Genomic DNA, 56,020 nt, shown 5'->3' with positions numbered 1-56,020 from the left:
CATCGCCTCGGGGAACAGCGCGGTTGCCAGCGCCGGCCCGCAGCCGAGCACCAGCGCGGCTCCCACCCCCTGCAACACGCGGGAGGCCAGCAGCGCCCCGTAGTCGGGCACGACGGTGAGCAGCAGGTAGGACACCGCGCTCCAGGCCAGGCCGAAGCGGAAGACGCGGGCATGGCCGAAGATGTCGCCCAGCCGGCCGACGGCGAGCATCAGGCTGCCATAGGTCAGCACGTAGCAGATCACGACCCATTGGATCTCGGGCACCGCCAGGCCGAAGGCGGCGACCATGGCCGGGAAGGCGACGTTCACCGCGCTGTCCAGCGGCACGATAAGCGTGCCCAGCGCGACCGGCGCCAGGCGCAGCAGGCCCGGCCCGGCCATCCGCTTCCCCTCTGCTTCTCCGGCGGCAGCATCGCCGAACACGCGCGGCATTGCACCCCACCGGCTTAACCGTCGCGCAACGCTGCGGCGGCTAGCCTACCCGCGGATCCGGGCCGGACAGGATGTTGGCACCAGAATTCTCGGCATTGCGGTGCCTCTTCCTCCTCGCCACGCATCACGGACTGCATGTGGCGCCGGAGGAACTGCCGAACGCTCGCGGGCCGGACCTGCTGCCCGCGATGCTGGCTGCCATGCGTCGGCTAGGGCTGAAGGCGCGGGCGTTGAAGGGTCGCGGGTGGGATACGGCGGCCGGACTCGGCAGTGCCTATCCGGCGCTGGCGCTGCGGCGGGATGGAACCTGGATCGTGCTGGTGCATGTCATCCCGGGCGCGGATGGCGAACCTGCGGCTGCGGTCCTGAATCCGGAAGCGGAATCCGAGGGCGTGCAGCTCATCCCCCGCGACCGCTTCATGGCGGAGTGGTCGGGCACGCTGGTGCTGTGCCGCCGGCGCGCGACGACGGCGGAGGGTGGCGAGCGCCCCTTCGGCCTGCCCTGGTTCCTGCCGGAGATCGCGCGCCATCGGCGCTTCTTCGCCGGCATCGCGGTGGCGGCGCTGCTGTCGAACCTGATCGGCTTCGCCATCCCGCTGCTGTTCCAGGTGCTGATCGACAAGGTGATGCCGCACCACGCCTGGCAGACGCTGACGGTCGTCGTCGCCATCTTCGTCGTGCTGACGGTGTTCGATGGTTTCTTCGCCTATGCGCGCCAGCGGCTGATGCTGCTGGCGAGCAACAAGGTCGATGCGCGGCTCGGGTCGCGCACCTTCTCCCATCTGCTGTCCCTGCCGCTGTCCTTCTTCGAGACGCACCCGGCCGGCGTGCTGGTCCGCCACATGCAGCAGACCGAGAAGCTGCGGCATTTCCTCACCGGCCGGTTGTTCCAGACCATGCTGGATGCGGCACTGCTGCCGGTGCTTCTGCTGCTGCTCGCTGTCTACTCGGGCGTGCTGACGCTGGTGGTGCTGGGCTTCTCGGCGGCGATCGCGGTGGTGATCGGCGCCATGGTGCCGGCCTTCCGGCACCGGCTGAACACGCTCTATGCCGCGGAGGGCGCGCGGCAGGCGCATCTGGTCGAAACGCTGCACAACATGCGCGCGGTGAAGTCCCTGGTGCTGGAACCCGCCCGCCGCCGCACCTGGGACGCGCAGGTGGCGGGCGCGGTGCGGGCGCATGCGGACGTCGGACGCATCTCGACCGCCGGCAGCGTCACGACGGGCGTGCTGGAACGGCTGATGCAGATCAGCGTGCTCGGGCTGGGGGCGACGCAGGTCTTCGATGGCAACCTGACGATCGGCGCGCTGGTCGCCTTCACCATGCTGTCCGGCCGCGTGACCGGGCCGCTGGTGCAGATCGTCACGCTGATCAACGAATATCAGGAAGCGGCCCTGTCGGTGCGGATGCTCGGCACCGTGATGAAGGCAGCGCCGGAGGTTCGCGCGGGCCAGCGCCTGTCCCGCCCGCCCATCACCGGCGCCCTGCGCTTCGAGGGCGTGGGTTTCCGCTATCCCGGCGCCGTCGTGCCAGCGCTCGACCGCGTCTCCTTCAGCGCCGAACAAGGCCAGGTGATCGGTGTCGTCGGCCGGTCGGGCTCGGGCAAGACGACGGTGACGCGGCTGATCCAGGCCATCCACGCGCCGCAGGAGGGGCTGATCCGCTTCGGCGAGGCCGATATCCGCACCATCGAACTGGACCACCTGGCTGGTGGCGGCCTTGTTCGTCGGGCTGGTCGGGCTGGCAGCCGTCACGCAGGTGGATGTGGTGATCACCGGCCAGGGGCGGCTCGCCGCCGATGCGCCGCCCATCGTGGTGCAGCCGATCGACCGTGCGATGATCCGCGAGATCCGCGTGCGGGCCGGCGACATCGTGCGGCAGGGGCAAGTGCTGGCGGTGCTGGACCCCACCTTCGCCGAGGCGGACCGGGCGGCCCTTGCTGCGCAGCGGCGCGTGCTGCTGGCGCAGCGCGCCCGGGTCGAGGCGGAGATCGGCGGCCGCGCCGCCCCGCCCGCCCATGACGGAGACACCGCCTTGCAGGCCGTGTTGCAGACGCAGCGGCAGGCTTTCCTCGCCGCGCGGCTCACGGCGCTGGATGAGGAGATGCGCGCGCAGGAAGCTGCCATCCGTACGCTGGAGGAAGGCGACGCGGCCCTGACCGAGCAGGTCGCGATCGCCCGCGACGTGGAGACGCTGCGCGCCCGCCTGCTGGAAGGCCAGGTCGGGTCGCGGCTCCACTTCCTCGACGCCCGCACCCGACGCATCGCCGCGGAACAGCAGAGGGATCAGGACCGCGGCCGGCTGGAAGGCTTCCGCCACGCTTTGGCGCAGAAGCGCGCCGAACGGCAGGGCTTCCTGGAGGACTGGCGACGGCAGCTCATGGAAGACCTCGCCCGACTGCGCGGCGAGCTGGACCGCGTGGAGGAATCGCTCGCCAAGGCGACGCGCCTCGCGGCGCTGACCGTGCTGACGGCGCCGGCCGACGGCACGGTGCTGGAAGTAGCGCGCCGTTCCGCCGGGTCCGTGCTGCGGGAAGCCGAGCCGCTGGTCACGCTGGTGCCCGCCGGCGCGCCGCTGATCGCGGAGGTCGTGCTGCGTTCGGCCGATATCGGACAGGCCCGCGCCGGCGATCCGGTGGTGGTCAAGGTCGATGCCTTCCCCTTCCAGCGCCACGGCGCACTGGCCGGCACGCTACGCGCGGTAGCGCAGGATTCGCAGCCGCAACGGGCCGAAGGGGAGCCACCCGGGCCGCATCATCGTGCGCAGGTCGTCATCGACGGCGGGGCGCTGCGCAATCTGCCGGCCGATGCGCGGCCCCTGCCGGGCATGACCGCGACGGCGGAGATCCATGTCGGCAGCCGCAGCGTACTCGCCTACCTGCTGCTGCCGCTGATCCGTGGCGTGCGGGAAAGCCTGCGCGAGCCGTGACTGCCTGAGCGTTTACGCTCGGGAAAGATCGTCGCTCGCATCCTGGTGAGGACAGCGCGGCGACAGGACGTCCAGACCGCGCGACCAAGTCGCCATCCGCCCCGCGGGTGGCCGCCGTTGTCCATCACGGGCGCCGGCCTGCCGGGAGTGTCCGCGATGACCGTCATCTCCGCCCTCAACACCACCCAGATCCAGGGCCTGACCACGACGACCATTGCGGCGCTGACGACGGCCGCGATCGCGAGCATGGCGGCCACCCAGATCGCGGCGCTGACCACGACGCAGGTCGCCGCGCTGCGGCCCACGCACATCGCCGCGCTGCGCACGACGCAGATCGCGGCGCTGGAGACGACCGACCTCGCGGCGCTGAACACGACGCAGGTGCGGGCCCTGACAGCATCGCAGATCGGCGCGCTGACCACGACACAGGTGGGCGCGCTGACCACCACGCAGGTCGGTGCGCTGGCGGCGACGCAGATGACCGGACTGCAAACCTCGGACATCGCGGCGCTGACGACCACCCAGATCGGCGCGCTCGGCAGTTCGCAGATCGCATCCCTGACCACGGCACAGGTCCGGGCGATGGAATCGACCGACCTCGGCGTGCTGACGACGACGCAGCTCCGCGGATTGTCCTCGGCGCAGGTCGGGGCACTCACGACCACGCAGCTCGGCGCGCTGACCACCACCCAGATCGGGTCGATGACGACGACGCAGGTGGCCCGGCTGGTGTCGGCGCAGCTGTCGGCGCTTACCACGACGCAGCTCGGGGCCCTGACCTCGGCGCATATCGGCGCTCTCGCGCCCGCGCAGTGGCGCGGCTTCGATACGACCGACATCGCCGCGCTGACCACGACGCAGATCGCCGGCCTGCGCAGCGCCCAGTTCGGCGCACTGACCTCCGCGCAGGTCCAGGCGCTGGAGACCACCGACCTCGCCACGCTGGCAACCTCGCAGCTCCAGGGCCTGACGACCACGCAGATGGGGGTGCTGACCACCACCCAGATCGGTGCGCTGACCACGACCCAGATGGCCGGCCTGCCGACGCGGCTGGTCGCGGCGATGAGCAGCGCCTCCGTTGCGGCGCTGACGACGACGCAGATCGGCGCGCTTTCGAGCGGCCAGCTCGGTGCAATGACCACAACGCAGGTCCGGGCGCTGGAGACCACCGATCTCGCCACGCTGACCACAACGCAGCTTCGCGGCCTCGGCAGCGCCGCGCTGGCGGCGCTGACGACCACGCAGGTCGGCGTTCTGACCACCACGCAAGTTGGCGGCCTGACCACGACCCAGACTGCCGGGCTCAGTTCGTCCCAGGTCTCGGCGATGACGACCACGCAGCTCGGCGCGCTGACCTCGACGCAGGTGTCCGGCCTGACCACGGCGCAGCTTCGTGGCTTCGACACCACGGACATCGCCGCCCTGACGACGACGCAGGTGGCGGGGCTGACCTCCACGCAGCTTGGCTCGCTGACCACGGTGCAGCTTGCGGCGATGGAAACGACCGACCTCGCCGTCCTGAACACCACGCAGATCCGCGGCCTGGCGGCAAACAGCCTGCGCGCGCTCACCACAACCCAGGTCGGCGCGCTGACCACGACGCAGATCGCGGCGATGACGGCGCCGCAGATCGCGGGCTTCGAAAGCACCGACATCGCCGCCCTGACCACCACCCAGATCGGCGCGCTCGCCTCGAGCCAGGCGCGCGCCCTGACGACCACCCAGGTCCGGGCGCTGGAGACGACCGATCTCGCCGTGCTGACGACGACGCAGCTTCGCGGCCTGGCGCCGACGCAGTTCGGGGCCTTGACCACGACCCAGCTCGGCGCGCTGACGACGACGCAGATCAGTTCGATGCTGCCGCTGCAGTTGAGCGGCCTGTCCTCGGCTCATATCGCGGCGCTGACGACGACACAGCTGGGCGGTCTGGCATCGAGCCAGATCCGCGTTCTGACGACGGCCCAGATGGCGGGCCTCAGCACGACCAACATTGCCGCGCTGACGACGACGCAGGTTGCGGGCATGGCGCTCGCGCACATCATCGGCCTTTCGACAACGCAGCTCGCGGCACTGGAGACGACCGACCTCGCCACGCTGACGACCACCCAGATCCAAGGGCTGACCGCGTCCCTGGTCGCAGCGCTGAGCACCACGCAGGTTGCGGCGCTGACGACCACCCAGCTTGCCGCACTCCCGACGGCACGCATCGCGGCGCTGGAGAGCACCGACGTCGCCGCGCTGACCACCACCCAGATCGCCGCCCTCGCCTCGACGCAGGTCGGTGCCTTCACCACCACGCAGCTGCGCGGGTTCGAGACAACGGACCTCGCAGTCCTGACGACGACGCAGATCCGCGGCCTCTCATCGGCGCAGCTCGGGGGGCTCAGCACGACACAGCTTGGCGCCCTGACCACGACGCAGCTCGGCGCGCTGACCACAACGCAGATCGCCGGATTGGCCTCCAACCAGGTGGCGGCGATGACCACCACCCAGCTCGGCGCGCTGAGCTCCACGCAGATCGGCGGGCTGAGCGCCGCGCAGCTGCGGGGACTCGACACGACCGATATCGCCGCGCTGACGACGACGCAGGCGGCGGGGCTGACCTCGGCGCAGCTGGCGGCGCTCACCACCACGCAGCTTGGCGGGCTGGAGACGACCGACCTCGCGACACTGACCACCACGCAGCTCCGTGGCCTCGGCGCTACGCAGCTTGGCGCACTGAACACGACGCAGGTCGGCGCAATGGCCACGACGCAGGTCGGGTCGCTGACCGCCACGCAGCTCGGCGGGCTGACCGCCACCCAGGTGGCGGCACTGACCACGACACAGCTGGGTGCCATTGGCACCACGGCGCTGGGCGGCCTGACCGCGAGCCGCATCGCGGCGCTGACGACCACCCAGGTGGGCGCGCTGACCACGACACAGGTTGCCGGGCTGCGGGCGACGCAGATCACCGGGATGGAAACTTCGGACCTCGCGGCGCTGACGACCACCCAGGTCGGTGCGCTGTCCACGACGCAGCTGGCGGCGCTGACCACCACGCAACTCCGTGGCCTCGAGACGACCGATCTCGCCGTGCTGACGTCGACGCAGCTTCGCGGGCTCGGGGCGTCTCAGCTCGGGTCGCTGACGACGACGCAGGTCGGTGCGCTGACGACGACACAGGTGGGCGCCCTGACAACGACGCAGCTTCGCGGTTTCGCGACCACCCAGGTCGCCGCGTTGACCACCACGCAGCTCGGCGCCCTGGGCTCGTCGCAGGTGGCGGCGCTGACAACGGCGCAGCTTCGCGGTTTCGACACCACCGACATCGCGGCATTGACCACCACGCAGATTGCCGGGCTCGGCAGTGCGCAGATCGCCGGGCTGGCGGCAGCGCAGGTCACGGCCCTGGAGACCACGGATCTGGCTACCCTGACCACGACGCAGCTTCGTGGTTTCACTAAGACGCAGGTCGCGGCGCTCAGCACCACGCAGGTCGCGGCGATGACGACCACGCAGATCGCCGGGCTGGCCTCTGCCGCCGTGGGGGCGCTGACCACGACCCAGGTCGGCGCGCTGACCACCGCCCAGGTCGCGGCCTTCGGCTCGACGCAGATGCGCGGGCTCACCTCCGCTCAGGTAGCGGCGCTGACCACGACGCATATCGGCGCCCTGTCCACGACGCAGATCGCCTCCCTGACGCTGGCCCAGGTTCTGGGGCTTGAAACGACCGACCTCGCGGCGTTGACCACCACGCAGATCGGCGGGCTCTCCCGCACCGCGCTCGGCGGGCTCGGGACCGCGCAGATCAGGGGGCTGGAGACGACCGATCTCGCCGTGCTGACCACGACGCAGATCGGTGGCCTGTCCGGCAACCAGCTCGGCGCGCTGACTACGACGCAGACCGGGGCGCTGACCACGACGCAGCTCGCGGCGCTGGTCAGCACGCAGGTCGCCGGCTTGACCACGACGCAGATCGGCACCTTCTCCACGACCCAGCTTGGCGGGCTGGGCACCGCACAGATGCGGGCCTTGAGTTCCAGCCAGGTGGCGGCGCTGACGACGACGCAGGTCGGCGCGCTGACCTCGACGCAGATCGGCGGGCTGGGCGTCACGCAGGTCCGCGGGCTCGAGACCTCCGATATCGCGGTTCTAAACACCACGCAGGTCGGTGCGCTGACCTCGACGCAGATCGCCGCGCTGACCGCCGGGCAGGTCGCCGCCCTGACGACAACCGGGATCGGCGTATTGACCACCACGCAGCAGGCGGGGATCGGGTCGAGCCAGCTCGGCGCGCTGACCACCTCCCAGATCGCGGCTCTGTCCACGACATCGATCGTTGCACTGACGACGACGCAGGTCGCCGGCCTCACCACCACGCAGGTCGGTGCGTTCACCACCACCCAGATCGGCGCGCTGGAGACGAGCGACATCGCTGCACTGTCGGACGCGCAGGTCGCCGGCTTCACCACCACCCAGATCGGCGCGATGGGCACCGCACAGGCCAACGCGCTGTTCGCCTGACCACGCGGGGCAGGCCCCGCAGACATTGAGGAGACGGCGGCATGACCAGAATGGGCATCGCCGAGCTGGTAGGGAACGCGCAGGCGTTGGCCGCCACAGGGCAGGCAGCGCTGGCGGCGGAGCTGTACCGCGACTGGGCGGCGCTGAACCCGGACGATCCGCTGTTGCATGCAGTGGAGTTCAACCGAGGCGTGCTGCTGGCCGATGCCGGCGAGTTGCATGGTGCTGTCGAAGCCTTCACCACCGCCATCCGCCACAAGCCGGATTTCCTGCCGCCCTACATCAACCTCGGCGCGGCATGTGAAAGGCTGGGGGCGAAGGCGCAGGCCTATGGTCATTGGGCCCATGTCTCCGCAAGCCTGGCGGGCGTGACGGGGGAGGCCATCGCCTATCGCGCGGCGGCGCTGAAGCAGATGGCTCAAGTGCTGGAAGGCGGACGGCATCTCGCGGCCGCCGAGGACGCCCTGCGACAGGTCGCGGAGCTGACGCCCTGGCAGCGCGATGTCGTGCAGCATTGGATCAGCCTGCGGCAGCGACAATGCCAGTGGCCGCTGCTGGCACCGCTCGCCGGGCATGACGGCGCGGCCCTGCTGCTGCGGCTGGCGCCCCTGTCCATGGCCTGCCTGTCGGACGACCCGTGGATGCAGCTCGCGGTCGCCGCGGCACATATGCGCGAGGATGTCGGGCCGCCAGCGACATTCCGCACCACGGCCGACTTCGTCGGGCGGCGGGACCAGGCGCCGGGACGGCGGCTGCGGGTCGGGTACCTGTCGTCCGACCTGCGCGAGCACGCCATCGGTTCGCTGATGGCCGAGATGTTCGGGCTGCACGACCGGGAAGCCGTCGAGGTCTTCATCTTCTACTGCGGCATCGCGCAGGAGGACGCGACGAAGGCCCGCATCCGCGCAAGCGTCGAGCATTGGCGCGATATCGCCGCGATGGATGATGCCGCTGCCGAGGCGGCGATCCTGGCCGATGGCATCGACATCCTGGTGGACGTGAACGGACATACGCGCGGGGCACGAACGCGGCTGCTGGCGCGCCGCCCGGCACCGGTGATCGTCAACTGGCTCGGCTATCCCGGCAGCATGGGCAGCGCCTGCCACCACTACATCATCGCCGACCCGCACATCGTTCCCGAGGGCAGCGAGGGCTTTTACTCGGAACGGGTGCTGCGCCTGCCTTGCTACCAGCCGAATGACCGGCAGCGGCCGACCCGCGCGGAGACCAGCCGCGCCGCGCATGGATTGCCGGAGGACGCGGCCGTATTCTGCTCCTTCAACGGCACGCAGAAGATCACGCCCTTCGTCTTCGCACGATGGATGGCCATCCTGCACGGCGTGCCGGGCAGTGTGCTGTGGCTCCTGAAATCCTGCGAGGAGGTCGAGGATCGGCTGCGCGCCCGCGCGGCCGAGCACGGGATCCTGCCCGAGCGGCTGATCTTCGCACCGATCGCCGCGGCGCACGACCATCTCGCACGGTATCCCTTGGCCGACCTATTCCTGGATACGCTGCCCTACGGCGCGCATACCACGGCCTCCGACGCGTTGTGGATGGCGGTGCCGGTGCTGACGGTGCCGGGACGCGGCTTCGCGGCGCGCGTATGCGCCAGCCTGGTGCAGGCAGCGGGGCTGCCGGAGTGCGTCTGCTCCTCGGCAGAGCAATACGTGGCGCGCGCCATCGCCTTCGGCCGCGACCGCACGGCGCTGACGCCGCTGCGCGACCGGCTGCTTGCCGGCCGCGGCACCGCCCTGCTGTTCGACACGCCACGCCTGGTGCGGGAGCTCGAGGCGCTGTTCCGCGTCATGTGGAACGACATGGCCGCCGGCCGACTGCCGCGGCCCGATCTCACGAACCTCGACACCTATCTGGAGCTCGGTTCGGACATGGATCACAGCGCCGTCGAGACATCCTTCCTACCGCACTACGACGCACGATGGCGGGCAGCGGTGGCGCGGCGGGACGCCTACGCCGCCCTGCCATCCGATACGCGTCTCATCGGGGCTCGCTGAGCATGGCGCCGCTCGACGCCGGCACACCGACGAGCTTCATCGGCCTGCCGCTGGAGATGCTGATGCCGGGGCTGGAGGCGATGCCGGCCGCGAGCGCCATCGCCGCCTATCGCGCCTGGCTGGCGGCAAATCCAACCTCGCCACAGCGCTTCGCGGCATGGTTCAACGTCGGGGCAATGCTGGGCGGTGCCGGCGATCGCGCGGGCGCGATGGCCGCCTATCGGCAGGCACTCGCGTTGAAGCCCGATCTGCATCAGGCATCGGTCAATCTCGGGTTGGCGCTGGAAACGGACGGCCGGATCGATGATGCGCTGGCGTTGTGGGGCGCGGCGCTGCAACCCGATGCGGCGCGGATCGCACTGCTGAACCAACGCGGCCGGCTTCTGGAAGCAGGCAAGCGCTATGCGGAAGCGGAACACGCCCTCCGCGCGAGTCTGCTGACCGACCCGCAGCAACCCGACGTCGTACAGCACTGGGTGCATCTGCGTCAGAAGGGCTGTATATGGCCGGAACTCGGCGATGGACTGCCCGGCCTGAGCGAAAGGGAGATGTCCCTCCAGACTGGTCCGCTCGGCGCGCTGGCGCTCACGGACAGTCCCGCGATGCAGCGACGCATCGGGGAGGCGTGGATGGCCCGCAAGGTTCCTGCCGCGCCGCAGCGGCTGTCACCGACGCACGGCTACACCCATGATCGCATCAGGGTCGGCTACCTGTCCTCGGATTTCTGCCGTCACGCGATGGGCTTCCTGATCGTGGAGCTGCTGGAGCGGCACGACCGGACGCAGTTCGAGGTGTTCGGCTACTGCTCCACTCAAGAGGACGGCAGCGAGCTGCGCCGGCGCATCCTAGGCGCGCTCGACCATCACATCCCTATCGGACATCTGTCGGAGGAGGAGGCCGCGCGCCGCATCCGGGCCGACGAGATCGACATCCTCATCGATCTGAACGGGCTGACCGCCGGGGCGCGGCTCGGGGCGCTACGCTGGAAGCCCGCGCCGGTCCAGGCGACCTATCTCGGCTATGTCGGGCCCGTGCCCCTGCCGGAACTCGACTGGATGATCTGCGACGACGTCGTGGTACCCCCCGATCAGGCGGAATACTACCTGCCGCGGCCGCTCCCGATCAAAGGCTGCTACCAGGCGAACGACGCCCGGCCGCCGATCCTGCCCGTCGTGACGCGCGAGTCCGAGGGCCTGCCGCAGCAGGCCGTGGTCTTCTGCTGCTTCAATAACTTCTACAAGATCACGCCCCGGATCTTCACCGCATGGCTCTCGATCCTGCGCACCGTGCCGGACAGCGCGCTATGGCTCACCGAGGACAACGCGACCGGCATCGCCAATCTTCGCGATCTCGCGGGCAAATCGGGGGTGACGCCCGACCGCCTGATCTTTGCTTCCCGCTGCGAGCCGGAACGCTATCTGGCGCGGCTCGGTCTTGCGGATCTGTTCCTCGATACCTTCCCCTACAATGCGGGCACCGTGGCGTCCGACGCGCTTCGCATGGGGCTGCCGATCATCACCTGCACTGGCCGTTCCTTTGCGTCGCGGATGGCCTCGAGCCTGATGACAGCCGTTGGCGCGACCGGTGGCATCACGAGCAATCTGCACGACTATGTCGGAAAGGCGATCGCGCTCGCGAAGGACCCTGTTGCGCGCGCTGCGGCGCGGTGCGAGCTCGCCGGCGATGCCTGGACGCGGAGCCTCGGCGACACAGCAGCCTTCGCGGCGCGGATGGAAGCGGTCTACCGGTCGATCTGCCTGCGCCCCTAGAACCACCGCATCGCGTATCGTCACCCGGTCAGGTGCTTCACCTGGCCGGCACCGGGTCTAACCCGCCGGCGCGACGAAGGCCGTGCCCCACAGGGCGAAGGCCTCGTCGCGCACCACCCGAACCGTCGCGAAGCCGGCGCGGCGCAGCGCAGCCTCAAGCGTGCGGGCGGTGAAGCCGGTGCGATGTGCCATGAAGTGGTTCCCCGCCGCGATCGCTGCCCCATGGCCGAACAGCATGTCCAGCGGCGCGATCGCACCGGCCGGAGAGACATAGGCCGGCTCCTCGAGCCGGTCCTGCGCCACCAGCGCCGCCGCCCGTTGCAGGTCGGGCATCGTCACCAGCGCGAAGCCGCCTGGGCGCAACACGCGGCGGAACTCCGCCAGCGCCAGCGGCACCTCGTGCGCGAACAGATGCTCGAGGTTGTGCGCCGACCACACGGCATCGACGCTCGCCTCGTTCACCATCCCCATGTCGGTGATGGATGCGACGATGTCGGGCGCGACGCCGGGATCGATGTCGAGTCTCACCTCCTGCCAGGCGCCCGGCGTGAAGAAGGCGGGCGGCAGCTTGTCCGGATCGGCCAGTCCGCAGCCGACATGCAGGACGGTGCGCAGCGCCGTCGACGGCTCGGCGGTCAGGGTCATCGCATCTCTCCGTCAGGCGGCTTGCGCCGGCGCGGCCTGGAGGCCCGCAAGATAGGCATCGGCACGCGACCCGCCGGTGCGGCGATCGTGCTCCTCCAGCAGCCGGAAGACGATATCGTAAGCGGCGTAGGCGTCGTGCAGGATCGCCGCCATCGCCAGTAGCTGCCGCTCCGACAAGGCGCCGATCCGCGTCAGGTCGCGGATGAACACCGCGTCAGCCCAGACGAGCTGTCCAAGCCCGGCATAGGGATCGCCGTTCACCATCATCGGCTGCACCACGCGGCTCACCGTCGGGAAGAAGCGATGCAGGACGAAGCCGCGGGCGCGCAGGAAAATCTCCATCTCGCTGAACAGTGGCTGTCCGCGATACAGCGGCAGGAACTCGACCTCCGCCTGGATCACCACGGCGTCGCGCAGCCGAGCTTCGGCGTGGCGCAGCACCATCAGCTCGGCGCCCTGGATGTCCAGCTTCAGCAGGTCCGCGCCTGCTGTCTCCGCCACATCATCCAGCCGGACCGTGTCCACCGCCTCGGTCGCCAGCACGCACCCCCAATCGGGGAAACCATGGAACAGGGACAACACCGCCGGGTCCGGTTCCAGCAGGGAGGTCATCCCTGGCGCCTGGCAGATGTGCAGCACATGCCGCGCGCCATCGCCGACCGCATGGGGAAAGTACCGTTCGAGCGGGCCCCTGCGCCGCTCCAGCTCGGCCAGCGCCGCCCGGTTCGGCTCGAACCCCACGACCTCGGCATCGCCGCCGCGCAGCATGGCGGCATAGGGGGGCTCGGAATCGATCGGGTTTGCACCGATGTCCACGACCTTCACGCGCGGCGCCGCGCCGCCGGTCAGCGTCTGGAAGGAATGCATGCGCGGCTGCCTCCTGCAGCGGGGAACCGGCGCAGAGTGGCGGGCCAGCCCTTGCCGAATCCTTCACGCCTTCACAGTCTCGCCGCCCAGGGAGACAACGCCGATGACCGCAGCCGACCGATTTCGCGCCCGCCTCGCCACGGGCGGCATCATCTCCGCCCCCGGCGCGCCGGACGCGCTGGCCGCGCGGTTGATCGAGCGCGCCGGCTTCGAGGCGATCTACATGACCGGCTTCGGCGCCACGGCCTCACGGCTCGGGCGCCCCGACATTGGCCTGCTGACGCAAACCGAGATGACCACGCACGCCCGCGACATGGTCCGCGCCGTGACCATCCCGATCATCGCCGATGCCGACACCGGATACGGCGGACCCGCCAACATCGCCCGCACCATGGAGGAATACGCCCAGGCCGGCGTTGCCGCCGTGCATCTGGAGGACCAGGTGGCGCCCAAACGGTGCGGCCAGCTCGCCGGCATCCGCCTGATCGCTGCGGATGAGGCCGCCCGCCGGCTGCGCTGCGCCATCGCCTCCCGCCCGGCGAATGGCCCGCTGGTGATCGGCCGCACCGACGCCATGCCGGCGATCGGCGCCGACGAGGCCGTCCGCCGCGCGCTGATGTACCAGGATGCCGGCGTCGATCTCGTCTTCGTCGACGGCATCAAGCGCATCGAGGAGGTGGAGATCGTCGCCCGCCGCGTCCCCGGCCCCAAGGTCGTCAGCATCGTCGATGGCAACGAGACGACGGCGCTGACGGCGCAGGCGCTGGAACAGATGGGCTTCGCCGTCGTGCTCTATGCCGTCACCGCGCTGTTCAGCGCGGCGCGCGCGATGGCCGATGCGCTCGCCGTGCTGAAGCGGGACGGCACGCCGGCCGCCGCCGACGCGATGATGAGCTACGCCGAGTTCAGCACCCTGGTGGATCTGCCGCGATTCCAGGCGCTCGACGAGGCGTATGGCTGATGGGCGGCCGCTCCTCCATCGCGGCGGCGAAGAACGCATCGGGCGTGTCGGTCTCCACCAGCCTGCCGCGTTCGATGAGCCAGAAGCGGTTGCCGACATTCCGCACGAAACGACGATCGTGGGAGACGAGCAGGCAGGCCGCCTCGCCACGGGTCAGCTCGGCCTCCAGCGCCTCCTGCCCCTCGATGTCCAGGTGGTTCGTCGGCTCGTCGAGCAGGTAGAAGTTCGGCTGCTCCAGCCGCAGCAGCAGCATGGCCAGCCGCGCACGCTGGCCGCTGGACAGCGCCGAGACGGGCTGCGACTGCCGCTCGAGCGGGAAGCCCGCGCCCGCCAGCAGCGCCCGAAGGCGATCCGGCCCCATGCCGAAGCGCTTCTCGACCGTCTGGTTCAGCGTCTCGTCCGGCCGCAGATGGCTCAGCGCCTGGTCGCAGATTCCCGGCACCACCGAGGGATTGCAGCGAAATCCCTCACGGGCTTCGCCGCGCACGACCCGCGCCACGAGGTCGAGCAGACGGGACTTGCCGGCCCCGTTGCGGCCCAGCAGCACGACGCGGTCGCCCGGATGGACCCATAGCTTGCCCGTGGCGAACAGCGGCACGCCGCCGGGGGCCGCCACGCGCACCTCGTTCATCGCCAGCAGCACCTTGGCGTCGGTACCCCCATCCGCCAGGCGGATGCGCCCCGCGGACATCTCCCGATGGGCCGGGCGCGCCGCGGTCTCGATGCGCTCCGCACGATCCTTCAACTGGCGGGTCTTCACCGTCAGCAGGTCGGAACCTGAGTTGACGCCAATATTGTGAAGCTTCGCCGCCTGGCGCCGCAGCCGGTCGGCCTCGCGCAGCGCGGTCTGATGACGGCGCCCGGTCGCGGCGTCCATCTCATCCAGGCTGGCGCGCGCCGTCGTGTAGGGCAGCGCGAAGTCCACCGAGGCATCGCGCCGCAGGAACAGCGTCCGGTTGGTGACGGCATCCAGGAAAGCGCGGTCGTGGCTGGCAACGAGGACGGCGGTGTCCTTCGGCAGCGCGGCCATCCAGCGCTGCAGTTGGCCGATCCGCTGCAGGTCGAGATGGTTGGTCGGCTCGTCCATCAGCAGGATCTCGGGCTCGGTCAGCCAGGCACGGGCCAGCAGCACCATCCGCTGCCACCCGCCGCTGAGCTCGCCGAGGGGGCGGTCCCACGCCGCCGCGCGGACCGCCATGGCCTCAAGCGCCACATCGGCGCGCCAGCCTTCCCAGGCGCGGGTCTCGGCCGGCAGTTCCGCTAGCACGACATCCCGCACCGGGAGCGACAGCAGAGCGGCCTCAGGGTCCTGCAGCATGAGGCTGGCGCGGGCTTGGCGCGCGAACCGGCACTGGCCCTCCGTGGGGTCCAGCAGGCCCGCAAGGCAACGAAGGAACGTCGACTTGCCCCGCCCGTTGGCCGCGACCACGCCGATGCGGTCGCCCTTGTGGACGGTGACGTTGAGATTGGACAGAAGGGGTCCGCCCAGCGTGATGCCGAGCGATTGGACGGAGATCAGGGACACTGGCGTCGTCTTCCTCGGTCCCGGCCGACCGCAGGGGGTCAGGCGCGGAACGGGTGTTCCGGGGATGAGCCGATCGGGAAGAAGGACGCCTGGTCCGTGCCCTGATCAGCCCTGCAAACGCATCTGCAGGGCCTGGACAGGGCCACGCTGGCGGTTGTGCCGGAAGAACGTCACGTGACCCTCGGTCATGGTGCCAATGGCGGACAGGCAGCGTCTAATCGATCGTTGCGACATCGGCAAGTCTCGCCGCGCGGCCGCGTGAGGCGCCCTTCCGCCGCCGGGCCGATCCGCCTAGGCTTCCGGGAAAATCGGCTGGGAGAGAACGCCATGACCGCTCGCCGCACCTTGATCGCCGCCACCGCCGGCCTGCTCGCCGCGCCGCGCCTCGCGCGCGCCGCCTGGGAACCCTCGCGCCCGATCCAGCTCATTGTCGGCTTCGCGCCGGGCGGCGGCGCGGATCTGGCGGCGCGGGCCATCGCGGAATCCGCATCGCGCTTCTTCCCGACCCCGCTCGTCGTCCTCAACCGCCCCGGCGCGGGCGGGGCGATCGCCGCGCAGCAGGTGGCCGGCATGGCGCCGGACGGGCTGAACATGGTGGTCAATGGCGGCAGCGAGAGCATCTCCCTGCCTGCCTTCCGGGAGGTTCCCTACGACCCCAAGCGCTCCTTTCGCGCCATCATCCGCCTGACGCGCCAGCCGCTGCTGATCGTCGCGAAGACCGGCGGGCGGTACGGCGACATCGCCTCGGTGGTCGAGGCGGCCAAGCGTGCGCCGGGGACCATCCCGCACGCCTCCTCCGGCATCGGGTCGATCTATCACGCTGTCTTCGTGCTGCTGTCGCAGAAGGCGGGGATCGAACTGCTGAACGTGCCCTTCACCGGCGGCGCGCCCTCGCTCCAGGCGCTGATGGCCGGCACGGTCGAGCTCGCCGTGCTGGCACCGGAGGAAATGGCGGGCCTCGCCCAGGCCGGGCAGGTGAAGGCGCTCGCCGTCGCCTCCGCAGAACGCATCCCGAGCCATCCGGACGCGCCCACGCTACGGGAACTGGGCTACGACGTGGTGATCGAGAACATGAAGGGGCTGAGCACGCCGGCCGGTCTGCCGGATGAGATCGCCGCCTCCCTGCACGACCGCTTCCGGCAGGGGATGCAGGGCGGGGCGTGGAAGACCTTCCTCGACCGCACCGGCGCGATGGACGGCTACCTGGACGGGCCGGGTTTCCAGGCGGCGATGGATTCCGTACTGGACGCGCTGCGCGCCAGCGTGCGGCCGATACCGGCCTGACCGGCACCTCGTTGGGACGGTCGGCATAGCCCGACCCCCAGTTCGGTGGTGCGAGGCGCCGCCGGGCTGGCTATTGTGCGACGCACAATCCCACGGGAGCCGCCCGCCGTGTCCGATACCAAGCCGCCCCGGGCGCGCGCCGTGCGCCGGCCACACGCTGCGCGCGAACCCCTCCTGATTGACCTCGCGCTCCAGGGCGGGGGCAGCCATGGCGCCTTCACCTGGGGTGTGCTCGACCGGCTGCTTGAGGAGGAGTGGCTGACGATCGAGGCGATCTCCGGCACCTCCGCCGGGGCGATGAATGCCGCTGTCATGGCCTATGGCCATATGCAGGGTGGCGCGGCGGGGGCGCGCGCCGCGCTCGAGGCATTCTGGAAGCGCGTGTCCCGGGCCGCCGCCTTCAGCCCGCTGAAGCGCGGCCCGCTCGACGTGCTGCTGGGCCGCTGGTCGCTCGACAACTCACCGGCCTATGTGGCGATGGACCTCGCGACGCGGGTGTTCTCCCCCTACGACCTCGATCTCGGCATGCCCAACCCGCTTGCCTCCGTGCTTGCGGAGACGATCGACTTCGACGCGCTCCACGCCGCGCCCATCAAGCTGTTCATCACCGCGACCAACGTGCACACCGGCCGCCCGCGGGTGTTCCGCAATGCCGATGTCTCGCCGGCCGCGCTGATGGCCTCCGCCTGCCTGCCCTTCATGTTCCAGGCGGTGGAGATCGACGGGCAGGCCTATTGGGATGGCGGCTATTCCGGCAATCCCACCATGACGCCGCTGATCAACGAATGCTGTTCCGACGACACGATCATCGTCGGCATCAACCCGGTCGAGCGCCCCGGCATTCCGAAATCCGCCCGCGACATCCTCAACCGGCTGAACGAGGTCGCCTTCAACGCCGTGCTGTTGAAGGAACTGCAGATGATGGCGCTGCTGCGCGACGTCGCGGACCCCGGCAACGAGAAGATGAAGCACTGGGCGCAGATGCGGGTTCACCTGGTGCAGTCGGACCTGCTGCTGACGCTCGGCGCGTCCTCCAAGCTGAATGCGGAATGGGAATTCCTCTGCCTGCTGCGCGACGAAGGCCGCGCGGCGGCCGAGGCCTTCCTTTCGGAACACGGCCCCGCCCTCGGCAAGCGCTCGACGCTGCCGATCGAATACCTGATGAAGACGGACTGATCCCATGGGTCTCCTCGGCATCCTCGCGGGCCTCGCGCTTCTCGTCTGGCTTGCCTATCGCGGCTGGTCGGTACTGCTGCTCGCGCCCGCGGCGGCGCTGATCGCGGCGGCCTTCGCCGGGGAGCCGCTGCTCGCCCACTGGACGGAGACCTTCATGAACAGCGCGGCGCGCTTCGTCGCGCAATTCTTCCCGCTGTTCCTGCTCGGTGCGCTGTTCGGCAAGCTGATGGAGGATACCGGCGCCGTTGCCACCATCGCCCGCTGGATGACCGTGAAACTCGGGCCGCGTCGGGCGATCCTGTCGGTGGCGCTGGCCGGCGCGGCGGTGACGTATGGCGGCGTGTCACTCTTCGTCGCGATCTTCGTGCTCGCCCCCATGGCCACCGCGCTGTTCCGCGAGGCCGGCATCCCGCGCCGGCTGATGCCCGGCGCGATCGCCGTCGGCGCCTTCACCTTCACCATGTCGGCGATGCCGGGCACGCCGGCGATCCCGAACGCCATACCGATGCCGTTCTTCGGCACCACGCCTTTCGCCGCGCCGGGTCTCGGACTGATCGCCTCAGCCATCATGCTCGGCTTCGGCCTGTGGTGGATGCAGCGGCAGGAGGCGCGCGCACGCGCCGCCGGCGAAGGCTTCGGTGATGGCGCGCCGCCGCCCGTCGATGCCGCGGCGGACGACCCGCTGGTGCGCGAACGCGCGTCGGTGGCCCGCGAATTCGACCCGGCGGAGATGCATCGCAGCCAGGCGACCGAAAAGGAATTGCCGGTCATCCTTGCCGCGCTGCCGCTCATCGTCGTGGTCGCCGTCAACCTGCTGATGTCGATGGTCGTGCTCCCGCGCATCGACGCGGCCTTCCTCGCCGAGGCCCGCTGGGGCGGCACCAGCCTGTCGGCGGTCGCCGGCGTGTGGTCGGTCGCGGTGGCGCTGCTCGCCGCGATCGCGGTGCTGCTGGCGCTCGCCGGCTGGCGCCTGCCATCCCTGCGCGCGACGATGGATGCCGGCGCCAACGCCTCTGTCCTGCCGATCTTCAGCGTGGCGAGCCTGGTCGGCTTCGGCGCCGTGGTGGCCGCCATGCCCGCCTTCGAGGCGGTGCGGGACTGGGTGCTCGGCATCGGCGGCGGGCCGCTGGTGTCGCTCGCCTCGGCGGTGACGATCCTCGCGGCGTTGACGGGGTCGGCCTCGGGCGGCCTGACCATCGCGCTCGACGCGCTGGGGCCGACCTACATGGCGCTGGCAGCGCAGATCGGCCTCGACCCCGCGCTGATGCACCGCGTCGCGGTGATCAGCGCCGGCACGCTCGACGCGCTGCCGCATAACGGCGCGGTGGTGACGCTGTTCGCGGTGTGCGGATCGAACCACAAGGACAGCTACCTCGACATCGTCATGACGACGATCGTGGGTGCGCTGGTGGCGCTGGTGGTGGTGATCGTGCTGGGGAGCCTGCTCGGCTCGTTCTGATCAGCCGAGCAATCGGCCGATGACGCGGGCGGTGTAGTCCACCACCGGGATCACGCGGCCGTAGTTGATCCGCGTCGGCCCGATCACCCCGATCGCACCGACGATCTTCTCCTGCCCGTTGCGGAAGGGTGCCACCACCATCGACAGCCCCGCGCTGTCGAACAGCCCGCTCTCGGCGCCGATGAAGATCTGCACGCCTTCCCCACGCTGGGCGAGGTCCAGCAGCCGCAGCATCGTCTCCTGCTGCTCCAGCCGTTCGAACAGCCGCTTGATCTCGGAGACGCGGGCCGCCTGGTCGATGGTCTCCAGCAGCCGCGCCTGGCCGCGGATGATCAACGACCCGCCCTGCCCGCCGGTCCAGGTGCCGAGGCCCGCCTCGATCACCTGTTGAGTCAACGCGTCGAGCGCGGTGCGGTTCGCCGCGACCTCGCCGGCGATCAACCCGCGCGCTTCCTCGAGCGTCCGGCCCGTCAGCCGCGCATTCAGGTAGTTGGATGCCTGCACCAGCGCCGACGGCGGCAGGCCGGCCGGCACCTCGATGACGCGGTTCTCGACCTGCCCGTCGTCATGCACCAGCACGACAAGTGCGCGGCCCGGCCCGAGCGCGACGAATTCTATGTGCCGCACCGCGCCGCCCTCGGCGGTCGGGGCCACCACCAGCCCGGCGGCGCCGGCGAGGCCAGAGAGCATCTGCCCGGCCTCGCCCAGCGTCTCCTGCAACGACCGGCCGGAGGCGGCACAGCGGGCGGCGATCGCCCCTCGCTCCTCCTCCCCCAGCGCGCCGAATTCCAGCAGCCCATCCACGAACAGCCGCAGCCCGCGTTCGGTCGGCAGCCGTCCGGCCGAGGTATGCGGCGCATAGAGCAGCCCGGCATCCTCGAGGTCGGCCATGGCATTGCGGATGGTGGCCGGGGAAAGGCCGAGCGGGAGGCGCCGCGACAGCGTACGCGAACCAACGGGTTCACCCGTCTCGACAAAAGTCTCGACCAGCTCGCGCAGGATCATCGCGCTGCGGTTGTCGAGGCCCGGAACGGAGAACCCCGCTGGGCCGGCTGGCGGCTTCGTCTGCGGTCCCATCGCGTCTTTCACGCTTCGCAAGGCCGGAATAGTTGAGGTCCTTGCACAGTCGACTAAAGCTAGGGAGGCACCATCGCGGCGTCAATCGTGACGCTCGGCGGCGGTCAGTTGCGGCCGCCGGCCAAGGGAGAATGAGATGTCCGATACACCCCGCCAGCCGGTCGCCGGCATCCTGGTCTTTCCGGGCGTCACCCAGCTCGACATGACGGGCCCGTTCGAGGTGCTGGCCCGCATGCCCGGTTGGCGGGTCGAGGTCGTGGCCAAGGCCCGCGGCCCGGTGCGCTCCGATCGCGGCTTGGTGCTGCATGCCGACACCGATTTCGCCGCCGCGCCGCAATACGACCTGCTGGCCGTGCCCGGCGGGCCGGGCACCGACGACGCGATCCTCGACGCCGACACGGTGGACTTCGTCCGGCGCCAGGGCGCGGGGGCAGGGCATGTCTTCGGCATCTGCACCGGCTCCCTTCTGCTTGGTGCCGCCGGGCTGCTGCGCGGGCGCCGGGCCGGCAGTCACTGGATGGCCCGCGATCTCCTCCCCCGCTTCGGCGCGACGGTCAGCGACGCGCGCATGACGCAGGACGGCACGATCTACACCGCCGGCGGCGTTACCTCCGGCATCGACATGGCGCTGCGCGTGGCTGCCGACCTCGTCGGGGAGGAGGCGGCACAACGGATTCAGCTCGCGATCGAATACGACCCCGAACCGCCTTTCCGTGCCGGCACCCCCTTCGTCGCGCCGCCCGCCCTGGTCGCCGGCGTACGGGAGGCCGCGGCGGCCAACCGCGCGCGCCGTGCCGCCGCGGTCGAAGAAGCAGCGCGCCGGCTGGATGCCGCAGGCGGCTGACCGCCCGCACCGTTCCCGCCCCGGGCGGTCTTGCTCTAGAAGAGCCGCACCCACCACTTTGCCGATTGGATATCCCCATGCGCCCTTCAGGCCGCACCCCCGGCGCGCTGCGCACCGTCAGCCTCGAACCCGGCTTCGCCCGCCACGCCGAAGGGTCCTGCCTGATCCGCATGGGCCAGACCGAAGTGCTCTGCACCGCCTCCGTCGACGGCAAGGTCCCGCCCTTCCTGCGCGGCCAGGGCCAGGGCTGGGTCACGGCCGAATACGGCATGCTGCCCCGCGCCACCCACACCCGTGGCGACCGTGAGGCCGCCCGCGGCAAGCAATCCGGCCGCACCCAGGAAATCCAGCGCCTGATCGGCCGCTCGCTCCGCGCCGTCACCGACATGAAGGCGATGGGCGAAATGTCCGTCCTGATCGACTGCGACGTGCTGACCGCCGATGGCGGCACCCGCTGCGCCTCGATCACCGGCGCCTGGGTCGCCCTGCACCTGGCCTTCGAGCACTGTCGCAAGATGAACATCCTCACGAAGAACCCGCTGAAGGACCAGGTCGCCGCCGTGTCCTGCGGGGTGTGGGAAGGCACGCCCGTGCTCGACCTCGACTACGCCGAGGACAGCAAGGCCGACGCCGACGCGAACTTCGTCCTGACCGGCGCCGGCGGGATCGTCGAAGTACAAGGCACCGCCGAAGGCGCGCCGTTCAGCGACGCCGAGCTGATGGCGCTGCTCGGGCTGGCGCGGGCCGGAACAGCGGAGCTGTTCGCGATGCAGCGGCAGGCGGTTGGGTTGTGAGGGTGGTTGAAAAGAAAGGTCGGGGGAGAGAACTCCCCCGATCCCCCTCCTTTTTTTGTCTGTTGGGGACTGACAGCGGCGGGCAGCGCCAAGAGTCAGAAAACGGGTGGGGGTTCGGAGGAGGTTCTCCTCCCCCGACCTTCAAGCCATGACGCGCCGGAGCCTCACGCGGGGCGAACACATCGTCATCGCCACCCACAACAAGGGCAAGCTGCGCGAAGTAACTGCCCTGCTGGCACCGCATGGCATCGAGACGGTCTCGGCCGGCGAGCTCAACCTGCCGGAACCGGACGAGACCGAGGACAGCTTCGCCGGCAACGCCACGATCAAGGCGATGGCCGCAGCCCGCGCGTCGGGCCTGCCGGCGCTCGCGGATGATTCAGGCTTCTCGGTCGCGGCGCTCGATGGTGCGCCGGGCGTGCGCACGGCCGATTGGGCGACGCAGCCCGATGGGTCGCGCGACTATGCAGACGCCATGCGGAAGGTGATGGACGCGGCGCAGGAATTCGAGGACCGGACGGCCTGGTTCACCTGCGCGCTGGTCCTCGCCTGGCCGGATGGGCATGTCGAGGCCTTCGAGGGGCGCGCGACAGGGCAGTGGGTCTGGCCTCCGCGGGGCGGGAACGGGTTCGGCTACGATCCGATGTTCCAGCCGCAGCATGGCGGCGAGACCTTCGGCGAGATGGACCCCGCCCGAAAGCATGCCATCAGCCACCGCGCCGCGGCGTTCGCACTGCTCGCTTCGGCTTGCCTGCCGGCGGCATAGCGGCGGCTTCCTTTTCGGCCGGCGTGTGCATCCGCTCGCGCGCCGGCTGGCGCTTCGGCTTCACCGGCGGGGCGGGCGGCGGCAAGGGAGCGGCGGGCGGGCGGTGGGCCTCCAGCCCGCGGCGGACAAGGCTCGCCCAGGCTTCCTCGGGCGTGTCGACGATCTCGAACAGGCCGAGGTCGTCCGCATCGATCATGCCCTCGTCGATCAGCAGCTGGAAATCGACCGCCTTTTCCCAGAAGGATCGCCCGACCAGCACGACCGGGCGCGGCGTGGCCTTGCGGGTCTGCACCAGGGTCAGCAATTCGAACAACTCGTCGAATGTGCCGAAGCCGCCGGGGAAGACCGCGAGAGCGTTGGCCCGCATGGCGAGGTGCATCTTGCGCATCGCGAAGTAGTGGAAGCGGAACGTCAGCGCGGGCGTGGACCAGGTGTTGGGCGCCTGTTCGTGCGGCAGTGTGATGTTGAACCCGATCGACGGCGCACCGACCTCCGCCGCGCCGCGGTTCGCGGCCTCCATGATGCCCGGCCCGCCGCCCGTCGCGATCACATTGTCCCGCGGCGCGCCGGAGGCGGCGAGTGCCCCGCCGCGCAGGGAGACGATGCGGGCGAAGGCCCGCGCATCCTCATACCAGCGCGACTGCTCGGCGGCGCGCTTGGCCGCGCGCTTCTCCGCGGCCGTCGTCGCCGCGGCGGCTAGCGCCTCGGCCCGCTCGGGGCTCGGGATACGGGCGGAACCGAACACCACCACGGTCGATCGCACGCCCCAGTCGCGCAGTTCCAGCTCGGCCTTGGCGTATTCCATGCCGAAGCGGAAGGCGCGCATCTCATCGCGCAGCAGGAATTCCTGGTCCTCCACGGCGAGCAGGTAGCTGCGTGACGTCTTCTGCGCGCCCTTAACCGGCATCCATCGTTTCCTTCGCGCCTCTCCGGTCGGGATTGCCCGGGTCGCCCGCGTCTTTCGTGGAGAGGCGACGCGCGGATGACAAGGGGCTTGCGGCTCCATCGCGATCGGAACGCTGTCGTCGCGATTTCGGCTTGCCCGGCGCCTCGCCGCATCGGATCGTTGACCCGCCGCGGCCCGAAGCCGACAGGCGGGGAGAGAAACCGGATGATCCGCTTCGCGGCCGCGCTTGGCGCGGCGCTTCTGTTGGGCGTTGCCGCGCCGCCGGCCCAGGCCCAGAGCCGTGGCGACCCGAATGCGCTGCGCATCAAGACTTTCGGCGACCTGCGGTCGATCGACCCCTTCATCAGTCCCGAATACATGGCCCGCAACCATGGCTACATGGTCTACGACACGCTGTTCGCGCTGGATTCGCGCTTGGCCGTGCGGCCGCAGATGGTCGAACGCTGGACCACCAGCGAGGACGGCAGGACCTGGACCTTCACCCTGCGGGAGGGGCTGAATTTCCACGACGGCGCGCCGGTCACCAGCGAGGACGTCATCGCCTCGCTCCGCCGCTGGGCGGTGCGGGACGGGCTCGGACAGCAGCTGGTCGCGCTGGCGACGGCCATGGAACCGGTCGATGCGCGCAGCTTCCGCATCGTGCTGCGCGAACCCTTCGGACTGATGCTCCAGGCGCTGTCGAAGCCATCGGGCCAGCCGCCCTTCATCATGCCGGCGCGCGTGGCGGCCACCCCGCCCGCGACGCCGATCACCGACCCCACCGGTTCCGGCCCATTCACCCTGCGGCGGGAGGATTGGCGCGTCGGCGACCGCGTCACCTATCGCCGCAACGCGGCCTATGTGCCGCGGGCCGAGGCGCCGGACGGCCTCGCCGGCGGCAAGCGCGCGGGGATCGAGCGCGTCGAGTGGGTCTATCTGCCCGATGCGCAGACGGCGCTGAACGCGCTGACCACCGGCGAGATCGACATCTTCGAGGAACTGCCGCCCGACCTGTTCCCGGTGGTCCAGCGCAACCGCGCGCTCCGCCTGGGCCCGCAGGACAGCGTGGGCGTGCAGGCAATCTTCCGCATGAATCAGGCGGTGCCGCCCTTCGACAATCCGCGGCTGCGCCAGGCGATGCGGCTGCTGGTGGACCCGGCCCACGCAATGCCGGCCTACATGACCGAGCGGAACCTGTGGCGCGACTGCCGATCCTTCTACACCTGCACGTCCCCCTACCACACCGAGATCGGCTGGGTGACGCCGAACCTCGACGCCGCGCGGCGCGCGGTGGCGGAAAGCGGGTATGACGGCACGCCGGTCGTGGTGCTGGACGCGCAGGATTCGACCATCAGCCACACCTTCGCGCTGGTCTCGGCAGACCTGCTGCGGCAGGTCGGCATCAATGTCGATGTGCAGGCAATGGATTGGGCGACGCTGATCCAGCGGCGCCTGTCGCGCAATCCGGTCAACCAGGGTGGCTGGGGGCTGTTCGTCTCGGCGCCGACGGGCCTCGATGGCATGGACCCGTCCGGGCACAACGCGATGCGGTCCGCCTGCGAGCGCACCGCCCTGCCCGGCTGGCCCTGCGATGCGGAGATGGAACGCATCCGCGACGCCTTCATCAACGCGACAAACGATTCCCAGCGCGGGGAGGCCGCCCAGGCCTATCACCGCCGGGCGACCGAAACCGTGCCCTACGTCCCCCTCGGCCAGTTCTCCCTGGTGCGAGGGTATTCCGCGCGGCTGCAGGGGATCCTCGACTCGCCGGTTCCGGTGTACTGGAACATCTCAAAGGCAGCGCAGTGAGGGTGCCATGAAGGAAGCGACGCGGGCGAAGCTCGCCGAGGTATCGACGGCCACGCTGACGACCGTGCTGTTCAAGCGCGGCTTCCGCAACGTGTTCCTCTCGCTGTCTCCACTGAGCATGGATGCGCCGCGCATGGTGGGGCCGGCCTACACGCTGCGCACCATTCCGGCGCGCGAGGACCTCGATGTCCTCGATGCCTTCAAGGACCCCGAGCATCCGCAGCGCAAGGGTGTCGAGGAATGCCCGCCCGGCGCGGTGTTCGTCATCGACAGCCGCGGCGATGCGCGGGCGGCTTCCGCCGGCGGCATCCTGATCACCCGGCTGAAGGCGCGGGGTGTCGCCGGTGCCGTCACCGATGGCGGCTTCCGCGACAGCCCCGAGATGGCGGAGCTGGACTGGCCGACCTATCACGCGACGCCGTCCGCACCGACGAACCTGATCCACCACCACTGCGTGGATCTGAACGTGCCGGTCGCCTGCGCCGGCGTCGGCGTGCATCCGGGCGACATCATGGTGGGCGATGGGGAGGGCGTGGTCTGCATCCCCGCCAACATCGCCGACGAGGTCGCGGACGAGGCCTTCGAGCAGACGGTGTTCGAGGATTTCGTGCAGGAGCGCGTGGCTGACGGCCACACGATCCGCGGGCTGTATCCGATGACCGATCCGGCGAACAAGCCGATCTACGAGGCGTGGCGCAAGGCGAACGGGCGCTGATGCGGCGGCTTCTGCTGGCCGGCCTGGCGGTTGCAGCCGCCCTGCCGGCGATGGCCGAGGAACTGCCGACCTGCCCCGAGCGCGTCACCGTTGCGGATGACTGGTAGGGCGGGGTGCCCGAGGGCTGGGAGAACCTGCGACGCGAGTCGCAGCACCAGCTGATCGACATCCGCTTCTATGCCGGCCCGCCGGCGAGTGCCCAGGCGGTCGAGGCGGTCGGTGCCAGCAGCCGCGGCACGCAGGTCAGCCTGCGGTATAGCCTGCCGTCGGTGCAGGGGGAGATCTGGATGTCCTGCGTCTATGCCCATACGGCACATACGCTTATCCGCCGGGTCGAGGGACCCTTCCCGCCGCATGTGCGCGTCAATCACGACCGCGCCGATGGGCGGACCTTCATCACCTACAACTAATGCCAACGGCCGCTATTCGGGACCGTTCGCATCAGTTTTTTCATGCCCTCAGGCGCCGGGCACGGCCATACGGCCGCTTGGCTTGCGCCGGACTACCGGCGGGCCGCATTCGCGGCCTCGGACCGGTCAGCAGACCGGCCCGTTGGTATGAATCGACAGGAAGCGGTTCTCGCCGCTCGCGACATAGTCGCCGAAGGGCTCGCAGGGGGTGAAGCCGTGGCGCAGATACAGCGCCACGGCGGCCTGGAAATAGGCGCTGGTGCCGGTTTCCAGGCTCAGCCGCGTCATGCCGGCAATTCGCGCCTGCTGCATCACATGCGCCAGCATCGCGGCGCCGACGCCGCGGCGGCGCGCGGGCTCGGCCGTGTGCATGGATTTCAGCTCGCCATGGTCCGGCGCCAGCCGCTTCAGCGCGCCGACGCCGAGCAGCGTCTCGCCATCCCACGCGCTGAAGAAGCGGATGGCCGGCACGCGCAGCCCCGACAGGTCCAGCGCAAAGGCGAACCCCTCCGCCGTCGCTTCCCGCGCCTTCGCCAGATGCGTCGTCAGCAGCGCCTGCACCCGGGCATCGTCCAGCCCGCCCTCGATGATCGCGATCGTCACAGGTACTTGCCCCGCTCCATGATCTCGAGCGTGTATTCGCGATAGGTCATGCCGAGTTCCTCGGCGCGGGCCAGGCGACGCAACGCGATTTCCCGTGGCGGGGTCTTCCACGCCTTCTTGTGCGCCCGGTGCCAGATCCAGGACCGCCAGCTGGCGTTCTTGTCCTCGTCATCGTCGAGCGGCGGGCCACCATTGTGACCCGTAGGCGGTGTGGTCATGAGCGCCAGTATCCACTATCATGATCGTATGTCCACTATGATGGATGCACCGCAACTCGACACGCTGATCGCCGCCCGCATCCGGCGCGAGCGGGAGGCGCGCGGCTGGTCCATCGCCGATCTCGCCGCCGCCTCCGGCGTGTCCCGCGCCATGATCAGCAAGGTGGAACGCGCGGAGGCGAGCCCGACCGCGACCCTGCTCGGCCGGCTGTCCGGGGCCTTCCACCTGACGGTCTCGACGCTCCTCGCGCGGGCGGAGGCGGATGCCGGCCCCGCCCGCATCGCCCGCATGGACGCGCAGCCGCTCTGGACCGACCCGGCCACCGGCTATCGTCGCCGCGCCGTCTCCCCGCCCGGCGCCGAGCCGGAACTGGTTGAAATCGAGCTGCCGCCCGGCGCCCGCGTCGCCTACACGGCGGACTCCCTTGCCTTCATGCGCGGCCACGTCGTGTGGGTCCTGGCCGGGCGCCTCGTCATCGAGGAAGGGGCGGGGGAATCGGCCCTGGCTGCGGGCGACTGCCTAGCCTTCGACCTGGTCGCGCCGAAAGGGCACGCCTACCGCAACCCGTCGGCAAGCCGCGCCTGCCGGTATCTGGTGGCGTTGCATCGGCGGTGAAGGCTGGTGGCGTTGCGGAATGTCAGAGGGGCTTTGCCCCTCCGACACCTCCCCAGCAAAGGCCGAAAGGCCTTTGCAAACCTCCTTCTGGCGACTTGCGCAACAGTCAGCATCGTTTCCGAGGGCCGCCCTTGCGCCCGGAACGCGCTTGGGGGGCATCGGGCGACTGCCGCGCCGGCACCAAAAGATTGCGGTCCAGGTGCTCCAAGCACCTGGCGGGGTGGTCCGGAGGGGCGGCGCCCCTCCGCCCGCAGCCCCCGCTTGACGCCCGCCCGGCCGCCTCCCCATAAGCCTGCCATGTTCCGGGTCGCGCAGCGGCGAATTACCGTCCCGGCCCTTCCCTAGGGGCCGGGTTACAGCGCGCGCGCATTCCCTCCGACACGCTGCCTGGCGCGACACTGACCGCCGCCGGGCGCACCGAGACAGGCATCCATGACCGACAGCCCCGCCGAGGCCCGCGACTACCGCAGCACCGTCTTCCTGCCGAAGACGCCGTTTCCGATGAAGGGCGACCTGCCGAAGCGGGAGCCTGCGATGCTGGAACGCTGGGCGAAGCTCGGCCTGTGGGAACGGCTCCGCAGCCAGTCCAAGGGCCGCGAAACCTTCGTCCTGCATGACGGCCCGCCCTATGCGAACGGCAACCTCCATATCGGGCACGCGCTGAACAAGATCCTGAAGGACGTGATCAACCGCGCGGCGCAGATGGCGGGGTATGACGCCAACTACGTGCCGGGCTGGGACTGCCACGGCCTGCCGATCGAGTGGAAGGTCGAGGAGGAGTACCGCTCCAAGGGCCGCGACAAGGATGCGGTGCCGGTGCTCGACTTCCGCGCCGAATGCCGCGCCTACGCGACGCACTGGCTGGATGTGCAGCGGGAGGAGTTCAAGCGCCTGGGCGTGGCCGGCGATTGGCCCGATCGCTATGCGACGATGGACTTCGCCTCGGAAGCCGCGATCGCCGGTGAGATCGGCAAGTTCCTGATGAATGGGTCGCTGTATCGCGGCCTGCGCCCGGTGATGTGGAGCCCGGTCGAGAAGACCGCGCTCGCCGAGGCCGAGATCGAATACCACGACCATGTCTCGCCGACGCTGCACGCGAAGTTCCGCGTCCTGTCGGCGAAGGCCGAGGATCTGGTCGGCGCGGACATCGTGATCTGGACCACGACGCCCTGGACCATGCCGGGCAACCGCGCGGTCGCGTATGGCGAGGAGATCGACTACGCGCTGCTGCATGTCGAGGGCGTGACCGAGACCTCGCTGGTCAAGGTCGGCGACCGGCTGCTCGTCGCGCTGCCGCTGCTGCCGGCCTTCGAGAAGGAAGCGGGTATCGGTCCGCACACGATCAAGCGCGTGCTGAAGGGCGCGGAGCTGGAAGGCGCGCTCGCCGCCCATCCGCTGCGCGGCTACGGCTATGATTTCGACGTGCGCGTGCTGCCGGGTGATTTCGTCACGACCGATGCCGGCACGGGCTTCGTGCACATCGCGCCGGGCCACGGCGAGGACGACTTCAACCTCGGTCGCCAATACGGGCTGCCGATCCCGGAGACCGTGAACGACGACGGCACCTTCACCCAGCACGCGCCGGGCTTCGCGGGCATCCACGTCTTCAAGGCGCATACCGCGATCTACGAAGCGATGCGCGCAGCCGGCACGCTGGCGGCGACCAGCAAGATCACGCACTCCTACCCGCATTCCTGGCGCTCCAAGAAGCCGGTGATCTTCCGCGCGACGCCGCAATGGTTCATCGCGATGGATGATGGCAACGAGATCCGCGCGAAGTCGCTGGCCGCAATCGACGCGACGTATTTCGTGCCGGATGCCGGTCGCAACCGCATCGGGTCGATGGTCGCGGCGCGGCCGGATTGGTGCATCTCCCGCCAGCGCGCCTGGGGCGTGCCAATCCCGGTGTTTGTGTCGAAGCAGTCGGGCGAACCGCTGCGCGACCTGGCGATCATTGAGCGCGTGGTCGAAGCCTTCAAGACCGAGGGCGCCGACGCCTGGTACAAGCCGGGAGCCGCCGCGCGCTTCCTCGGCCCGGACCGCGACCCCAAGCTTTATGAGCAGGTCATGGACATCGTGGATGTGTGGTTCGAGTCGGGCTCGACCCACGCCTTCGTCCTGCCGCCGCGCGGCCTGCCCTTCCCGGCCGACCTCTATCTGGAAGGCTCGGACCAGCATCGCGGCTGGTTCCATTCCTCGCTGCTGGAATCGGTCGGCACCAATGGCGTCGCGCCGTTCAAGGCCATCCTGACGCATGGCTTCGTGCTCGATGAGCAGGGCCGGAAGATGTCGAAGTCGCTCGGCAACGTCACCGCGCCGCAGGAGGTGACGAAGCAGTACGGCGCGGACATCCTGCGCCTGTGGGTGATGAACTCCGACACCACGCTCGACCTGCGCATCGGGCCGGAGATCCTGAAGCAGCAGGCGGAGCTCTATCGCCGCATCCGCAACACGCTGCGCTGGCTGCTCGGTAGCCTGGAAAACTTCACCGACGCCGAGACGGTGCCCTACTCTGAGCTGCCCGAGCTGGAACGCTGGGTGCTGCATCGCGTGACGGAGCTCGACGCGAAGATCCGCGCGGCGGCGGACCCGACCTCCGCCGACCGCTTCGCCTGGACCGGCGTCTATCCCGAGATCCACAATTTCTGCGCGACGGACCTGTCGGCCTTCTACTTCGACATCCGCAAGGACGCGCTCTACTGCGACCGACCCGACAGCCTGCGTCGCCGGTCGGCCCGCACGGTGCTCGACATCCTGCACCGCCATCTCTGTGCGTGGCTCGCCCCGGTGCTGTCCTTCACCGCCGAGGAAGCTTGGCTCGCCCGCTTCCCGGACGAGGAGGGCAGCGTCCACCTGCTCGACTTCCCCTTCGTGCCGGAGGGCTGGAAGGACGAGGCGCTCGCTGCGAAGTGGACGCGCGTCCGTGAACTGCGCGGCCTGGTGACAGGCGAGCTGGAGAAGGCCCGCACCGCAGGCACCATTGGATCGAGCCTGCAGGCCGCACCCAGCCTCGCGGCGCCGGAAGCCGATCGCGCGCTGTTGGACGAGGCCGGCTGGGCCGAGACCTGCATCACGTCGGGCTTCACCGTCGCCGACGCCGAGGCCCCAGTCGCGAGCTTCGCCCCCGCCCCCGGCACCAAATGCGCCCGCTGCTGGCGTGTCCTGCCGGAGGTCGGCCGCTCCGCCGCCCATCCCACCCTCTGCCTCCGCTGCGAGGACGCCGTGGAGGCGATCGGCGCATGAGCCTGCGCCTCGGCCTGCCGGTCGCCGCCGGCATCCTCATCGCGGATCAGGCCTCCAAATGGTGGATCCTGGATGTCGCCCGCCTCCCTGAGGTCGGTCGCATCCCGCTGCTGGAGGCCGGTCCCTTCGCACTCGACCTCACCATGGTGTGGAACCGCGGCGTGACCTTCGGGCTGCTGTCGGGGGAAGGCAGCTGGAACCACCTGGCCCTCGCCCTGCTGGCGGCCGCTATCGCGGCCTTCCTCATCCGCTGGATGACCCGCGCCGAAAACCGGCCGACCGCCATCGCGCTCGGCGCCGTGGTGGGCGGCGCTATCGGGAATGTGATCGACCGGGTGCGGTTCGGCGCCGTCGTCGACTTCGTGGACGCCTCGGCGTGGGGCTGGCACTGGTATGTATTCAACATCGCCGACGCCGCCATCGTGTGCGGCGTTCTCGCTCTGGTCGCGGATGCCTTGTTCCGGCCCAAGCCCGAGCCTAAGGAGAGGACATGAGGAAGCGCCTCCCCCCCGTTTTCGTCGCCCTGGCCCTGGCAGCCCTGCTGCCGGCCTGCGGCGACAGCACCGCGCGCACGCTCGGCCTGGTGCGCGACGCGCCGGATGAGTTCCAGGTGACGACCCGCGCGCCGCTGTCCATGCCGCCCAACATGACCACCCTGCCGAGCCCGAGCCCCGGCTCGCCGCGCCCGCAGGAACGGTCGGCCAGCCAGCAGGCCGAGGCGCTGCTGTCGCCGAGCCTCGCCCTGCAGGACCCGCGCCGCGCCCCTGGCGCGGCCCCCAGCGTGGGCGAGGCCGCGCTGATCGCGCGCGCCGGTCCCAGCGCCCCGGACAATATCCGCCGCCGGGTGGATGAGGAGAGTCTGCGGCTCGACCAGCCCGATCGTGCCCTGACCGACCGGCTGATCTTCTGGCGCGACCCGCCGCCGCCGGGCACGCCCGTGGACCCGGCACGCGAGCAGCAGCGCCTGCGGGAGAATGCAGCGCTGGGACGCGACGTCGAATCCGGCGAGACGCCGGTGGTGCAGCCGCAACGCCGCAGCTTCTGGAGCTGGCTCGGGTTGTGAGGAGTGATCGGAGAGCGGCGCCGCCACTCTCCGAGCCTTAAGAGGCCGACAGGCCTCTGGTCACCTCAATCTGGTGCCACCGCGCGGATGGGCCGATGATCGACGCGCGTGAAGGACAGCGCCCGGAAGCAAACCCTGCGATGGCGTCCGGTTCGACCCCCGTTCCTGCAGAATCCTCCTTCTGCCCACCGCCACACGTTGGTTTCCACAGGCGCTTCGGCCTTTGGTCGGATGGGGCGCGGAGAAGGGCAAAGCCCCTCTCCGTCTCCCCCGCCCACTTCGTCCCAGCCATACACTTCGGTAAGGCCCGCTCGTCGCGCTTCACCTCCCGGACGGCCGGGGCCATCTTGCGCCCATGCCCGAGATCACCCGCCGCCACACGCTCTGCGCCGCCGCCGCTGCGTCGCTCGCCGTGACACCCCTGGCCCGCTCCGCCGCCCAGCCCGCGCCGCCGGCGCCCGCGTCGGTTCCACCGGTGCGCACCACGGCGCCGCTGTTCGGGGCGAAGCTCTGGACGCTGCCGAACGGCCTGACCGTCGCGCTGGTAGAGAATCGCCGCGCGCCGGTTGTCGCGCAGTACCTCTATTACGCGGCCGGCGGCGGCGAGGATCCGGCGGGCCGCTCGGGCGTGGCGCATTTCCTTGAGCACATGATGTTCAAGGGCAGCCCCAACGTGGCCTCCGGCCTGCTTTCCCGGCGCGTGGCGCGGGAGGGCGGCAACGACAACGCCTTCACCTCCCGCGACGTCACCGCCTACTACCAGCAGGTCGAGGCATCGCGCCTGCCGATGATCATGGCGATGGAGGCCGACCGCCTGGAAGCCGCGCTGATCCCGGCCGACGAGCTGGAGAGCGAGCGCCGCGTCGTGTTGGAGGAGCGCAACCAGCGCACCGATTCGAACCCCCGCGCCCGCTTCCAGGAAGCCTTCCGCGCCGCCCTGTGGGGCCCGCAGACCTGGGCCGGCCGGCCGATCATCGGCTGGGCAGACGAGATCCGCGCCACCACGCGGGAAGACCTCGCTGGCTTCCACAGCCATTTCTACGCGCCCGCCAATGCGACGCTGGTGATCGCCGGCGCGGTGGGTGAGGCCGAGGTCCGCGCCCTGGTCGATGAACATTACGGCAAGGTCCCGGCGCGCGAGGTCCACCGCCGCAACCGCGCCGCGCCGCCCACCGCGGCGCATGAACCGCGCCTGACGGTGCGCGAGCCCCAGGCGCGCGAGGCGCTGTTGCTGCGCGCCTGGATGGCGCCGTCGCTGACCACGCCGAAGGCCGAACAGTCCCTGCCGCTGGAGGTGCTGGCGCATCTGCTCGGCTCCGGCCAGGGGTCCCGGCTGCACGCGGCGCTGGTCGAGACGGGCCTGGCCGTGCAGGCCGGTGCGTCCTACGACAGTGAGGCCTACGGCGTGACCGAGTTCATGGTCTATGGCGTGCCGCGGCGCGGCGTGACCCCGGAACGGCTGGAGGAAGCCGCGAACGCGGCGATCACCACGCTGCTGCAGGACGGCCCGTCCGATGCCGAGGTGGCGCGCTCGATCCGCCAGATGTCCTCCGGCGCGCTGCTGGCGCTGGACAGCTTCGGCGCCGCGCCGCGCATGCTGGGCGGGGTGCTCGCCATCGGGTTGCCGGCCGACGTCGTGGAGTACTGGCCGGCCCGGCTGCGCGCCGTGACCCGCGCGCAGGTGATCGAGGCCGCGCGCGCCGTCCTCGGCGGCGCGCCGAACACCACCGCCTGGCTGCTGCCGGAAGGGGCCTGATCCGATGACCGACGCCTTCACCCTGCCGATCCAGGTGGTCGGGGCCGGCCCGCTCTCTGCCTGGCTGGTCGAGGACCATTCCGTTCCCGTCGTCTCGGTCGCCTGGGCCTGGCCGGGCGGCGCCTCGATGGACACGGCCGGTCATGAGGGCACCGCGGCCCTTGCCGCCGCGATGCTCACCGAAGGTGCCGGCGACCTTCGCGCCTTGGCCTTCGCCGACGCCCTGCGCGATTCCGCGATCGGGCTGAACTTCACCGCCGGGCGGGACAATTTCGAAGGCAGCTTCCGGTGCCTCGCCGATGCTCTGCCCGAGGCGCTGCGGCTCGCGAAGCTCGCGATGACGGCGCCCCGCATGGATGCCGATGCGCTGGAACGGGTGCGTGCCCGCGCCATTGCCGGCGCCCGCACCCAGTTGGAAACGCCGCGCGGCCAGGCCGGTCGGGCCTTCTGGGCCTCTGCCTTCCCCGGTCACCCGGCGGGCCGGCCACCGAACGGCACGGCGGAAAGCCTGACGATCATCCGGCCCGAGGCGCTGTCGGCAACGCTCGATGCGCAGCTCCGGCGAGATGGGCTGCTGGTGGCCGTGGCCGGCGCCATCCGCCCGGCGGAGCTTGCCGAGCTGATGCAGGACCTGTTCGGCGCCCTGCCCGCCGGGGCCCCCGCGACGCCGCCGCCGCTGCCGCGCTTCGCGAGCTTCGGCCGGCAGGTGGTCCCGGTGCCGGGGCCCCAGTCACAGGTGGTGTTCGGCCAGCCTGGCATCCCACCGCAGGACCCGTCGTGGGAGACGGCGCAGATCGTGCTGCGCGTCCTCGGCGGCGGCGGTTTTTCCTCTCGCCTGATGGAGGCGGTGCGGGTGCAGCGCGGGCTGACCTACGGCGTCGGCGTCGGCATCGACACGCTGTTCGGCGGCGGCGTCATCGCCGGCAGCTTCGCCACCGAGAACGGCAAGGTCGCGGAGGCGCTCGACGTGACCCGCGGCGTCTGGGCCGAGCTGGCCCAGCAGGGCCCGACCGACGCGGAGCTCGAGGAATCGGTGGCCTATCTGACCGGCTCGCTGCCGCTGCAATTCACCGACAGCCGGCGGATCGCCGCGACGCTGCTGGCCATGCGGCGCAACGACCGGCCGCTTGACTGGCTGTCCGGCCGGAACGACCGGCTGCGGGCGATCACCCGGGCGGACGCGGTGCGCTGCGCCGGAACGTTGCTGAAGCCGGACGCGCTGGCGGTCACGGTCGCCGGGGAACCGGTGGGGCTGTAGGCGGGCGCTGCTTCAGCCGCAATTGTGAAAGCCGCCTCCGGGCAGCGGCGCCAGGTCCAGGATGCCAGGGACGCGGAAACCGCCCGCGTCCCCGGGCGTGATCACCAGCGCGGATCCTTCCGGAAAGGCGCGGCCGCCCACGGCGTCGCCGGCCACCATGATGGCCGGCGTCCGGTGGCCGACGAGCACCAGATTCGCCCCCATGGCCACGGGCGACGTGAACAACCGGCGATGCTCCGCCAGCACCCAGGCGAGGCGATCTCCGGCGTAGTCGTCGGCGAGCAGGCTGTCGGTGACCGTCACCCGGTCCGCGCCGAAGGCCAGTTCGGCGGTGTCGCGGGCGCGATAGACCGGCCCCGCCAGCACCGGCCGGGCGACGGGAATGCCGAGTTCCGCCAGCCGCTGGCCGATGCGCACGGATTGGTCGCGTCCGGCGGGCGACAGGTTACGCTGCCCGTCGCGGTCGCCGATGCGGAAGGAACGGTCGCAGGGTTCGCCCCGCGTATCGGCATGGCGAAAGAACAGCACATGGCCGCCGCCGCGCAGCGCCTGGACCAGCGCGAAACCCGCCGGGGTCTCCGGCGTTGCCGCGGTCAGGCGCTGCGCCTGTGCACCGGTCGGCAAGGCCGCACACGCGAGGATGATGCCACGACGACGCCACATGCCGGCGATGTGCTGTACGTTGTGCCGCATGCCAAGCCCCGGCCGCGACGAAGGAGCACACGAAAGCACGATGCCCCGCAGCGACGTTGAAGCGGCCTGGGCCGCGGTGGAAGCGCTCGGCCGGCGGCCGGGCGCCGCGGCGATTCGTTCCCTCTTCACGGCCGATCCGGACCGCCCCGCACGGATGACGCGGCAGGCCGGCGATGTGCTGTTGGACCTCTCGCGCACTGCGATCGGGCCGGAGGTACTGCCGGCCCTGCTGGCCCTGGCCCGGGCCGCCGGTGTGGAGAGGTTCCGCGATGCCATGGCTGGTGGGGAAGCGGTGAACGTCACCGAAGGCCGCGGCGCGCTGCACATGTCGCTACGCATCCCGGATGGGGCGCCGCCCTACCCGCCCGGCCGGGGGCATAGCGAGGCGAGCGACGCCGGCGCGAACCAGTCCGGTACCGCTCTGACCCAGGCGCAGCAGACGCGCGCGCGCATGCGCGCCTTCACGGCCGAGGTGCATGAAGGCCGTTTCCTTGGCGCGACCGGCGAACGCTTCACCGATGTGGTGAATATCGGCATCGGCGGTTCGGACCTCGGCCCGGCGATGGTCGCACGCGCGCTGTGGACGCCCGGCGCGCCGATGCGGGCGCATTACCTCGCCAATGTCGATGCCCATGCCTGGGAGGCGATCCGGCCGCAGCTCGACCCGAAGCGCACGCTCGTGCTGATCGCGTCGAAGACCTTCACGACGCAGGAGACGATGACCAACGCCGCGCTGGTGCGCGGCTGGCTCGCCGAGGCGCTGGGCGACGGCGCAGCAGCCGGGCACTTCGCTGCGCTATCCACGAACCTGAAAGGCGCGGCCGAGTTCGGCATCCCCGAGGCGCGGGTCTTCGGCTTCTCCGACACGGTGGGCGGGCGCTTCAGCCTGTGGAGCTCGATCGGGCTGTCGCTGGCGCTGGCGCTCGGCTGGCCGGCATTCGAGCGGCTGCTGGCCGGCGGTCGCGCGATGGACGAGCATTTCCTCGCGGCGCCACTGGAAGACAACCTGCCGCTGCTGCTGGCGCTGACCGAGGCCTGGCACGTCAACGGCCTCGGCTATCCGTCACGCGCGGTGCTGCCCTATGACGAGCGCCTCGCACGCTTCCCGGCGCATCTCCAGCAGCTCGAGATGGAGAGCCTCGGAAAGGGCGTCCACGCGGACGGCTCTCGCCTGTCCCGCCGCAGCGGGCCCGTGGTGTTCGGCGAGCCGGGCACCAATGCGCAGCATTCCTTCATGCAGCTGATCCATCAATCGCCGGTGCCGGTGCCGGTGGACTTCGTGCTGGTCGCTAGGGCCGATCACTCGAACCCGGACAGCCATCGCAAGCTCCTGGCGAACGGCCTCGCGCAGGCGGAGGCGCTGCTCGTCGGCAAGGACGAGACGACCGTGCGGCAGGAAATGGCAGCTTCGGGCGCCGCGCCGGGATCGATCGACCTCGTTGCCTCCCATCGCGTCTTCTCGGGCGATCGGCCGAGCACTGTGATCCTGGTGCCTCGGCTCGATGCCTTTACCCTCGGCCAGCTGGTGGCGCTGTACGAACACAAGGTCGCCTGCCTCGGCGCGCTGTGGGGGATCAATCCCTTCGACCAATGGGGGGTTGAGTTGGGCAAGGTTGTCGCCGGCCATGTAGGGGCGCGGCTGGAAGGCCGGTCGGCGGGCGTGCACGCCGCGACCGAGGCGTCGGTCGCGGCGATCATGCGGCTTCAGGGCGAGCGCTGACCGGGGGCGAGGCGGCGCACCGCCGCCTCGCAGCGCGCGGCCACATCCTCCCACCCCGCGCGCGTCGCCGGCGCCTCCGTGAAGACCAACGGCGCCCCGATCGCGAGCCGCAGCTTCCCGGGCGCCGGAAAGCCGCGGTGCGGCGGCCAGGCGGCGTGGGCGCCATCCAGGTAGGAAGGCACGACCGGCACCGCCGTGCCTGCCACCATCACGCCGATGCCGGGCTGGAACCGCCCCATCACGCCGTCCCGCGCCCGGGTGCCCTCGGGGAACAGGATGTAGGCGAGGCGATCCTCGACCAGCCTTTCGCGCAGCGTGGCGAGTTCCCCGGCCCGCGTCCGCTTGCGCCAGACCGGCAGCGCATTCACGGCATAGGCCGCGAAGACCGAAGACAGCGTCGATCCGAAGAACGTGTCGCCGGCGGCCAAGGCATGGGCGTGCCGCGCCGCCTGTCCTCGCAGCACGCCCGACAGCGTCAGCGCGTCGAGATGGCTCGTGTGGTTGGCAATCAGCACGAAGGGCGGTTCGGGCAGGTTCTCCCGCCCCGTCACCTCCAGCCGGTGCCAGGTGGCGAGGTAGACGCGCACTAGCGCCCGCCACGCGTTGCCGAGCATGATGCTGCCGAGCCCGCGTTCCCGCGACAGGCTGCGCAGCCGGTCGCCGGTATCGAGCCCATGGTCGCGCGCCGGGCGCAGCGTGAACTTCACGGCCCGCCCGTGATCAGCCGCGTCGGCTGGTCCAGCCCGAAGCCGACGAAGTATCCGATGAAGTGGAAGGACGCAGGCGCAACCAGCAGCAGCGAGTTGAACCGGTCCAGCACGCCGCCGTGGCCGGGCAGGATGGTGCCCATGTCCTTGATGCCGATGTCGCGCTTGATCGAGGACAGCATCAGGTCGCCAGCCTGCGCGCCGATGCCGACGATCAGCCCGAAGGCGATCAGCCAATGCGGCTGCGCCATCGGCGTGCCGCGGAAGATGACGGCCGACAGCGCGGCGACGATGATCGTCGTCACCGTCAGCGCGCCGAGCGCGCCCGAGATCGACTTGTTCGGGCTGGTCGCCGGCAGGAGCTTCGGCCCGCCTATCAGCTTCCCGACGGTGAAGGCGGCGACGTCGGACAGCGCGACGGTTGCCAGCAGCATCAGCAGGATCGGGCGGTAGTTCGGCTCGTTCGCCATGTAGGACAGATGTGCGAGGCCGGCGCCGAACAGCATGTAGGCGAAGATGCCAAGGGCGGTGCGTTGGATGTAGCCCTCCGGCCGGTCGCGCGGGATGGTGCCGATGACGATGACACCGACGGTAAGCGGCCAGAGGGCGACGAAGAACCCATACCAATGATCGAGCGCGGCGAAATTCGCCGCCAGGATGCCGAGCACGACGATGGCGGTGACCAGCGGCTCGCGGAACAGCCCTGTCGCGCGGTCGAATTCGCGCAGGCAGGCGAGGCCGAGCAGCGTCACCGCGCCGATCACCCATTCGCGGCCGAGCAGCACAGGGCCCATCATCAGCGGCAGCAGCAGGCACCAGGAGCCGGTGCGCAGCCAAAGCTCGCGCCGCAATGCCGGCGTACCGCGGTTCGTCAACTGCATGGCGCCGATGATGGCGAAGGCGACAAGCAGCGCGGCGACGGTCGCGCCGATGATGCCGATCGTCACCGGGTGTTCGAGCGCGGGATAGCGGATCATGCGCGCCCCCGCAGCGCGACGGCGGCGCGCGACAGGCGTAGCCAGGCGGTCAGCAGCGAGCCAAGGGTGATGACGGCAAGCGTCGCCTGCACCGCGACGGGGCCGCCCCAGGCGCCGGGGACCACCGCGCACCAGATGGCGAGCGCCGTCACCAGCGCCATGCGGTGCTGCTTGGCCATCGGCCCGCCGAAGTCGGAGGGCGCGCCGGCGGCCCGCGCCGTGGTGCGGATATAGGCCGTCAGCATCGCCGCCAGCGCCGCCCCGACGCCGAGCGACAGGCAGCCCGCCGCGACGCCAAGCCCGACCAGCACGGCGGTGTCCGAGACGCGGTCGGGCACTTCGTTGAACAGCTCGCCCACCGGGGAGGCAACGCCGCGGCCGATCGCCACCATGCCGTCCAGGAGGTTCGCCATCAGCCGCGCCTGCACCAGCAGCGCGCCGAGCAGCCACAGGAGCCAGGCGAGCCCGGGCAGCCAGCCGGTTGCCGCGAAGGCCAATCCCGCCGCCAGGCCCGCCATCATGCCGGCCACGGAAATGCCGTTCGGCGAGGCGCCGCGCGCCACCAGCGCCGCGGCCATCCGCTGCGTCACCCCCAGATTGCGCGCCGCGATGGGCCGCCGGTCCGATTCGTCCACCCCGATCCCCCTGCCGTGACCCATGACCATGGCGCAGCGGCGCAACCGGCGGAAGGAAAGGCTTCGTGGTGCATGTTATGGTCGTCACATGTTCGCCGCCGCGGCCGAGTCGTTCACCCGGCCCCTGATCCGCCGCCTCTCCGAGACCACCGCCAATCGCATCGCCGCCGGCGAGGTGGTCGAGCGCCCGGCCGCCGCGGTGAAGGAGATCGTGGAGAACGCGCTCGATGCCGGCGCGACGCGGATTTCCGTCGTGCTGGAAGGCGGCGGGATGGACCGCATTCTGGTCGAGGATGACGGCATCGGCATGGGGGCGGAGGACCTCGCCCTGGCCATCGAACGCCACGCGACCTCGAAACTGCCCGAGGAGGCGACGCTGTTCCGCATCGCCACGCTGGGCTTCCGGGGGGAGGCGCTGCCATCCATCGGCGCGGTGGCGCGGCTGTCGATCACCTCGCGGCCGGCCGGCGCAGCGGCGCATCGCATCGCGGTGGAAGGCGGGCAGGTCGGCGCGGTCGCCCCGGCTTCCGGCGCGCCGGGCACGCGCGTCGAGGTGCGCGACCTGTTCTTCGCCACCCCGGCCCGTCGCAAATTCCTGCGCCACCCGCGCACGGAAGCCGAGCATGCGGTCGAGGCAGTGCGACGGCTCGCGCTCGCCTGGCCGGCCGTGACGTTCCGCGTCGAGAGCGACGGGCGGGAGGCGCTGTCCCTGGCGGCCTCGGATTGGGAAGGCCGCATCCGGCAGGTGCTCGGCCCGGGCTTCGCGGTGGCGGCGGTGCCGGTGGAGGCGGTCGGCGTGACGCTCGACCTGCGCGGGCTGGCGGCGCTGCCCTCCTTCACCCGGCCAACGACGATGGGCCAGCATCTGGTGGTGAACCGGCGGCCGGTGCGGGACCCGCTGCTGCGCGTGGCGCTGCGCGTCGCCTATCGCGACCTGATCGCGCAGGGGCGGCACCCGGCCGCCGCGCTGTTCCTCGACGTGCCGCCCGAAAGCGTGGACGTGAATGTCCACCCGATGAAGACTGAACTGCGCTTCCGCGAGGGTGACCAGGTGCGCGGTGCGGTCATCTCGGCGCTGCGGCGGGCGTTGGCGGTTGGCGCCGGCACGGCGGTGGCGATGCCCTCGCTCACCATCGTCGCGCCACCACCACCCGGGCCAGAACCATTGCCGGCCACTGGCTTCGCCGAAGCCTTCGCGCCACTGACGCCACCGCCGCCGATGCCGGCGGTGCAGCGCGCGCTTGGCTTGGCGCCGGCGCCGCAGCCCTTGCCGGCTGTGCAGCGCGAACGGGCGCCGGAGGCGCACCCCCTCGGCCGCGCCGTGGCGCAGATCCTGGAAACCTACGTCATCGCCGAGGCGCCGGACGGCGCCCTGGTGCTGGTGGACCAGCACGCGGCGCATGAACGGCTGACGCATGAGGCGCTGAACGCCCAACTCGTCGATGGCGGCGTCCGCGCCCAGCCGCTGCTGCTGCCTGCCGTGGTGGATCTGCCGGCCGACGATGCGGACCGGCTGATCGCGCATGCGGACACGCTGGCGCGGCTGGGGCTGGAGATCGAAGGCTTCGGCGGCAGCGCGGTGCTGGTGCGCGCGGTGCCCGCCCTGCTCGGCAACCCGGAACCTGCGCCGCTGCTCCGTGATCTCGCCGAGGAGCTGGCCGAGCTGGGCGAGGCGGCCTCATTGCAGCGGCGGCTGGATGCGGCGGTGGCGCGGCTTGCCTGCCACGGCAGCGTGCGCGCCGGGCGGCGGCTCAACGCCGCGGAGATGGACGCGCTGCTGCGGCAGATGGAGGCGACGCCGCGCGCCGCGACATGCAGCCACGGCAGGCCGACCGTGCTGCGGCTCGATGCGGCAGCCCTGGAACGGATGTTCGGGAGAAAGTAGCGCGCGCTACTGCGCGTCCTCCGCCTGCTCGCCCGGCGCGCGCAGCACATGCAGCGTAGCAGCGCCATGGCTGCGGTTCGCCACCGCCACATAGCCCGGCAGGTCGAGCGCCTCATCCTGCGCGGTCTCCGCAACCAGCAGCGCCCCCGGCGCGATCCAGCCTGCGGCGTGCAGCCCGACCACCGTTTTCGGAACCAGCGCCTGGCCGTAGGGCGGATCGAGGAACACCAGTCCGCACGGCACGCGGGCGCGCGGCGGGCGCGTGGCATCGGCCGTCAGCACGGCGCTGCGCGGTTCCTCCTTGCAGGCGGCGATATTCGCGCGCAGCGCGGTCAGCGCCGCGCGATCCGTCTCGATGAAGGTGGCGTGGTTGGCCCCGCGCGACAGCGCCTCCAGCCCCAGCGCGCCGGTGCCGGCGAAGGCATCGAGTACGAGCTGGTCCTGCACCACGGTGCGTCCGCCCCAGGGAGCGTGCCACAGCATGTCGAACAGCGCCTGGCGCACGCGATCGGCGGTCGGTCGCGTTGCCGCGCCCTCCGGCGCGCGCAGCACCCGGCCGCGATGCCGCCCGGCGATGATCCTCATGCCACCGCCGTCGCGCCGAGGCCGCGTAGCAGCAGCGTGGTGATGCGGGAGAGTTCCGCCTCGGCCGTCGCGGCGTTGCCGCCATCGCGCACCAGGTCGGGGTGGTGGAAGCGCGCGGTCGCGACCAGCACGGCGCGGGCATCGTCCTGCGGCGCCGCGACGCCGGGCAGCGTGCCGTCAGCCTTCCCTGCCGCGAGGATGGCGGCGATCTGGTCCACCAGATGCGCGACATGCGCCGCGATAACCTCCGGGCTTTCCGAGGCGACACGGTGGAAGCCGGCGAACATCTCCGGGTCCTCGAGCACCTTGCGGCGCTTGATGACGGCGAGCGCGGCCAGCCACTCACGCAGCCGGGACGGCGGCGCCGCCTCGCCCGCCGCGATCAGCGCGAGCGGCGCGGTCACATCGGACAGCCATTCCTCCGCCACCGCCGCACGCAGCGCCTGCTTGCTGGGGAAGTGGCGATAGACGTTGCCATGGCTCATGCCGAGCCGCTTCGCGACGTCGAGCACGGTCAGCTTGTCCGGCCCGTGCCGCCGCAGCAGCGCCGCGGCGGCATCCAGGATTCTGGTGCGGGTATCGGGGGACGGAAGGTCCATCCCTCTCCTATGCCGCCGGGGCGCGCTCGCTGTCGAGCATCGCCATCTGCTCGGCCGCGTAGCGATCGCCCGCGACGGCGCCGTTGGGGATCGCGGCTTCGAAGGCGGCGATGGCCTCGGGCGGCAGGTCACGCGTCACCGTGGCAAGCGCCTCGGCGAGCCGTTCAGGGCGCCGCGCGCCGATCAGCGGCAGGATGTCCTCGCCGCGCGACAGCACCCAGGCGATGGCAGCCTGTGCCGGCGTGACGCCGAAGCGGGAGGCTGCGGCGGCGAGCGCGTCCGCCAGGGCGACGTTGCGCGCCAGGTTGTCGCCCTGGAAGCGCGGCGAATGGGCGCGGAAATCGGTCGCACCGCCTGGGCGGCTGCCGCCGAGCAGGCCGCGCGACAGCACGCCATAGGCGGTGATCGGGATGCCGCGTTCGCGGCAGGCGGCGAGCACGCCGCTCGTCTCGATGCTGCGGGAGGTCAGCCCGTATTCGATTTGCAGCGCGGCGACCGGCGTGACGGCGTGGGCCTTGGCGATGGCGCCGGCACCGGCCTCGGACAGGCCGAAATGCCGCACCCATCCGGCCTTGATCAGGTCGCCGATGGCGCCCGCCACCTCCTCGATCGGGGTGTCGGCCAGGATGCGGGCGGGCATGTAGAGGTCGATGTGATCCAGGCGCAGCCGCTTCAGCGTCATGGCGAGGAAGTTGCGGATGGCAACCGGCCGTGCATCGAAGCCGCCGAAGCCGCCGGCCGGATCGCGCAGCGCGCCGAACTTCACGGCCACGAAGGCCTTGTCCCGGCGGTCGGCAAGCGCCCGGCCAAGCAGCATCTCGTTATGGCCGGAGCCATAGAAATCGCCGGTGTCGAAGTACGTCACGCCAGCGTCGAGCGCGGCATGGATGGTGGCGATGGAGGTGGCCTCGTCGGCCGGGCCGTAGAAATCGCTCATCCCCATGCAGCCGAGGCCGAGGGGGAAATGATCGCGGCCGCCGAGGCGGCGGGGGGTGGAGAAGGACATGGGTCGGCACTCCGGTTGCGATGACCGGAAGCTAGCGTCGCACAAAAGAAATGACAATATCTGTTTTATGTCATCGCTTGATTGTCATGTTTCGCGCGGCTTGCGCCCCGCCCGTCCATGCACCGGCCGGCGCGATCCCATCGAGGCGTTGCGCGCGCGTGGTGCCCGGCGCGGACCTTCGGGCGGTGCCTCCTCGGTCACCACGGTCTGCGCGACTTCCCGGAGGCGCTTCGGCGCATCGAGGCCGAGCTGATCGCGCAGCACCTTGGCGTTGACCTCCTCAACCGCGCCGCGCGGCAGTGCGCCGAGTTGGAACGGTCCGTAGGCCGTCCGGATCAACCGCGTCACATCGAGGCCGAGATGCGCCATCACGCGCCGCACCTCGCGGTTCTTGCCTTCCTTGATCGAGACGGTGAGCCAGGAATTCGTCCCCTGCCGCGCATCGAGCCCGGCCTCGATCGGGCCATAGACGACGCCGTCGATGGTGATGCCGCGGACGAGCCCTGCGAGCGCCTGCTCATCCACGCGTCCATGCACCCGCACACGGTAGCGGCGCAGCCAGCCATTCGACGGCAGTTCCAGCTTGCGGGCGAGTTCCCCGTCATTGGTCAGCAGCAACAGCCCCTCGCTGGTGATGTCGAGCCGACCCACGCTGACTAGGCGCGGCAGGCCGGCCGGCAGGCGCTCGAACACGGTCGCGCGGCCTTCCGGGTCGCGATGCGTCGTCACCAGCCCGTCCGGCTTGTGATAGCGGAACAGCCGCGTGCGCTCGGGCGCGGCGACCTGCTTGCCATCGACCGTCACATGGTCGCCCGGCGTGATGAAGGTCGCGGGCGTCTCCACCACCTTGCCGCCGAGCTTCACGCGGCCCTCGGCGATCATCTTCTCCGCATCTCGGCGCGACGCGACACCGGCGCGCGCCAGCCACTTCGCGATGCGTTCCCCGCGCTTGGGGTCGTCCTGGTCGTCGTCGCTCACCGTGCCGCCTCGATAAAGGCTGTGAAGATGGACGGATCGCGCGGATCGACCGCGTATTCCGGGTGCCATTGGACGCCGAGCGCGAAGCGATGGCCGGGATGCTCCACGCCTTCCACCACGCCATCCGGCGCGACCGCGTTGACGATGCCGGACCCGGCCGTCGCGACCGCCTGGTGATGCGCGGAATTCACCGCCATGCGCGGCGCACCGACGATGCGCGCCAGCAGCGTGCCGTCGGTGATGCGGATGTCATGGCCGGGTTCGGTGCGCGGGTTGGGCTGTTCATGCGCGAGTGCGCCGGCGACCTCGTCCGGGATGTGCTGGATCAGCGTGCCGCCGAAAGCCACGGCAAGAAGCTGCTGCCCGCCGCAGATGCCGAGCACGGCCTTGTCCCGCTTCAGCGCCGAGCGCGTCGCGGCCAGTTCGAAATCCGTCCGGCCGGGCTTCAGCGTCACCTTGGGATGCGGCGGTCCGCCACCCCACAGCGCAGGATCCACATCGAAGGCGCCGCCGGTGACGAGCAGGCCGTCGATCTCGTCCATGTAGGATTCCGCGAGATCGGGCCGGTGCGGCAGCGCGACCGGCAGGCCGCCGGCGGCGACGACCGCGTCGAAATAGTTCTGCCGCAGGGCATACCAGGGCAGCTTGGACCAGCCGCCGGCAGGCTCCGAATCCAGGGTGACGCCGATCAGGGGACGGGTGCGCATGGCGCTTGGTAGCGAGGGCGGCCGCGCCGCGTCCAGCGCGCCGCGCAGGGCATCTGGGATGCAGGCAAGGAATTCGCGCCAGCCACCGAAGCGGCGCCATCGCCCTGATAGGACCGCGATCCGGGCGCCCTGTTCCCTTTCAGACGGGAGAGGGGCGCCGCCCCTCTCCCGACCTCACCTCGCCAGGCCATCGTACGGCCTGGATGGCCGGTACCTGGCATCGGGCAAAGAGCATCCGGCCTTCAGCAAAGGGTGTTCCGGGCACGGGGATAGGTTTCGGCACTCGTCCTGCCAGCTGCGCTCAGCGCCAACTGGCGGTTTGCAAAGGCCTTTCGGCCTTTGCCGGGTTGGGGTTCGGGGAGGGGCAGAGCCCCTCCCTGATCCAATCGATGAGGCTCATCTCCGCGCCAATGCGGCAAAGCACCGTCGACGCCGCAGCGGCAGCCGTCAGAGCCGGCCGCATCATTCTGCGCGAAGGTCTTGGCGCCGCGCCGCCGGCAATGCAAATGATCCTCACATGTCCCGGTTCGGCGAAAAACGCGGCTACCATCACGGCAACCTGCGGGAGGCGCTGGTCGCCGCCGCCGGCGAGCTGATCGCCCGGCACGGCCCCGCCGGCTTCACGGTGGCGGAGGCCGCCCGCCTCGCCGGTGTTTCCCCTGGCGCGCCCTATCGCCATTTCCGCGATTCCGAGGCGCTGCTGGCTGAGGTCGCACTCCGCGGCTTCGACCGGTTCGCTGAGGCGCTCACCGCGGCCTGGGCCGGCGGCCTCCCCGATCCGCTGCGCGCCTTCGAAGCGCTCGGTCGTGCCTATCTCGACTTCGCGCGGCGTGAACCGGCCTTCTATGCGGCAATGTTCGAGACACATCTCGACAACGCCACGCATCCCGGGCTGTCCGCCGCCGGGGACCGGGCCTTCGGCGTTCTGCGCGAGGCGACGGAGCGGCTGATTGCCGACCTGCCGGAAGGAAAGCGCCCCCCGGCGCTGATGGTCGCGCTGCATATCTGGTCGATGGCGCATGGCATCGCGGCGCTGTTCTGCCGGCCGGACGGCGCGCGGCGGCGGCTTCCCATGCCGGCGGAGGACCTGCTGGAGGCCGGCCTGCTGATCTACCTGCAAAGCCTCGGTCTCGCGGGCGGACGATAGCGGTCCGTTTCGACGGAGAGCTGACGGCGCGTTTCCGTGTCCTGCGCGCACCGGTGCGCGCCTTCCATAGGAACTTCGAGCGCGGATTCCCCTTGACCGGGCTGGTTCCGATGCTCAATGTAAATGTCGCTTGCATTTACATCCCGCACGCCAAGCAGATGAGGAGCACCATGTCCGGTACCGCCTATCCCGACGCCGCCGACTATCCCGGCCGCCGCGAGCGCCGCTGGCGGGACAACCGCTACACAGCCGGCCCCTGCGCCGGCTGGACGCCCTGGAACATGCCGAAGCCGCTGATGATCGCGGGCATGATCCTCGGCTTCATCCTGTTCTGGCCGATCGGCCTCGCCGTCCTGTTCTTCATGATCGGGTCGGGCCGGATCGGCCGGCGCTGGGCGCGGCGCTACGGCATGGAGCCAGGCGCGCACGCCCCCGAGGGGCCTACCGCCTGGCCGACCTGGTGCGGCGGGCCGCGTTCCTCGGGCAATGCCGCCTTCGACGAGTACCGGCAGGAGACGCTGCGCCGGCTGGAGGAGGAACAGAAGGACTTCGCCGCGTATCTGGAGCGGCTGCGCTTCGCCAAGGATCGCGCCGAGTTCGAGCAGTTCATGACCGAACGTCGTCCGCGCCCGCCAGCGCCGCCGACCGAGCCGCAGCAGAACTGATGCGTTCCTGACGACCGCCCGGCTGACCTTTCAGCCGGGCGGCTTCCGCTGACACTTTGGCGGAAGGCGCGATCTGCTCTACGGGTCGGGCCATGACGCCCATCGAACGCGCGCTGATCGAAGCCGCCGCCGCCGCCGCGCGTGGCGAGGTGCCGGTCGGCGCAGTCGTCACCGACGCCACCGGCGCTGTGCTGGCTGCCGCCGGCAACGAAGTCGAAGCCCGCAACGACCCCACGGCGCATGCCGAGATCCTCGCCCTGCGCGCCGCCGCCGCGCGCCTTGGTTCCCCCCGCCTGCCCGACTGCACCCTGACCGTCACCCTCGAACCCTGCCCCATGTGCGCCCAGGCAGCGTCCTTCTTCCGGGTGAAGCGGATCGTCTTCGGCGCCTACGATCCCAAGGGCGGCGGCGTCGAGCACGGCGCACGCATCTTCGCCGCGCCATCCTGCCATCATGTGCCGGAGATCGTGGGCGGCGTGCGTGAGACCGACAGCGCCACCCTGCTGCGCGCCTTCTTCTCCGCACGCCGTTGACCCTCGCCACGCAAGGCGGCATTCCTCGATCGGCAGTGGGAGTGAGGCAGGACGCCATGCGCGAAGTGAACGGCAACGACCTGCTCGGCGGCAGCGACCACGAGTTCGTCGTGAACCTCTACACGCTTATCCTGAACCGCTGGCCCGACGAGGATGGCTACCGCCACCACCTCCTGCGCGTCGAGAACCGCCCCGAGATGCGCCGCCAGCTGATCGACGAGATTGTCGGCAGCCCCGAAGGGCAGAACCTAGGAATGACGGTGGTTTGGCCGGGGGAGGCCGCGGCAGCGGCCGCGCCACCCGTGCCGCCACCGGCACCGGCCGCGCCCACCGATCTGGCCGGCGCGCTGGCCCAGTTGCGCAGCGGCCTTGCGACGATGGAAGCGGCGGCGCTTGCCGAGGCGCAGCGGCTGCTGAACGAGACCCTCGCCGCCATCGCGGCGCATCAGGTCACGCAACTCGAGGCCCGGATCGCGCGGTTGGAGCAGCGCGGCGGGTAGCGGGATCCGTCCGGCGAGGTTGGGCCGTTGGAGGGGCCTTGCCCCTCCAAACCACCCCACCAAAGGCCGAAAGGCCTTTGGAAGCCTCGATTTGGCGCAGGGCAAAACGGTGGCGCGGGACCCGCGAATGGGCGCGGCGGCCCGGTAGCGCTTCCGGTGTGGGCCTCCGAGCCTCACCCTGCCCGGACGCGCGGTATTGGTTTCCAAAGGCCTTTCGGCCTTTGGTGGGGTGAAGTTCGGAGAGGGGCAAAGCCCCTCTCCGCAAATCCGTCACACTGACAGGCGAGCGCCGAAGGGCACCCCCACAACACGTCAGTTCGCGCGCGTCCCGGCCCGCCCGACATGTGCCCCCGCATTCGCGAGCGCGCCGGCGCGCTCCGCATCCTCGATCGTGCGGAAGAAGGTGTAGGACAGGGTGATGGTCGTGACGTCCCGCGTGTTCGGGTCCTCGGCGATGCGCGGGTCCACCCAGAAGGAGAGCGGCATGTCCACCCGCTGGCCGGGGGTCAACGTCTGCTCGTCGAAGCAGAAGCAGGCGACCTTGTGGAAGTAGCGGCCGACCTTCTCCGGCGTCACGTTGTAGACGGAGATGCCGGTGACCGGCGTGTCGGCGCGGTTGTTGGCTGTGTAGAAGGCGAGGCCTTCCTCCCCCAGCCGCACCGTCATGCTCGCCTGCTCGGGCTGGAAGCTCCACGGCAGGTTGCGGTCGGTCTGGGCTGCGAAGCGGACCTGGATGGTGCGTCCGGTCGCGCCGGGTGCCGCGGCGCCGGTCTGGACCGTCCCATTGTAGCCGGTGACGCGGCAGAACAGGTCGTAGAGCGGGACGGCCGCGAAGGCGAGCCCGACCATCCCGACCACCACGGTCGCAAGGCCGATGCCGGCCCGCCGGTTGCGGCGCTGGATCGCCGCGGCGCGTGTCTCATCCATGGCCGTCATCTGCGCCACCGGGGTCGGCTTGGCAAGGCTGCGTCAGCCGCGCAGCAGCCGCGCCATGCCGACGAAGTAGAACAGCGCCGCCAAGCCGATCAGCACCAGCAGGATGGCGATGCTGCGTCCCCGGCGGCGGCGCTCGAACAGCGCGCGTTCCTCCTCGGGCGTCATGCGCCAAGCACCAGGTGGTCCGCCACCAGCGCGGCGAACAGGATGAACAGGTAGTACAGCGAGTAGCGGAAGCAGGCGCGGGCCGGCGCATCGTTCGTCAGGCTGCGGCCGGTCTCATCCTGTCGGTCGCGCAGCACGGCGATGGCGTGGCGGAGGAAGAGCCCGCCCAGCACGGCCGCCACGACGGCATAGGCCGGGCCCGAGAAACCGACGAGCCACGGCACGAGCCCCAGCGGCGCCAGAACCGCGGTGTAGATCACGATCTGCCGCCGGGTTTCCCTGGCACCCGCCGTCACGGGCAGCATGGGCACACCGGCCCTCGCGTAGTCGTCATGCGCCCACAGGGCGAGCGACCAGAAATGCGGCGGGGTCCAGACAAAGACGATGGCGAAGAGGATGATCGGCACCATCGTCACGTCGCCGGTCACGGCCGCCCAGCCGATCACCGGTGGGAAGGCACCGGCCGCACCGCCGATGACAATGTTCTGCGGCGTCCGCCGCTTCAGCCACATCGTGTAGACGAAGACGTAGAAGGCGATCGACAGCGCCAGCACGAAGGCGGCTGCGACATTGGTCGCCATCCACATCATGGTGACGGAGGCGACCGAGAGCCAGATGCCGAAGGCGAGCGCCGCCCGTGGGGCGATCCGCCCGGCCGGGATCGGTCGCTTGGCCGTACGACGCATCACCGCATCGATGTCGCGATCGTACCACATGTTGATGGCGCCGGCGGCGCCGGCGGCGACGGCGATGCACAGTATGGCCGTCGCCGCGAGCACCGGGTGCATCGCGGTCGCGCCAGGTGCCACCAGCATGCCGGCCAGCCCCGAGAAGACGACGAGCGACATCACCCGCGGCTTCAGCAGGGCGATCCAGTCGCCCACCTCGGACATGTCGTAGGACGCAGGAAGGGGGGCGTTGCCCCCCTGTCCCGGTTCCATGGCGGCTTCGCTCATGGTCGCTCCGTTGCTGCGGCGTCCGGTTAACGGATGCGAGGCAGCTCATCGAAGGTGTGGAAGGGCGGCGGGGACGAAACCTGCCATTCGAGCGTCGTCGCACCCGGGCCCCAGTAGTTGTCGGCCACCTTCTCCTTCGAGCGGAAGGTCAGGAAGACGACGTAGAGGAACAGCAGCAGCGACGCGGCCGAGATGTAGGACCCCACCGAGGCAATCAGGTTCCAGGCCGTCAGCGCCTCAGGATAGTCCGGATAGCGGCGCGGCATGCCCTGGTTGCCCGAGAAGTGCATCGGGAAGAAGGTCAGGTTCACGCCGATGAAGGTCATCCAGAAGTGCACCTTGCCCCAGAACTCGGGGTACTGGTGGCCGCTCATCTTGCCGATCCAGTAGTAGAAGCCGGCGTAGATGCTGAACACCGCGCCGAGCGACAGCACGTAGTGGAAGTGCGCGACGACGTAATAGGTGTTGTGCAACACCTGGGTGATGCCGGCATTCGCCAGCACGACGCCGGTGACGCCGCCGACGGTGAACAGGAAGATGAAGCCGATGGCGAACAGCATCGGCGTCTTCAGCTCGATCGAGCCACCCCACATGGTGGCGATCCAGGAGAAGATCTTGATGCCCGTCGGCACCGCGATCACCAGCGTCGCGGCCATGAAGTAGGCGCGGGTGTTCACGTCGATGCCCGACTGGAACATGTGGTGGGCCCACACGATGAAGCCCACGAAGCCGATCGCGACCATGGCGTAGGCCATGCCGAGGTAGCCGAACACCGGCTTGCGGCTGAAAGTGCTGATCACGTGGCTGATGATGCCGAAGCCCGGCAGGATCATGATGTAGACTTCGGGGTGGCCGAAGAACCAGAACAGGTGCTGGAACAGCACCGGGTCGCCGCCGCCCTCGGGCTTGAAGAAGGCGGTGCCGAAGTTGCGGTCGGTGATCAGCATGGTGATCGCGCCCGCCAGCACCGGCACGGCCAGCAGCAGCAGGAAGGCGGTGACCAGCATCGACCACACGAACAGCGGCATCTTGTGCAGGGTCATGCCCGGCGCGCGCATGTTCAGGATGGTCGTGATGAAGTTCGACGCACCGAGGATCGAGGAAGCGCCCGCGAGGTGAAGCGAGAACAGCGCCAGGTCCATCGCCATCGACGGGTGGTACTGGTTCGACGACAGCGGCGGATAGATCGTCCAGCCCGCGCCGGGCCCTTCGCCGACGAAGGCGGAGGCGAGCAGCAGCAGGAACGCCGGCACCAGCAGCCAGAAGCTGATGTTGTTCATGCGCGGGAAGGCCATGTCCGGCGCGCCGATCATGATCGGCACGAACCAGTTGCCGAAGCCGCCGATCAGCGCGGGCATGACCACGAAGAACACCATGATGAGGCCGTGCGCGGAGACCAGCGCGTTCCACATCTGGCCGTCGGCGAAGATCTGCATCCCCGGCTGCTGCAGCTCGATGCGCATCAGCACCGAGATGCCTACGCCGATCAGCGACGCGAAGACAGCGAAGATGATGTAGAGCGTCCCGATGTCCTTGTGGTTCGTCGAGAACAGCCAGCGGGACAGGAAGCCCGGCTTGTGGTCGTGGTGGGCGTCGTGATGCGCGTTCGATGCGGTGGCCATCGTTCTTCCTCCGGATCGCGCCTTAGCGGCGCGCCTCCGCAATCTGCACGGTGTCGTCGGTCTGGGCGGGCGCGGCGAGCGCCGGCGCGGCCGGCTCCTCGGCGCGGGCGAAGCGCGTGCGCGCCTCGGCCACCCACTTGTCGAAATCAGCCTGGCTCACGGCGCGCACGGCGATCGGCATGAACCAGTGGTTGGTGCCGCAGATCTGGTTGCACTGGCCGTAGAAGACGCCTTCGCGGTCGGCCCGCATCCATGTCTCGAGCGCGCGGCCCGGGATGGTGTAGCGCTGGATGCCGAGCGCCGGGACGAAGAAGGAGTGGATCACGTCATAGCCCTGCGTGATGACGCGGACATTGGCGCCGATCGGAATCACCAGCTCGTTGTCGACCGCGAGGCGATAGAGGTGGCGCCGCTCCGGCGGCAGCTGATCCTCGGGGATCGGGTAGCTGTCGAAGGCGAAGTTGCCGTGGTCCGGGTAGCTGTAGTGCCAGTACCACTGGCGCCCCTGCACGTTGATCGTGAGGTCGGCGTTGGGCGTCCGGTCCTCGTAGTAGATCAGACGGAAGGACGGGATCGCGATGACCAGCAGGATGACCACCGGCACGACCGTCCAGGCGACCTCGAGCAGCGTGTGGTGGCTGGTGGTCGACGGGGTCGGGTTCGCCTCGGCGCGATAGCGCCAGAGGCACCACGCCAGCAGCCCCGCGACCAGGATCGTGATCAACACGATGATGATGAAGATCAGGTTGTTGAAGTCGTGGATCGCTTCCTTGATCGGGCCGCCTGCTTCCTGCAGGCCCATGCCCCAGGCGTGCGGCGCGCCGACCATGCCGCCCTCCTGCGCCAAAGCCGGCGTCCCCGCCAGCACGGCCCCCAGGCCGCCCATCGCCGCCCCGAAGCGCTTCAAGTCGCTCAACCGCATCACCATTCCCCGTGCGCGTCGCCGCATCAGCATCACCCGTGCGCGTCGCCGCGCACTCCTAGCCCGTGCGCGTCGCCGCGCAACCCCAAGAACTCCGCCTCCGCCGCCCTCGACCAGGGAACCGGTCAGGACGAAGCATGCGCCGCCAGCCCAGGGGCCCGGCGCCGCGCGCGGACCATAGTCGCGCGACCCCTGACCGCACAAGGGAGCACGCCCGCCGACGGCGCAATCCTGCGCAGCCGGAACGTTAGCGCTGGCGGTGCGCGAAGCTGGCCGCTGCTACGCCGCGGCGAGTGCGGATGGCTGTTCCGCCGGGTTGCGCATCTGCACCAGGGTGAAGATGCCGACGGGCGGGCAGGGCTCGATGCTCTCGACCGTCGTCGTCTCGGGCGAGAACAGGTCGCGCAGCGCGAAGTCCGGATGCCAGCCGAGGCGACGCGCCAGCGGCGCCATCGCCCGTTCGATCCACCAGCGCGGCCCGCCCTCGGCCGCGAAATGATTGACGAACAGCAGGTGGCCGCCCGGGCGCACCACGCGCGACATCTCGGCGAACAGCCTCTTTGCGTCCGGCACGACGGATGCCGTGAACATCGCGACCGCGATGTCGAACGACCCATCGGCGAAAGCCATGTCCTCGGCGTTCATCTCGACCAGGCCGCGAACATTGGCGAGCTTCTCGGTCGCCACGCGTTCACGCGCCTTCTCCAGCATGTCGCGAGACAGGTCGATGCCGACCACCTGATGGTCCCGCCGGTAATGCGGCAGGGCGAGTCCGGTGCCCACCCCCACTTCCAGCACGCGCGGCCCGCCGAGGCGGTTCACCGCGGCGACGGCCCGTCGCCGGCCGAAGCCCGACACCCCGCCGAACACGACATCATAGACGCCCGCCCAGCGGCGATAGGCTTCCCGCACGCTGTCGGCATCGAGCGTCGCTCGCGCATGCCCGCGTTCCTCGGCCCCCTTGGCCAGTCCGATGTCTGTCATCGATTCCCTCACGCCCGCGCCCCGGACGCCGGGGCCGCAGCACCCCGGCGGGCCGGGAGGCCACCGAAACCATGCAAGCGATGCGTCGCTTCGCTAGACCAGCGGGGGCCGCGACGCAAGATTCCCGGCAGTCAAAGACCATCCGCCACTGGGCTTTCCAGGCGTTCCCTCAGCCCAGGCGCCTCCGGTCCGGAAGCGCGACCAGAATGCCGCCCGCCGCCACGATCACCATGCCCAGCACGGTCAGCACATCCGGCACGTCCCCGAACACCAGCACGCCCGCCAGCACGGCCCAGATGATCTGGGTGTAGGACATGGGCGCGAGCAGGCTGGCCGGCGCGCGCGCGAAGGCCATCACCAGCAGCCCATGCCCCGCCCCGCCCAGCACGCCGAGCAGCACCAGCGCGGCCCAGCCCTCGGCCGTCGGCCAGGTCCAGGCGAGCGGCGTGGTCGCCGACATCACCACCGCCGCCGCCAGGCTGGTGTGGAAGATGGTGGTGTGCGGGTCGTCCAGCGCGGCGAGGCGCCGCGTCAGGATCTGGTACACCGCGAACAGCGCTGCCGTGCCCAGCGGCAGCACCATCGCCCAATGCACCGGCGCCGCACCGAACAGGAAGGGCGGGCGCAGCAGCACCACGACGCCGAGCAGCCCGATCGCCACCCCCAGCCAGCGCCGCCAGCCCACCTTTTCCTTCAGCACGATCGCCGCCAGGGCAATGGTGAAAAGAGGCGAGGCGAAGCCGACCGCCGTCGCATCCGCGAGTGGGATGTGGACCAGCGCGGTGGTGAACAGGAAATTGCAGGCCGCGAGGATGAGGCTGCGCAGCGTCTGCCAGCCTGGTGCGCGGCTACGCCAGGGAAACTGGCCGCCGGCCAGCCGCAGCGCGACTGCGACGGTGACGAAGCCGAAGAGAAAGCGTGCCCACATCACCTGCGTCACGGGGAACCCCGCGGTCAGCAGCTTGATGATGGTGTCCATGACGACAAAGGTCGCCAGCGCCGCGAGTTGCAGCGCCACCCCGGCGAGGCGTGATTGCATGTCGCGGCCAGCATTGCCGCAATGCGGCGGGAGCGGAAGGTGGCGCTTCCGAAACGCAAAAGAAAAGCGGGCGAAGGGTAGCCGGGAGGGACAGAGACCCTCCCCGGCGCGCGCAGCGCCCGGTGGCGCGACCCCTCAATCCGGGCCGCGACCAGGCATAGGGCTACGCGGCGTCCTCGCGCCGGTCGCGCGGCTTCACATAGGCCATCGCCGCATGCTCGGTGCAATAGGGCTTGCCGGCCATGGGGTCGGCGCCGCAAAAGCGGAAGCCGCTCGTCCCCGGCTCACCGATCGGCCAGCAGCAGCTGCGCGATCCGAAGCGCGGCCGGGCCGCCGGAAAGGCGCGCACCACCGGCGCCGGCGGCGCGGGCGGCACGATCGCCGGTGCCGGGATCGTCGCGGCACGCAGCATGGTCGGCGGCGGCGCGACGCGCGCG

51 protein-coding genes and 1 pseudogene (1 of these 52 cut by a window edge) are annotated in these 56,020 nt (G+C 70.4%); 27 read left to right on the top strand and 25 right to left on the bottom strand.

From position 1 onward, the window contains the following. Positions 1-432, bottom strand: the 5' end (the start) of a protein-coding gene (locus GXW78_RS22845; protein WP_211871214.1) for an MFS transporter. Its footprint begins 972 nt before the window's first position; 432 of the gene's 1,404 nt are visible here — the first part of the coding sequence; it begins with the start codon at positions 430-432; the stop codon falls past the left edge of the window. 71 nt (positions 433-503) lie between these two features. Between GXW78_RS22845 and GXW78_RS28130 the strand changes: the two are divergent. The 5 genes and pseudogenes from GXW78_RS28130 to GXW78_RS22825 all read left to right on the top strand — a co-directional run. After that, positions 504-2,123 (top strand): annotated as a pseudogene (locus GXW78_RS28130) (peptidase domain-containing ABC transporter); the annotation flags it as partial. Between the two features lie 19 nt (positions 2,124-2,142). After that, positions 2,143-3,360 carry an HlyD family type I secretion periplasmic adaptor subunit gene (locus GXW78_RS28125; RefSeq protein ID WP_338147822.1) on the top strand — a complete coding sequence of 406 codons (1,218 nt, stop codon included), beginning with the start codon at positions 2,143-2,145 and terminating at the stop codon, positions 3,358-3,360. A 156-nt stretch (positions 3,361-3,516) separates the two neighbouring features. Next, complete coding sequence (locus tag GXW78_RS22835; protein ID WP_211871239.1) at positions 3,517-7,866, top strand: beta strand repeat-containing protein; 4,350 nt, start codon at positions 3,517-3,519, stop codon at positions 7,864-7,866. A 41-nt stretch (positions 7,867-7,907) separates the two neighbouring features. Further along, the gene (locus GXW78_RS22830) at positions 7,908-9,878 is read left to right on the top strand and encodes an O-linked N-acetylglucosamine transferase, SPINDLY family protein (protein ID WP_211871212.1); all 1,971 of its coding nucleotides are present in this window, start codon (positions 7,908-7,910) and stop codon (positions 9,876-9,878) included. 2 nt (positions 9,879-9,880) lie between these two features. Then, a complete protein-coding gene (locus GXW78_RS22825) occupies positions 9,881-11,647 on the top strand; it encodes an O-linked N-acetylglucosamine transferase, SPINDLY family protein (protein WP_211871211.1) in 1,767 nt (588 codons plus the stop codon). A gap of 57 nt (positions 11,648-11,704) precedes the next feature. Here the strand turns inward: GXW78_RS22825 and GXW78_RS22820 are convergent, their stop codons facing one another. Both GXW78_RS22820 and GXW78_RS22815 read right to left on the bottom strand, forming a co-directional pair. Next, entirely contained in the window at positions 11,705-12,292 is a 588-nt protein-coding gene (locus tag GXW78_RS22820) for a class I SAM-dependent methyltransferase (RefSeq protein WP_211871210.1), read from the bottom strand. Positions 12,293-12,304: 12 nt separating this feature from the next. Continuing rightward, the gene (locus GXW78_RS22815; protein ID WP_211871209.1) at positions 12,305-13,159 is read right to left on the bottom strand and encodes an FkbM family methyltransferase; all 855 of its coding nucleotides are present in this window, start codon (positions 13,157-13,159) and stop codon (positions 12,305-12,307) included. 103 nt (positions 13,160-13,262) lie between these two features. On the opposite strand from GXW78_RS22815, the gene GXW78_RS22810 reads away from it, so the two are divergent. After that, on the top strand, positions 13,263-14,120 hold the full coding sequence (locus GXW78_RS22810) for an isocitrate lyase/PEP mutase family protein (RefSeq protein WP_211871208.1): 858 nt from the start codon (positions 13,263-13,265) through the stop codon (positions 14,118-14,120). Here the strand turns inward: GXW78_RS22810 and GXW78_RS22805 are convergent. Then, positions 14,065-15,645, bottom strand: a complete 1,581-nt coding sequence (locus tag GXW78_RS22805; protein ID WP_211871207.1) for an ABC-F family ATP-binding cassette domain-containing protein — start codon at positions 15,643-15,645, stop codon at positions 14,065-14,067. The two genes, GXW78_RS22810 and GXW78_RS22805, sit on opposite strands and share 56 nt — an antisense overlap. Before the next feature lie 327 nt (positions 15,646-15,972). On the opposite strand from GXW78_RS22805, the gene GXW78_RS22800 reads away from it, so the two are divergent. The 3 genes from GXW78_RS22800 to GXW78_RS22790 all read left to right on the top strand — a co-directional run bounded on the left by GXW78_RS22800 (position 15,973) and on the right by GXW78_RS22790 (position 19,564). Further along, the gene (locus tag GXW78_RS22800) at positions 15,973-16,929 is read left to right on the top strand and encodes a tripartite tricarboxylate transporter substrate binding protein (RefSeq protein WP_211871206.1); all 957 of its coding nucleotides are present in this window, start codon (positions 15,973-15,975) and stop codon (positions 16,927-16,929) included. A gap of 108 nt (positions 16,930-17,037) precedes the next feature. Next, the gene (locus GXW78_RS22795; RefSeq protein ID WP_338147821.1) at positions 17,038-18,105 is read left to right on the top strand and encodes a patatin-like phospholipase family protein; all 1,068 of its coding nucleotides are present in this window, start codon (positions 17,038-17,040) and stop codon (positions 18,103-18,105) included. Between the two features lie 4 nt (positions 18,106-18,109). After that, positions 18,110-19,564 (top strand): GntP family permease, encoded by a 1,455-nt coding sequence (locus tag GXW78_RS22790; RefSeq protein ID WP_211871205.1) that lies wholly within the window; start codon positions 18,110-18,112, stop codon positions 19,562-19,564. Here GXW78_RS22790 and hrcA read toward each other — a convergent pair whose 3' ends face one another. After that, complete coding sequence (gene hrcA / locus GXW78_RS22785) at positions 19,565-20,641, bottom strand: heat-inducible transcriptional repressor HrcA (protein WP_211871204.1); 1,077 nt, start codon at positions 20,639-20,641, stop codon at positions 19,565-19,567. It abuts the gene before it with no gap. 136 nt (positions 20,642-20,777) lie between these two features. Between hrcA and GXW78_RS22780 the strand changes: the two genes are divergently transcribed. The 3 genes from GXW78_RS22780 (at position 20,778) to rdgB (ending at position 23,045) form a co-directional block, all read left to right on the top strand. After that, a complete protein-coding gene (locus GXW78_RS22780) occupies positions 20,778-21,485 on the top strand; it encodes a DJ-1/PfpI family protein (RefSeq protein WP_211871203.1) in 708 nt (235 codons plus the stop codon). A gap of 77 nt (positions 21,486-21,562) precedes the next feature. After that, complete coding sequence (rph, locus tag GXW78_RS22775; protein ID WP_211871202.1) at positions 21,563-22,279, top strand: ribonuclease PH; 717 nt, start codon at positions 21,563-21,565, stop codon at positions 22,277-22,279. Positions 22,280-22,427: 148 nt separating this feature from the next. After that, entirely contained in the window at positions 22,428-23,045 is a 618-nt protein-coding gene (gene rdgB / locus GXW78_RS22770; RefSeq protein WP_211871201.1) for an RdgB/HAM1 family non-canonical purine NTP pyrophosphatase, read from the top strand. Here the strand turns inward: rdgB and GXW78_RS22765 are convergent. After that, positions 22,987-23,952 (bottom strand): LOG family protein, encoded by a 966-nt coding sequence (locus GXW78_RS22765; protein WP_211871200.1) that lies wholly within the window; start codon positions 23,950-23,952, stop codon positions 22,987-22,989. The two genes, rdgB and GXW78_RS22765, sit on opposite strands and share 59 nt — an antisense overlap. A 204-nt stretch (positions 23,953-24,156) precedes the next feature. Here GXW78_RS22765 and GXW78_RS22760 point away from each other — a divergent pair, with 204 nt between their 5' ends. The 3 genes from GXW78_RS22760 (at position 24,157) to GXW78_RS22750 (ending at position 26,865) form a co-directional block, all read left to right on the top strand. Next, positions 24,157-25,740: an ABC transporter substrate-binding protein gene (locus GXW78_RS22760; protein WP_211871199.1), complete on the top strand. Its 1,584-nt coding sequence runs from the start codon at positions 24,157-24,159 to the stop codon at positions 25,738-25,740. 7 nt (positions 25,741-25,747) lie between these two features. Then, a complete protein-coding gene (locus tag GXW78_RS22755) occupies positions 25,748-26,455 on the top strand; it encodes a ribonuclease activity regulator RraA (RefSeq protein WP_211871198.1) in 708 nt (235 codons plus the stop codon). 113 nt (positions 26,456-26,568) lie between these two features. Next, positions 26,569-26,865 carry an STY0301 family protein gene (locus GXW78_RS22750; protein ID WP_211871197.1) on the top strand — a complete coding sequence of 99 codons (297 nt, stop codon included), beginning with the start codon at positions 26,569-26,571 and terminating at the stop codon, positions 26,863-26,865. Positions 26,866-26,991: 126 nt separating this feature from the next. Here GXW78_RS22750 and GXW78_RS28120 read toward each other — a convergent pair whose 3' ends face one another. Continuing rightward, positions 26,992-27,468 carry a GNAT family N-acetyltransferase gene (locus GXW78_RS28120; RefSeq protein ID WP_211871196.1) on the bottom strand — a complete coding sequence of 159 codons (477 nt, stop codon included), beginning with the start codon at positions 27,466-27,468 and terminating at the stop codon, positions 26,992-26,994. Next, entirely contained in the window at positions 27,465-27,686 is a 222-nt protein-coding gene (locus GXW78_RS22740; RefSeq protein WP_211871195.1) for a hypothetical protein, read from the bottom strand. The genes GXW78_RS28120 and GXW78_RS22740 overlap by 4 nt, the downstream gene beginning before the upstream one ends. Here GXW78_RS22740 and GXW78_RS22735 point away from each other — a divergent pair. The 6 genes from GXW78_RS22735 (at position 27,685) to GXW78_RS22710 (ending at position 35,622) form a co-directional block, all read left to right on the top strand. After that, positions 27,685-28,302: a helix-turn-helix domain-containing protein gene (locus GXW78_RS22735; RefSeq protein ID WP_246522547.1), complete on the top strand. Its 618-nt coding sequence runs from the start codon at positions 27,685-27,687 to the stop codon at positions 28,300-28,302. The genes GXW78_RS22740 and GXW78_RS22735 overlap by 2 nt on opposite strands. A 432-nt stretch (positions 28,303-28,734) precedes the next feature. Continuing rightward, positions 28,735-31,545, top strand: a complete 2,811-nt coding sequence (gene ileS, locus GXW78_RS22730) for an isoleucine--tRNA ligase (protein WP_211871194.1) — start codon at positions 28,735-28,737, stop codon at positions 31,543-31,545. After that, entirely contained in the window at positions 31,542-32,039 is a 498-nt protein-coding gene (lspA, locus tag GXW78_RS22725; RefSeq protein WP_211871193.1) for a signal peptidase II, read from the top strand. The genes ileS and lspA overlap by 4 nt, the downstream gene beginning before the upstream one ends. Then, positions 32,036-32,608, top strand: coding sequence for a DUF3035 domain-containing protein (locus GXW78_RS22720; protein WP_211871192.1), 573 nt, complete (start codon positions 32,036-32,038; stop codon positions 32,606-32,608). Before lspA ends, GXW78_RS22720 begins: the two co-directional genes overlap by 4 nt. A 355-nt stretch (positions 32,609-32,963) precedes the next feature. After that, positions 32,964-34,364, top strand: coding sequence for a M16 family metallopeptidase (locus tag GXW78_RS22715; protein WP_211871191.1), 1,401 nt, complete (start codon positions 32,964-32,966; stop codon positions 34,362-34,364). Between the two features lie 4 nt (positions 34,365-34,368). Next, complete coding sequence (locus tag GXW78_RS22710) at positions 34,369-35,622, top strand: M16 family metallopeptidase (protein ID WP_211871190.1); 1,254 nt, start codon at positions 34,369-34,371, stop codon at positions 35,620-35,622. Positions 35,623-35,634: 12 nt separating this feature from the next. On the opposite strand, the gene GXW78_RS22705 is transcribed toward GXW78_RS22710, so the two are convergent. Beyond that, positions 35,635-36,285: a histidine phosphatase family protein gene (locus GXW78_RS22705; RefSeq protein WP_211871189.1), complete on the bottom strand. Its 651-nt coding sequence runs from the start codon at positions 36,283-36,285 to the stop codon at positions 35,635-35,637. 70 nt (positions 36,286-36,355) lie between these two features. Between GXW78_RS22705 and pgi the strand changes: the two genes are divergently transcribed. Beyond that, positions 36,356-38,035, top strand: a complete 1,680-nt coding sequence (pgi, locus tag GXW78_RS22700; protein ID WP_211871188.1) for a glucose-6-phosphate isomerase — start codon at positions 36,356-36,358, stop codon at positions 38,033-38,035. Here the strand turns inward: pgi and GXW78_RS22695 are convergent. From GXW78_RS22695 to GXW78_RS22685, 3 genes are read right to left on the bottom strand one after another with little or no spacing between them, the layout of a single operon-like run. Continuing rightward, the gene (locus GXW78_RS22695) at positions 38,020-38,742 is read right to left on the bottom strand and encodes a lysophospholipid acyltransferase family protein (protein WP_211871187.1); all 723 of its coding nucleotides are present in this window, start codon (positions 38,740-38,742) and stop codon (positions 38,020-38,022) included. The genes pgi and GXW78_RS22695 overlap by 16 nt on opposite strands. Continuing rightward, the gene (locus GXW78_RS22690) at positions 38,739-39,719 is read right to left on the bottom strand and encodes a phosphatidate cytidylyltransferase (protein ID WP_211871186.1); all 981 of its coding nucleotides are present in this window, start codon (positions 39,717-39,719) and stop codon (positions 38,739-38,741) included. The genes GXW78_RS22695 and GXW78_RS22690 overlap by 4 nt, the downstream gene beginning before the upstream one ends. Then, a complete protein-coding gene (locus tag GXW78_RS22685) occupies positions 39,716-40,354 on the bottom strand; it encodes a CDP-alcohol phosphatidyltransferase family protein (RefSeq protein ID WP_338147820.1) in 639 nt (212 codons plus the stop codon). Before GXW78_RS22685 ends, GXW78_RS22690 begins: the two co-directional genes overlap by 4 nt. An 88-nt stretch (positions 40,355-40,442) precedes the next feature. Between GXW78_RS22685 and mutL the strand changes: the two genes are divergently transcribed. Then, positions 40,443-42,239 (top strand): DNA mismatch repair endonuclease MutL, encoded by a 1,797-nt coding sequence (gene mutL / locus GXW78_RS22680; protein WP_211871184.1) that lies wholly within the window; start codon positions 40,443-40,445, stop codon positions 42,237-42,239. A 6-nt stretch (positions 42,240-42,245) separates the two neighbouring features. Here the strand turns inward: mutL and rsmD are convergent, their stop codons facing one another. The 5 genes from rsmD to GXW78_RS22655 all read right to left on the bottom strand — a co-directional run bounded on the left by rsmD (position 42,246) and on the right by GXW78_RS22655 (position 46,114). Next, a complete protein-coding gene (gene rsmD, locus GXW78_RS22675; protein WP_211871183.1) occupies positions 42,246-42,824 on the bottom strand; it encodes a 16S rRNA (guanine(966)-N(2))-methyltransferase RsmD in 579 nt (192 codons plus the stop codon). After that, positions 42,821-43,423 (bottom strand): TetR family transcriptional regulator, encoded by a 603-nt coding sequence (locus GXW78_RS22670; protein ID WP_211871182.1) that lies wholly within the window; start codon positions 43,421-43,423, stop codon positions 42,821-42,823. Before GXW78_RS22670 ends, rsmD begins: the two co-directional genes overlap by 4 nt. A gap of 7 nt (positions 43,424-43,430) precedes the next feature. Continuing rightward, positions 43,431-44,429 (bottom strand): aldo/keto reductase, encoded by a 999-nt coding sequence (locus GXW78_RS22665; RefSeq protein ID WP_211871181.1) that lies wholly within the window; start codon positions 44,427-44,429, stop codon positions 43,431-43,433. A gap of 84 nt (positions 44,430-44,513) precedes the next feature. Further along, positions 44,514-45,476: a pseudouridine synthase gene (locus tag GXW78_RS22660; RefSeq protein WP_211871180.1), complete on the bottom strand. Its 963-nt coding sequence runs from the start codon at positions 45,474-45,476 to the stop codon at positions 44,514-44,516. Continuing rightward, a complete protein-coding gene (locus GXW78_RS22655) occupies positions 45,404-46,114 on the bottom strand; it encodes a gamma-glutamyl-gamma-aminobutyrate hydrolase family protein (RefSeq protein ID WP_211871179.1) in 711 nt (236 codons plus the stop codon). The genes GXW78_RS22660 and GXW78_RS22655 overlap by 73 nt, the downstream gene beginning before the upstream one ends. A gap of 517 nt (positions 46,115-46,631) precedes the next feature. Between GXW78_RS22655 and GXW78_RS22650 the strand changes: the two genes are divergently transcribed. From GXW78_RS22650 to GXW78_RS22635, 4 genes are all read left to right on the top strand, one after another. Next, a complete protein-coding gene (locus GXW78_RS22650) occupies positions 46,632-47,261 on the top strand; it encodes a TetR/AcrR family transcriptional regulator (protein WP_211871178.1) in 630 nt (209 codons plus the stop codon). A 170-nt stretch (positions 47,262-47,431) separates the two neighbouring features. Then, positions 47,432-47,926: a DUF2852 domain-containing protein gene (locus GXW78_RS22645; RefSeq protein WP_211871177.1), complete on the top strand. Its 495-nt coding sequence runs from the start codon at positions 47,432-47,434 to the stop codon at positions 47,924-47,926. A gap of 92 nt (positions 47,927-48,018) precedes the next feature. Next, positions 48,019-48,459: a nucleoside deaminase gene (locus GXW78_RS22640; RefSeq protein WP_211871176.1), complete on the top strand. Its 441-nt coding sequence runs from the start codon at positions 48,019-48,021 to the stop codon at positions 48,457-48,459. A 56-nt stretch (positions 48,460-48,515) separates the two neighbouring features. Continuing rightward, positions 48,516-48,959, top strand: a complete 444-nt coding sequence (locus GXW78_RS22635) for a DUF4214 domain-containing protein (protein WP_211871175.1) — start codon at positions 48,516-48,518, stop codon at positions 48,957-48,959. A gap of 312 nt (positions 48,960-49,271) precedes the next feature. Here GXW78_RS22635 and GXW78_RS22630 read toward each other — a convergent pair whose 3' ends face one another. The 8 genes from GXW78_RS22630 to GXW78_RS22600 all read right to left on the bottom strand — a co-directional run. After that, complete coding sequence (locus GXW78_RS22630) at positions 49,272-49,886, bottom strand: cytochrome c oxidase assembly protein (RefSeq protein WP_211871174.1); 615 nt, start codon at positions 49,884-49,886, stop codon at positions 49,272-49,274. A 42-nt stretch (positions 49,887-49,928) separates the two neighbouring features. Further along, positions 49,929-50,060, bottom strand: a complete 132-nt coding sequence (locus GXW78_RS28365) for a hypothetical protein (RefSeq protein ID WP_272876891.1) — start codon at positions 50,058-50,060, stop codon at positions 49,929-49,931. Continuing rightward, positions 50,057-51,001 carry a heme o synthase gene (locus GXW78_RS22625; RefSeq protein WP_246522549.1) on the bottom strand — a complete coding sequence of 315 codons (945 nt, stop codon included), beginning with the start codon at positions 50,999-51,001 and terminating at the stop codon, positions 50,057-50,059. Before GXW78_RS22625 ends, GXW78_RS28365 begins: the two co-directional genes overlap by 4 nt. A gap of 41 nt (positions 51,002-51,042) precedes the next feature. Continuing rightward, entirely contained in the window at positions 51,043-52,638 is a 1,596-nt protein-coding gene (gene ctaD / locus GXW78_RS22620) for a cytochrome c oxidase subunit I (RefSeq protein ID WP_211871172.1), read from the bottom strand. 22 nt (positions 52,639-52,660) lie between these two features. Then, the gene (gene coxB, locus GXW78_RS22615) at positions 52,661-53,560 is read right to left on the bottom strand and encodes a cytochrome c oxidase subunit II (RefSeq protein ID WP_408904211.1); all 900 of its coding nucleotides are present in this window, start codon (positions 53,558-53,560) and stop codon (positions 52,661-52,663) included. Positions 53,561-53,839: 279 nt separating this feature from the next. Further along, positions 53,840-54,544 carry a class I SAM-dependent methyltransferase gene (locus GXW78_RS22610; protein WP_211871171.1) on the bottom strand — a complete coding sequence of 235 codons (705 nt, stop codon included), beginning with the start codon at positions 54,542-54,544 and terminating at the stop codon, positions 53,840-53,842. 169 nt (positions 54,545-54,713) lie between these two features. Next, on the bottom strand, positions 54,714-55,583 hold the full coding sequence (locus GXW78_RS22605; protein WP_211871170.1) for a DMT family transporter: 870 nt from the start codon (positions 55,581-55,583) through the stop codon (positions 54,714-54,716). A gap of 163 nt (positions 55,584-55,746) precedes the next feature. Further along, positions 55,747-56,020: GcrA family cell cycle regulator (locus tag GXW78_RS22600; protein WP_272876890.1), on the bottom strand; the 274-nt coding region annotated here is incomplete at its 5' end.

Origin of the sequence: Neoroseomonas terrae, assembly GCF_018129025.1 — a bacterium.
Lineage (GTDB): Bacteria > Pseudomonadota > Alphaproteobacteria > Acetobacterales > Acetobacteraceae > Neoroseomonas > Neoroseomonas terrae.
The sequence above is the reverse complement of the archived record's forward strand: the minus strand, read 5'-3'. Positions and strand labels throughout refer to the sequence as shown.

Excerpts from the sequence above, each read along its gene's own strand:
- GXW78_RS22835 (WP_211871239.1), top strand. The coding sequence starts at position 3,517 with ATGACCGTCATCTCCGCCCTCAACACCACCCAGATCCAGGGCCTGACC.
- GXW78_RS22830 (WP_211871212.1), top strand. The coding sequence starts at position 7,908 with ATGACCAGAATGGGCATCGCCGAGCTGGTAGGGAACGCGCAGGCGTTG.
- GXW78_RS22825 (WP_211871211.1), top strand. The coding sequence starts at position 9,881 with ATGGCGCCGCTCGACGCCGGCACACCGACGAGCTTCATCGGCCTGCCG.
- GXW78_RS22820 (WP_211871210.1), bottom strand. The coding sequence starts at position 12,292 with ATGACCCTGACCGCCGAGCCGTCGACGGCGCTGCGCACCGTCCTGCAT.
- GXW78_RS22815 (WP_211871209.1), bottom strand. The coding sequence starts at position 13,159 with ATGCATTCCTTCCAGACGCTGACCGGCGGCGCGGCGCCGCGCGTGAAG.
- GXW78_RS22810 (WP_211871208.1), top strand. The coding sequence starts at position 13,263 with ATGACCGCAGCCGACCGATTTCGCGCCCGCCTCGCCACGGGCGGCATC.
- GXW78_RS22800 (WP_211871206.1), top strand. The coding sequence starts at position 15,973 with ATGACCGCTCGCCGCACCTTGATCGCCGCCACCGCCGGCCTGCTCGCC.
- GXW78_RS22790 (WP_211871205.1), top strand. The coding sequence starts at position 18,110 with ATGGGTCTCCTCGGCATCCTCGCGGGCCTCGCGCTTCTCGTCTGGCTT.
- hrcA (WP_211871204.1), bottom strand. The coding sequence starts at position 20,641 with ATGGGACCGCAGACGAAGCCGCCAGCCGGCCCAGCGGGGTTCTCCGTT.
- GXW78_RS22780 (WP_211871203.1), top strand. The coding sequence starts at position 20,778 with ATGTCCGATACACCCCGCCAGCCGGTCGCCGGCATCCTGGTCTTTCCG.
- rph (WP_211871202.1), top strand. The coding sequence starts at position 21,563 with ATGCGCCCTTCAGGCCGCACCCCCGGCGCGCTGCGCACCGTCAGCCTC.
- rdgB (WP_211871201.1), top strand. The coding sequence starts at position 22,428 with ATGACGCGCCGGAGCCTCACGCGGGGCGAACACATCGTCATCGCCACC.
- GXW78_RS22765 (WP_211871200.1), bottom strand. The coding sequence starts at position 23,952 with ATGCCGGTTAAGGGCGCGCAGAAGACGTCACGCAGCTACCTGCTCGCC.
- GXW78_RS22760 (WP_211871199.1), top strand. The coding sequence starts at position 24,157 with ATGATCCGCTTCGCGGCCGCGCTTGGCGCGGCGCTTCTGTTGGGCGTT.
- GXW78_RS22755 (WP_211871198.1), top strand. The coding sequence starts at position 25,748 with ATGAAGGAAGCGACGCGGGCGAAGCTCGCCGAGGTATCGACGGCCACG.
- GXW78_RS22735 (WP_246522547.1), top strand. The coding sequence starts at position 27,685 with ATGAGCGCCAGTATCCACTATCATGATCGTATGTCCACTATGATGGAT.
- GXW78_RS22740 (WP_211871195.1), bottom strand. The coding sequence starts at position 27,686 with ATGACCACACCGCCTACGGGTCACAATGGTGGCCCGCCGCTCGACGAT.
- ileS (WP_211871194.1), top strand. The coding sequence starts at position 28,735 with ATGACCGACAGCCCCGCCGAGGCCCGCGACTACCGCAGCACCGTCTTC.
- lspA (WP_211871193.1), top strand. The coding sequence starts at position 31,542 with ATGAGCCTGCGCCTCGGCCTGCCGGTCGCCGCCGGCATCCTCATCGCG.
- GXW78_RS22720 (WP_211871192.1), top strand. The coding sequence starts at position 32,036 with ATGAGGAAGCGCCTCCCCCCCGTTTTCGTCGCCCTGGCCCTGGCAGCC.
- GXW78_RS22715 (WP_211871191.1), top strand. The coding sequence starts at position 32,964 with ATGCCCGAGATCACCCGCCGCCACACGCTCTGCGCCGCCGCCGCTGCG.
- GXW78_RS22710 (WP_211871190.1), top strand. The coding sequence starts at position 34,369 with ATGACCGACGCCTTCACCCTGCCGATCCAGGTGGTCGGGGCCGGCCCG.
- GXW78_RS22705 (WP_211871189.1), bottom strand. The coding sequence starts at position 36,285 with ATGTGGCGTCGTCGTGGCATCATCCTCGCGTGTGCGGCCTTGCCGACC.
- pgi (WP_211871188.1), top strand. The coding sequence starts at position 36,356 with ATGCCCCGCAGCGACGTTGAAGCGGCCTGGGCCGCGGTGGAAGCGCTC.
- GXW78_RS22690 (WP_211871186.1), bottom strand. The coding sequence starts at position 39,719 with ATGATCCGCTATCCCGCGCTCGAACACCCGGTGACGATCGGCATCATC.
- mutL (WP_211871184.1), top strand. The coding sequence starts at position 40,443 with ATGTTCGCCGCCGCGGCCGAGTCGTTCACCCGGCCCCTGATCCGCCGC.
- rsmD (WP_211871183.1), bottom strand. The coding sequence starts at position 42,824 with ATGAGGATCATCGCCGGGCGGCATCGCGGCCGGGTGCTGCGCGCGCCG.
- GXW78_RS22670 (WP_211871182.1), bottom strand. The coding sequence starts at position 43,423 with ATGGACCTTCCGTCCCCCGATACCCGCACCAGAATCCTGGATGCCGCC.
- GXW78_RS22665 (WP_211871181.1), bottom strand. The coding sequence starts at position 44,429 with ATGTCCTTCTCCACCCCCCGCCGCCTCGGCGGCCGCGATCATTTCCCC.
- GXW78_RS22660 (WP_211871180.1), bottom strand. The coding sequence starts at position 45,476 with ATGGCACCCGGAATACGCGGTCGATCCGCGCGATCCGTCCATCTTCAC.
- GXW78_RS22655 (WP_211871179.1), bottom strand. The coding sequence starts at position 46,114 with ATGCGCACCCGTCCCCTGATCGGCGTCACCCTGGATTCGGAGCCTGCC.
- GXW78_RS22650 (WP_211871178.1), top strand. The coding sequence starts at position 46,632 with ATGTCCCGGTTCGGCGAAAAACGCGGCTACCATCACGGCAACCTGCGG.
- GXW78_RS22645 (WP_211871177.1), top strand. The coding sequence starts at position 47,432 with ATGTCCGGTACCGCCTATCCCGACGCCGCCGACTATCCCGGCCGCCGC.
- GXW78_RS22640 (WP_211871176.1), top strand. The coding sequence starts at position 48,019 with ATGACGCCCATCGAACGCGCGCTGATCGAAGCCGCCGCCGCCGCCGCG.
- GXW78_RS22635 (WP_211871175.1), top strand. The coding sequence starts at position 48,516 with ATGCGCGAAGTGAACGGCAACGACCTGCTCGGCGGCAGCGACCACGAG.
- GXW78_RS22630 (WP_211871174.1), bottom strand. The coding sequence starts at position 49,886 with ATGGATGAGACACGCGCCGCGGCGATCCAGCGCCGCAACCGGCGGGCC.
- GXW78_RS28365 (WP_272876891.1), bottom strand. The coding sequence starts at position 50,060 with ATGACGCCCGAGGAGGAACGCGCGCTGTTCGAGCGCCGCCGCCGGGGA.
- GXW78_RS22625 (WP_246522549.1), bottom strand. The coding sequence starts at position 51,001 with ATGGAACCGGGACAGGGGGGCAACGCCCCCCTTCCTGCGTCCTACGAC.
- ctaD (WP_211871172.1), bottom strand. The coding sequence starts at position 52,638 with ATGGCCACCGCATCGAACGCGCATCACGACGCCCACCACGACCACAAG.
- coxB (WP_408904211.1), bottom strand. The coding sequence starts at position 53,560 with ATGCGGTTGAGCGACTTGAAGCGCTTCGGGGCGGCGATGGGCGGCCTG.
- GXW78_RS22610 (WP_211871171.1), bottom strand. The coding sequence starts at position 54,544 with ATGACAGACATCGGACTGGCCAAGGGGGCCGAGGAACGCGGGCATGCG.
- GXW78_RS22605 (WP_211871170.1), bottom strand. The coding sequence starts at position 55,583 with ATGCAATCACGCCTCGCCGGGGTGGCGCTGCAACTCGCGGCGCTGGCG.